The 57,671-nt window shown below is 46.6% G+C and carries 44 protein-coding genes and 1 pseudogene (2 of these 45 running past the window's edge); 25 read left to right on the top strand and 20 right to left on the bottom strand.

What is annotated here, in order from left to right:
* Together ACWQXP_RS14900 and ACWQXP_RS14895 are read left to right on the top strand one after the other, a co-directional pair.
* On the top strand, positions 1-67 hold the 3' portion of the coding sequence (locus ACWQXP_RS14900) for an ABC transporter permease (RefSeq protein WP_454063668.1). The gene continues 713 nt to the left of window position 1, outside the view; the window shows 67 of its 780 coding nt (coding positions 714-780); the start codon falls outside the window, past its left edge; it ends in the stop codon at positions 65-67.
* Positions 68-254: 187 nt separating this feature from the next.
* Positions 255-1,115 carry a SirB1 family protein gene (locus ACWQXP_RS14895; RefSeq protein WP_454063667.1) on the top strand — a complete coding sequence of 287 codons (861 nt, stop codon included), beginning with the start codon at positions 255-257 and terminating at the stop codon, positions 1,113-1,115.
* A gap of 20 nt (positions 1,116-1,135) precedes the next feature.
* Here ACWQXP_RS14895 and ACWQXP_RS14890 read toward each other — a convergent pair whose 3' ends face one another.
* Positions 1,136-1,888 carry an MBL fold metallo-hydrolase gene (locus ACWQXP_RS14890; protein WP_454063666.1) on the bottom strand — a complete coding sequence of 251 codons (753 nt, stop codon included), beginning with the start codon at positions 1,886-1,888 and terminating at the stop codon, positions 1,136-1,138.
* Positions 1,889-1,953: 65 nt separating this feature from the next.
* Between ACWQXP_RS14890 and ACWQXP_RS14885 the strand changes: the two genes are divergently transcribed.
* The gene (locus tag ACWQXP_RS14885) at positions 1,954-2,658 is read left to right on the top strand and encodes a HEAT repeat domain-containing protein (RefSeq protein ID WP_454063665.1); all 705 of its coding nucleotides are present in this window, start codon (positions 1,954-1,956) and stop codon (positions 2,656-2,658) included.
* Positions 2,659-3,294: 636 nt separating this feature from the next.
* Here ACWQXP_RS14885 and ACWQXP_RS14880 read toward each other — a convergent pair.
* Positions 3,295-3,933 carry a hypothetical protein gene (locus tag ACWQXP_RS14880; protein ID WP_454063664.1) on the bottom strand — a complete coding sequence of 213 codons (639 nt, stop codon included), beginning with the start codon at positions 3,931-3,933 and terminating at the stop codon, positions 3,295-3,297.
* 79 nt (positions 3,934-4,012) lie between these two features.
* Between ACWQXP_RS14880 and ACWQXP_RS14875 the strand changes: the two genes are divergently transcribed.
* The 6 genes from ACWQXP_RS14875 to ACWQXP_RS14850 all read left to right on the top strand — a co-directional run bounded on the left by ACWQXP_RS14875 (position 4,013) and on the right by ACWQXP_RS14850 (position 9,479).
* On the top strand, positions 4,013-5,314 hold the full coding sequence (locus ACWQXP_RS14875; RefSeq protein WP_454063663.1) for an ornithine cyclodeaminase: 1,302 nt from the start codon (positions 4,013-4,015) through the stop codon (positions 5,312-5,314).
* Positions 5,311-6,111, top strand: coding sequence for a dimethylarginine dimethylaminohydrolase family protein (locus ACWQXP_RS14870; protein WP_454063662.1), 801 nt, complete (start codon positions 5,311-5,313; stop codon positions 6,109-6,111). Before ACWQXP_RS14875 ends, ACWQXP_RS14870 begins: the two co-directional genes overlap by 4 nt.
* A gap of 183 nt (positions 6,112-6,294) precedes the next feature.
* Positions 6,295-6,630, top strand: a complete 336-nt coding sequence (locus ACWQXP_RS14865; protein WP_454063661.1) for an HNH endonuclease — start codon at positions 6,295-6,297, stop codon at positions 6,628-6,630.
* A gap of 411 nt (positions 6,631-7,041) precedes the next feature.
* Positions 7,042-8,382, top strand: coding sequence for a VWA domain-containing protein (locus tag ACWQXP_RS14860; protein ID WP_454063660.1), 1,341 nt, complete (start codon positions 7,042-7,044; stop codon positions 8,380-8,382).
* Positions 8,383-8,413: 31 nt separating this feature from the next.
* Positions 8,414-8,890, top strand: a complete 477-nt coding sequence (locus ACWQXP_RS14855; protein ID WP_454063659.1) for a TadE/TadG family type IV pilus assembly protein — start codon at positions 8,414-8,416, stop codon at positions 8,888-8,890.
* The gene (locus tag ACWQXP_RS14850) at positions 8,877-9,479 is read left to right on the top strand and encodes a TadE/TadG family type IV pilus assembly protein (RefSeq protein WP_454063658.1); all 603 of its coding nucleotides are present in this window, start codon (positions 8,877-8,879) and stop codon (positions 9,477-9,479) included. Before ACWQXP_RS14855 ends, ACWQXP_RS14850 begins: the two co-directional genes overlap by 14 nt.
* 185 nt (positions 9,480-9,664) lie before the next feature.
* Here ACWQXP_RS14850 and ACWQXP_RS14845 read toward each other — a convergent pair whose 3' ends face one another.
* Both ACWQXP_RS14845 and ACWQXP_RS14840 read right to left on the bottom strand, forming a co-directional pair.
* Positions 9,665-10,351 (bottom strand): zinc metallopeptidase, encoded by a 687-nt coding sequence (locus ACWQXP_RS14845; RefSeq protein ID WP_454063657.1) that lies wholly within the window; start codon positions 10,349-10,351, stop codon positions 9,665-9,667.
* A 130-nt stretch (positions 10,352-10,481) separates the two neighbouring features.
* Complete coding sequence (locus ACWQXP_RS14840; protein WP_454063656.1) at positions 10,482-11,951, bottom strand: protein adenylyltransferase SelO; 1,470 nt, start codon at positions 11,949-11,951, stop codon at positions 10,482-10,484.
* A gap of 200 nt (positions 11,952-12,151) precedes the next feature.
* Here ACWQXP_RS14840 and ACWQXP_RS14835 point away from each other — a divergent pair, with 200 nt between their 5' ends.
* Genes ACWQXP_RS14835 through ACWQXP_RS14825 form a run of 3 tightly spaced genes read left to right on the top strand, consistent with a single transcriptional unit; the run spans position 12,152 to position 16,864 of the window.
* Positions 12,152-12,454 carry a hypothetical protein gene (locus ACWQXP_RS14835; RefSeq protein ID WP_454063655.1) on the top strand — a complete coding sequence of 101 codons (303 nt, stop codon included), beginning with the start codon at positions 12,152-12,154 and terminating at the stop codon, positions 12,452-12,454.
* A 14-nt stretch (positions 12,455-12,468) separates the two neighbouring features.
* Positions 12,469-14,901 (top strand): CHAT domain-containing protein, encoded by a 2,433-nt coding sequence (locus ACWQXP_RS14830; protein ID WP_454063654.1) that lies wholly within the window; start codon positions 12,469-12,471, stop codon positions 14,899-14,901.
* Positions 14,902-14,917: 16 nt separating this feature from the next.
* Entirely contained in the window at positions 14,918-16,864 is a 1,947-nt protein-coding gene (locus ACWQXP_RS14825) for a CHASE2 domain-containing protein (RefSeq protein ID WP_454063653.1), read from the top strand.
* Positions 16,865-16,935: 71 nt separating this feature from the next.
* On the opposite strand, the gene ACWQXP_RS14820 is transcribed toward ACWQXP_RS14825, so the two are convergent.
* Positions 16,936-18,480, bottom strand: a complete 1,545-nt coding sequence (locus ACWQXP_RS14820; protein ID WP_454063652.1) for a sigma 54-interacting transcriptional regulator — start codon at positions 18,478-18,480, stop codon at positions 16,936-16,938.
* Positions 18,481-18,965: 485 nt separating this feature from the next.
* On the opposite strand from ACWQXP_RS14820, the gene ACWQXP_RS14815 reads away from it, so the two are divergent.
* The 5 genes from ACWQXP_RS14815 to ACWQXP_RS14795 all read left to right on the top strand — a co-directional run bounded on the left by ACWQXP_RS14815 (position 18,966) and on the right by ACWQXP_RS14795 (position 27,353).
* A complete protein-coding gene (locus ACWQXP_RS14815; protein WP_454063651.1) occupies positions 18,966-19,853 on the top strand; it encodes a DUF928 domain-containing protein in 888 nt (295 codons plus the stop codon).
* Between the two features lie 298 nt (positions 19,854-20,151).
* The gene (locus tag ACWQXP_RS14810) at positions 20,152-21,360 is read left to right on the top strand and encodes an oxygenase MpaB family protein (RefSeq protein ID WP_454063650.1); all 1,209 of its coding nucleotides are present in this window, start codon (positions 20,152-20,154) and stop codon (positions 21,358-21,360) included.
* 444 nt (positions 21,361-21,804) lie between these two features.
* Entirely contained in the window at positions 21,805-24,090 is a 2,286-nt protein-coding gene (locus ACWQXP_RS14805) for a hypothetical protein (RefSeq protein ID WP_454063649.1), read from the top strand.
* Positions 24,091-24,101: 11 nt separating this feature from the next.
* On the top strand, positions 24,102-26,120 hold the full coding sequence (locus ACWQXP_RS14800) for a GMC family oxidoreductase (RefSeq protein ID WP_454063648.1): 2,019 nt from the start codon (positions 24,102-24,104) through the stop codon (positions 26,118-26,120).
* Positions 26,121-26,234: 114 nt separating this feature from the next.
* A complete protein-coding gene (locus tag ACWQXP_RS14795) occupies positions 26,235-27,353 on the top strand; it encodes a catalase family protein (protein ID WP_454063647.1) in 1,119 nt (372 codons plus the stop codon).
* A gap of 26 nt (positions 27,354-27,379) precedes the next feature.
* Here ACWQXP_RS14795 and ACWQXP_RS14790 read toward each other — a convergent pair whose 3' ends face one another.
* The 7 genes from ACWQXP_RS14790 to ACWQXP_RS14760 form a co-directional block, all read right to left on the bottom strand.
* Positions 27,380-30,199, bottom strand: a complete 2,820-nt coding sequence (locus tag ACWQXP_RS14790; protein ID WP_454063646.1) for a two-partner secretion domain-containing protein — start codon at positions 30,197-30,199, stop codon at positions 27,380-27,382.
* An 851-nt stretch (positions 30,200-31,050) separates the two neighbouring features.
* Positions 31,051-32,013, bottom strand: coding sequence for a cyanobactin maturation protease PatG family protein (locus ACWQXP_RS14785; RefSeq protein ID WP_454063645.1), 963 nt, complete (start codon positions 32,011-32,013; stop codon positions 31,051-31,053).
* Positions 32,014-32,171: 158 nt separating this feature from the next.
* On the bottom strand, positions 32,172-33,047 hold the full coding sequence (locus ACWQXP_RS14780) for a S8 family peptidase (protein WP_454063644.1): 876 nt from the start codon (positions 33,045-33,047) through the stop codon (positions 32,172-32,174).
* 517 nt (positions 33,048-33,564) lie between these two features.
* Positions 33,565-36,159: a two-partner secretion domain-containing protein gene (locus tag ACWQXP_RS14775; RefSeq protein ID WP_454063643.1), complete on the bottom strand. Its 2,595-nt coding sequence runs from the start codon at positions 36,157-36,159 to the stop codon at positions 33,565-33,567.
* A 526-nt stretch (positions 36,160-36,685) separates the two neighbouring features.
* Entirely contained in the window at positions 36,686-37,801 is a 1,116-nt protein-coding gene (locus ACWQXP_RS14770; RefSeq protein ID WP_454063642.1) for a hypothetical protein, read from the bottom strand.
* Between the two features lie 1,814 nt (positions 37,802-39,615).
* Positions 39,616-42,681: a two-partner secretion domain-containing protein gene (locus tag ACWQXP_RS14765; protein WP_454063641.1), complete on the bottom strand. Its 3,066-nt coding sequence runs from the start codon at positions 42,679-42,681 to the stop codon at positions 39,616-39,618.
* A gap of 189 nt (positions 42,682-42,870) precedes the next feature.
* Entirely contained in the window at positions 42,871-43,230 is a 360-nt protein-coding gene (locus ACWQXP_RS14760; RefSeq protein WP_454063640.1) for a hypothetical protein, read from the bottom strand.
* A 1,061-nt stretch (positions 43,231-44,291) separates the two neighbouring features.
* On the opposite strand from ACWQXP_RS14760, the gene ACWQXP_RS14755 reads away from it, so the two are divergent.
* The 5 genes from ACWQXP_RS14755 to tnpA all read left to right on the top strand — a co-directional run bounded on the left by ACWQXP_RS14755 (position 44,292) and on the right by tnpA (position 47,375).
* Complete coding sequence (locus tag ACWQXP_RS14755) at positions 44,292-44,489, top strand: hypothetical protein (RefSeq protein WP_454063639.1); 198 nt, start codon at positions 44,292-44,294, stop codon at positions 44,487-44,489.
* Entirely contained in the window at positions 44,489-44,863 is a 375-nt protein-coding gene (locus ACWQXP_RS14750) for a type II toxin-antitoxin system VapC family toxin (RefSeq protein ID WP_454063638.1), read from the top strand. The genes ACWQXP_RS14755 and ACWQXP_RS14750 overlap by 1 nt, the downstream gene beginning before the upstream one ends.
* A gap of 141 nt (positions 44,864-45,004) precedes the next feature.
* Positions 45,005-45,925, top strand: a complete 921-nt coding sequence (locus ACWQXP_RS14745; RefSeq protein WP_454063637.1) for a P-loop NTPase — start codon at positions 45,005-45,007, stop codon at positions 45,923-45,925.
* Positions 45,926-45,971: 46 nt separating this feature from the next.
* Entirely contained in the window at positions 45,972-46,742 is a 771-nt protein-coding gene (locus ACWQXP_RS14740; RefSeq protein ID WP_454063636.1) for a PCP reductase family protein, read from the top strand.
* 189 nt (positions 46,743-46,931) lie between these two features.
* Positions 46,932-47,375 (top strand): IS200/IS605 family transposase, encoded by a 444-nt coding sequence (tnpA, locus tag ACWQXP_RS14735; protein WP_454063635.1) that lies wholly within the window; start codon positions 46,932-46,934, stop codon positions 47,373-47,375.
* 275 nt (positions 47,376-47,650) lie between these two features.
* Here tnpA and ACWQXP_RS14730 read toward each other — a convergent pair whose 3' ends face one another.
* From ACWQXP_RS14730 to ACWQXP_RS14700, 7 genes are all read right to left on the bottom strand, one after another.
* Positions 47,651-48,724: a hypothetical protein gene (locus ACWQXP_RS14730; RefSeq protein WP_454063634.1), complete on the bottom strand. Its 1,074-nt coding sequence runs from the start codon at positions 48,722-48,724 to the stop codon at positions 47,651-47,653.
* An 809-nt stretch (positions 48,725-49,533) separates the two neighbouring features.
* On the bottom strand, positions 49,534-49,839 hold the full coding sequence (locus tag ACWQXP_RS14725) for a type II toxin-antitoxin system RelE/ParE family toxin (protein ID WP_454063633.1): 306 nt from the start codon (positions 49,837-49,839) through the stop codon (positions 49,534-49,536).
* Positions 49,829-50,056, bottom strand: coding sequence for an addiction module protein (locus tag ACWQXP_RS14720; protein ID WP_454063632.1), 228 nt, complete (start codon positions 50,054-50,056; stop codon positions 49,829-49,831). Before ACWQXP_RS14720 ends, ACWQXP_RS14725 begins: the two co-directional genes overlap by 11 nt.
* 460 nt (positions 50,057-50,516) lie before the next feature.
* Positions 50,517-51,545 (bottom strand): hypothetical protein, encoded by a 1,029-nt coding sequence (locus ACWQXP_RS14715; RefSeq protein WP_454063631.1) that lies wholly within the window; start codon positions 51,543-51,545, stop codon positions 50,517-50,519.
* Positions 51,546-51,797: 252 nt separating this feature from the next.
* On the bottom strand, positions 51,798-52,487 hold the full coding sequence (locus tag ACWQXP_RS14710; protein ID WP_454063630.1) for a group II intron maturase-specific domain-containing protein: 690 nt from the start codon (positions 52,485-52,487) through the stop codon (positions 51,798-51,800).
* 128 nt (positions 52,488-52,615) lie between these two features.
* The gene (locus tag ACWQXP_RS14705) at positions 52,616-53,254 is read right to left on the bottom strand and encodes a Maf family protein (RefSeq protein WP_454063629.1); all 639 of its coding nucleotides are present in this window, start codon (positions 53,252-53,254) and stop codon (positions 52,616-52,618) included.
* Positions 53,251-54,402, bottom strand: a complete 1,152-nt coding sequence (locus ACWQXP_RS14700; RefSeq protein ID WP_454063628.1) for a tRNA dihydrouridine synthase — start codon at positions 54,400-54,402, stop codon at positions 53,251-53,253. Before ACWQXP_RS14700 ends, ACWQXP_RS14705 begins: the two co-directional genes overlap by 4 nt.
* A gap of 235 nt (positions 54,403-54,637) precedes the next feature.
* Here ACWQXP_RS14700 and ACWQXP_RS14695 point away from each other — a divergent pair, with 235 nt between their 5' ends.
* From ACWQXP_RS14695 to ACWQXP_RS14685, 3 genes are all read left to right on the top strand, one after another.
* Positions 54,638-55,720: an LOG family protein gene (locus ACWQXP_RS14695; RefSeq protein WP_454063627.1), complete on the top strand. Its 1,083-nt coding sequence runs from the start codon at positions 54,638-54,640 to the stop codon at positions 55,718-55,720.
* Positions 55,721-55,816: 96 nt separating this feature from the next.
* Positions 55,817-56,692, top strand: coding sequence for a DHHA1 domain-containing protein (locus ACWQXP_RS14690; protein WP_454063626.1), 876 nt, complete (start codon positions 55,817-55,819; stop codon positions 56,690-56,692).
* A gap of 24 nt (positions 56,693-56,716) precedes the next feature.
* Positions 56,717-57,418 (top strand): rhomboid family intramembrane serine protease, encoded by a 702-nt coding sequence (locus ACWQXP_RS14685; protein ID WP_454063625.1) that lies wholly within the window; start codon positions 56,717-56,719, stop codon positions 57,416-57,418.
* Between the two features lie 187 nt (positions 57,419-57,605).
* On the opposite strand, the pseudogene ACWQXP_RS14680 reads toward ACWQXP_RS14685, so the two are convergent.
* Positions 57,606-57,671: pseudogene (locus tag ACWQXP_RS14680) on the bottom strand (IS1595 family transposase); it runs 584 nt beyond the window's last position.

Genomic DNA, 57,671 nt, shown 5'->3' with positions numbered 1-57,671 from the left:
TCTGCTCGTCTTTGATGCGCTGTGTCTCTATGGTGGGGCAAAAGCGTTCAGGAAAACGGTAGGCTAGCCTGGTCGGATAGGATACACAGATATCGAGTACATGTTAAAGTCTTGACAAAGAGAAGAATGTTCTAACGTGTTATGAATTAAGAACGTTCTCTTGGACGTTGATTCTCAAGGCTTTAACCCTGTCGCCAATGGGATAGGTCGTTACAATAACATCAAAAACGGAACCAAAAAAACGGTAAAGGTTTATGGAAATCGATTCATCGACAGAGCGGAAGATCCAATCCCTGCTTCACTTATTAACTGATCCCAACCCTCAGGTGGCCGATACGATTCAGCAGGAATTAGTCACTATGGGCGAAGTAGTGTTGCCATTCCTGGAAAGTTTTGATTGGCGCGGGCAAGAGTTAGAGCTACGTCTTGTTGATATTCGAGAAGATATCAGGTTTCTCACGCTACAGAATGAATTAAGGCAACTTCTCTCAAACGGTGAACAGCCGTTTGATTTAGAGGCCGCAATCTTTCTGCTGGCTCGAACGGCGTATCCGAATATCGATATGCGTTACTACACCCAACAGCTTGATGAATTGGCTGAAGAAATTCGGCCTCGCCTTCTTCCATCATTTACGGAAGAACAAGCCAATCAAATTCTCTGCCGCTATCTCTTTCAGGAAAAAGGATTTTTTGGGAATCGAGAGCACTATTATGATCCAGACAATAGTTTTCTGAATCGTGTGCTCGATCGTCGTACCGGTATCCCGATTACGTTGTCAGCGCTTTATTTATTTCTGTCGAATCGATTAGGTCTGTCCTGTGTCGGTGTCGGAATGCCCGGGCATTTTGTGGTCAAGCTGAAGAAGACAGAACCTGCGGTGTATATTGATTGTTTTAACGGAGGGGCATTTTTGCAGGAGAAGGATTGTCAGCAATTTCTCACGGAGGCTGGTGTGAAATTTGATGAAGTGTACTTGGAGCATACGCCCAATAATTTAATTGTGGCTCGCATGATTAGAAATCTCATTGGTGTGTATGAAAAACAACAAGAGACTCGACAAGTTGATCGCTTGAATGGATTAATGACCTCTTTGGAACATGTAGTAAAGCGGTAACCAATATAGGCGTTCCTTGATCAACAATTCAGTGTCAATAAATCTCGAGCTAAGGTAATTCTCCCACCAAAGACACGAGCTGCCTGCTTTTTCACGTCGAACCGTTCTGCAATTTGGTAAAAGTGCGATAAAATTAAGCGTTTGACTCCAGCCTCTTCGGCAACCCTGCCACAATCCTCCGCATGCATATGAGCCACTCCTGGACGATTTTTGGGAAATGAACAATCCAAAATGGCAAGATCAACATCTCGACACAACCGCACGAGACTTGATGAATAGCATGCATCACCTGAATACGCGAAGCGTCGGCCTTGATGCTCGACTCGGTACCCCAAGCATGTTTGTTGGTCGGTATGCGTCATTGTTCGAGGGGTAATGCGTGTGGTGCCAATCGTAAATGTGCGTGTTTCGACTTCTTTGAGTGTGACCTGAAATGGGGGCTTGTCAAAGGCAGGAAAAGTCTTGAAAATACTGCCAAAGAGTTTTTTCGTACCTTTGGGTCCTATCACAGTGAGGTCTGGGCGTTTGCTCACATAGCGAGCATGGCAGACGGCATCAAAAAAGAACGTAATAAAGTCGGAGAAGTGATCGGCATGATAATGCGTGAAGAGGAGATGTTGAATTCGATGACGATTGACCCCTGTTTTCAGAAGGTTCATCAGGGTGCGAGGTCCGAAGTCGATCAGAAACGGTTGACTGGCTTGCACCAGGTATCCCGCGGCAGCGCGGCGAGGATGGAGATTTGTCCCCGATCCCAAAATGGTGACTTTCATAGAGCCTCCGGTTCCTTCCACCCTAGAAGTGATGAGAATTTCTGTCAAGTCGGCTGGAGAAATCTATGACAAGTGACTCTCGCCCAACGGGCCAACTCAATGTACTGGCTGGATTGGTTGGCCTGGGGGTATTGGTGGGCAGTATCTGGGTGTGGAATCATTTATCGTTTGATACGCAGGATTGGATTGTTGATGACATTGTCCCGATTCTGCTTGTGGTGGTGATCGCTGGCCTCGGTCTTGGGGTTGTCGTGCGGAACATTCGAGCACGGCGTCAAACGCGAGCACAACGTGATCGACTGGTTAAGCGCTTTGAGCAAGAACCATCATCAAAAAAGCGATTGGACATCGCGTGTGTGCTGATTGAACTCAATGACTATCAACGAGCAGGGTTAGAGCGTATCGCGACGCCAATGGCTGAGCTATTTATCTCCACCATCAAAACGGCGTTGGGAGATAAACAGCATCGTATTCGAGGGATGGCGGCGAGTTATTTGGGGGTGTTGGATTATCGACCAGCTATTCCATTATTAATTCGATCCCTTGAGGATGATCATGCACATGTTCGAGCATCGGCTGCGTTGGCGCTTGGTCGAATGCGTGCATTGGAAGCGAGGGCAAAGCTTGAAGAAACCATGAAAGAAGATTGGGATCAAACGGTTAGAAGCCGTTCGCGTGAAGCCTTTGAACGGATTAAGCGGGCGGAAGGTCAGCCGTTACTTGAAAAGACAGGGAGCTCGTCTGAAATCAGCAATCGCCGGGAGGGTTGAGGCTAGGCTAAAGGCTTATGTTCATCCATCTATTGCTTAAAACACAGGTGTAACAGTATATGAGATTAGAGGTGCCCTAGGCCACGATAGTTGGATAGGCCAACGGCTTATTGTGTCCCTCTCTTTGAACTGAAATGCCTGAGCAACCGAAGGTGGGATTAGAGGTGCCCTAGGCCACGATAGTTGGGTAGGCCAACGGCTTATTGTGTCCCTTTCTTTGAACTGAAATGCCTGAGCAACTGAAGGTGGGATTAGAGGTGCCCTAGGCCACGATAGTTGGGTAGGCCAACGGCTTATTGTGTCCCTTTCTTTGAACTGAAATGCCTGAGCAACTGAAGGTGGGATTAGAGGTGCCCTAGGCCACGATAGTTGGGTAGGCCAACGGCTTATTGTGTCCCTTTCTTTGAACTGAAATGCCTGAGCAACTGAAGGTGGGATTAGAGGTGCCCTAGGCCACGATAGTTGGGTAGGCCAACGGCTTATTGTGTCCCTCTCTTTGAACTGAAATGCCTGAGCAACTGAAGGTGGGATTAGAGGTGCCCTAGGCCACGATAGTTGGGTGCTGATTGGCTAGATACACTGCAGATTTTGTTGGGCTTTCAAATCCATATGATATTTCAATTACAAGTGCCCTAGCTAGTTAATCTCCCGATTCAGGGCTTTTTGATCGGCAGAGGTAAACCGATATCCCTTTTCCAGTAAAATCCCCAAACTCCTGGTCAGTGTTTCAATCTCCCCTTTATCCATCACCGTATCAAATAAACCGTTGAGGCGGCTTACATACAGAGAAGAAGGCAGATGGGGTTCAAACGTAACGCCGAATGATTCCATCACATCCTGTAACTCCATTCCCGCATAGTTTTCGTCGTCATCTCTATCTCCGACGAGCGCAAACTCAAAAAACGTCAGACTCAGAGAAAGCGTTTGTTGGGTGCGCGAAAACGCTTCTCTGGCCTCATCAAGCCCTTTGGGGTATCGAGACGAACAGTCAAAGTTTTCTGGGGGTTGGGATGCAGGAATATAAGAAATTCTCTCAACTTGTGGCGTTTCAGGTTTCTTCTCTTTCTTATAAAAAAAGGACGTACATGATTGTGCCACGTAGAAGTCCTGCTTGTTCTGTAATATGTGTTGACTAATGTGACTGGTAAACCCTCGAAACACTTCTGTCCCGGTGGAGCCTAAAGCGGAGTCAACAGCAATTGTACCCGAGAAGAGCGAAAGAACCGGGAAAATGAACCAGATGTGCATGTGTGTCGAGTTAAGGTTTTTGAACATACGAGATAGTCCTTTCACACCTTCAAGTATACCAGGTGACTCTAACCCTTACCAGTTGAGAGTAGCAGGGTGGGTGTGAATGAAATCTAGATTATGCACTCAAGAAAATCGTGATAAAATAATATTGATGCAAACCGAAACCATCATTCTTCACGGACACATCATCGATTCTCTGATCCTGGCCAAGGTGTTAGATACGATTGTCATGCTGGGAGGAACATTTGATCTATTAGACGTCAAAATTGGAGCGACGCGAGAAGAGTCCTCCCACGTCATGATTCAGGTCAAAGCCGAGACTTCTTCACTTCTGTCAGAGATCATCGAAGCTATTCAACCCCATGGGGCCACCGTTGAAAGTGAGAGTGATTGCACCATTCAACCGGCACCAGCCGATGGGATCCTGCCGGATTCATTTTATGCAACTAGTCATCTCCCTACACAGGTTCGCTTGAATGGTCAGTGGATTGAGGTCGAACGTACAGAGATGGATTTGGCTATTGCTGTACGGCAACATCCCCCATCAGCCAGAATGTTGCCAATGGCAGAGGTCAAGAAAGATGACCTCATCGTGACAGGAGGTGAAGGAGTCAAGGTCTTTCCGCTTGAACGACCTCACGAGCGGGATGTGTTTGGATTTATGGAAGCGCAAGTTTCTTCGGAGCGTCCGCATCGCCATATCATGTCTGACATCGCGAAGCGGATGCAAATCATCAAACAGCAACGAGAATCCGAAGATCCTTCGCAGAAAGTCCTCTTAGCCGGTGGGCCGGCCATTGTACATGCGGGTGGTCGAGAGGCACTGGCCTGGCTAATTGACTCAGGGTATATACATGTACTGTTTTGTGGAAATGCCTTAGCCGCACATGATATGGAAGCCGGTCTATTTGGGACCTCATTGGGCTACAGTCTTGGAGCTGGACGAGCCGTGCCTCATGGGCACGAACATCATCTACGAACGATCAATCGTATTCGGAGCGTTGGAAGTATAGAGAAAGCGGTAGAGTCAGGGCTCGTTCGTGACGGCATCATGGCAGCCTGTGTCCGTCGAGGCGTGGATGTGGTGATGGCTGGAACCATTCGCGATGATGGTCCGTTGCCAGGAGTCATCACTGATTCGATTCAAGCTCAGTCAGCGATGAGAGCCGCGCTTCCAGGTGTGGGGCTTGTCCTCCTGGTTGCTTCAACCCTCCATGCCGTTGCCACAGGAAACTTGCTGCCGGCAACGGTTCCGACGGTGTGTGTGGACATCAATCCAGCGGTCCCTACCAAACTGAGTGACCGGGGCAGTTTCCAGGCTGTCGGGCTGGTTATGGATTCTTCCTCTTTTTTGGGTGAGTTGGCACGAGAACTGGGTTGGCAAAATGAAGAGAGCAAACAATGAGCCGTCTTTTGATGTGTCGACCGGATTATTTTGGGATTGAATACGAAATCAACCCGTGGATGCGGATCTCCAATGCCTCCGATCCAGCAACCTGCCAAGCTCAATGGTTGGGACTCGTCCATCTACTTGAAAAAGACATTGGAATAAAAATCGAATACATTGAACCAACCAAAGGTTTGCCGGATTTAGTGTTCACAGCCAATGCTGGAGTTGTGGCTCAAGGGAAAGCCGTTCCCAGTCGGTTTCGTCACCCTGAACGTCAGCGCGAGGAACAATACTTTGAACGGTGGTTTGAAGAACGGGGTTACGACGTTATACGATTGGACCCAGATCTGTATTTTGAAGGCGCGGGAGATCTTTTAGGGTTTGCTGATGTTTGGTTTGGAGGGTATCGGCAACGCAGCGATGTTCGCGCGTATACAGTATTAACCGAAGTCTTTCATAAAGAAATTCTTCCCCTTGAACTGGTCAGTACCAAGTTTTATCATCTCGATACCTGTTTTTGTCCGCTCAGTGGTGGTGAATTACTATATTTCCCTGACGCATTTGACTCCTATGCACAGACGGTCATCGAATCACGTCTTGCGAAAACACGACGGATACCGGTTCCTCCTCAAGAGGCTGAGCGTTTTGCTTGTAATGCCGTGTGTATTGAGCGTCATGTCGTCCTTCCCACGGGATGTCCTGAAACTATGCGGCTGCTGGAGGGGAAAGGCTATCATGCGCATCAACTTGAATTGGATGAATTTTTAAAAGCCGGTGGGTCAGCGAAATGTCTGACGCTTGCTTTAGACTGAGTTGTCGCTTGTTGAAGAAAAATAGCGTATCTCGTCGTTATAGCCGTTTCAAAAAACTTACGACTTCTGCAGTGGAGAACCGCGCGTCGTCTCTTTGAGTAATTTAGCGGGAATGCATTTAGATTCGCTATAGTATCTCGTATTTCGTCAAAGACAAAGAGAGTAAGGTAGAATCCCGCAATTATGTCCAGCCATGAATCGTATTACGAACTCGACAGTGACCCGGCTTTGCAGCGGCACATCAAGGTGGAACGGGAACGTGCGCGAAAACTCCGAAAAACTCAATGGTGGCTGACTCTGCTTAATAAAGGCATCTGTCACTATTGTCAAAATACGTTCCCTTCATCGGAACTCACTATGGACCATAAAACCCCTCTCGCTCGAAAGGGGAAAAGCACCAAAGGTAATGTGGTTCCAGCCTGTCGACCCTGTAACCAACAGAAGCAATTAGATACGCCTGCCGAAACTCTCCTCAACAAATTAGATGCTCTTTCATCCCAATCGGTTTCCCCTCAGTGATATGGTTTGATTGATACAACACTCGGTGAAAGAAAAATTTTAGGTTTTGATCGACTGTTCTCTCTTGTCATAAAAAATAGGGATAACCCAGGACATCGGATAGAAACAAACAAGATTGAGCATTCATGACCTGTAAGCACCTGGATTCCTCGGCATGGCCACTCTCCAAGAACTTCCTTTTTCATCGCTGACTGACCGCAAAGAATCCACAACTCCTTAAAAGTCATACTCTTTTTCTTCAACTTCCGACACAGATTGTCCGATAAAGTTCGATAAAGGTCATTATCGTTTGTGCCCATTTGCCGTCTTGACGATAGCGGTTCCATCGGTGAGATCTTCCAGGACAAACTCGATATGAAAATGATGACATGCTCAGCTTTTATAGAAGATAGAAAAAATCATTTGAAATTCATGACTCATACTTCATTACACAATAACAGAGGCGGCTTCCTCGTATTAGGGTCAGTATTTGTTGTCTTGCTCTTCGGGTTTGCCGCGCTGGGCATTGAAGCTGGTCGATGGTTTGCCGTGAAAGCGGAAATGGCCAAAGCCGTCGATGCCGCATCACTGACCGGGGCCACTCATCTCACGAATCCCAATATTCCAGATAAAGTTTTGTTTATGCAGCAAATGGCGAATGCGAATTTTCCCAATGGTCTCTTAGGGACCGATCAATACACCACCTTTACTGTGGATAAAAACGATGTCACGAACAAAGTGACCATTAGCGGAGAGGCGAATGTCTTGAACACGGTCAGTCGAGCGTTAACGTATGCGGGTGATAGCGTGGCTGTTCAAGCGTTAGGAGCCGCCAGGCTTGGCGGAGCTGAAGTGGTGTTGGTTACAGATATCTCTGGGTCCATGAGCGGCACGCCAGTCGCAGATCTCAGAGATGCGGCGCAACAATTTATTGACAATTTTGAAGATACCCAGGACCGAAGTAAGTTTGGTCTTGTGTCTTTTGCGACAGGTGCGGTCGTTGACTATGCCTTGCAAACGAATTTTCACCTGGACTTGACGACTGCTATCAGTGGTCTATCTGCAAATGGTGGTACTAATACATCGGAGGCCTTAGCTAAAGCTCGAACCAATACGGGTTTTACGTCCTATACGACCGAGCCGCTCAATGAACGGGATGATCAATATGTGATTTTGATTTCCGATGGTCAGCCAACGGCATTTCGTGCGCAGTTTGCCCAAAATGGTTATCCTCCAATTCATTCGGCGGTTGTCCAAAGTTATACTGATACCCACAGTCTCGTCAAAACGTCTCTGTACGACCCAGATTATAGAAATGCGCAATTTCTGGGAGGCAGTATTGCTCCGTTGCCGAGAGGTGACGGATTACCTATTGGGTCGTCTAGTTGTACGATTCCTCCTCCTCCAGCCCCCCCCAAAGTGACAACGAAATGGTGGATTCTCGAGGATTTGACGTATGGTCCGTCCAGCGCGAGCAACTACTATGCACCCCTGGCGGGAGGAGGGTCTGAAGATTGTATGGATGATCCTGCCGCTTCTGCAATTGGCGGCTATGTAATCCAAACAGCTGAAAAAAGGGCTATTGATGAAGCGGCGTTGATCAAAGCTCAAAATATCAAGATTTACGTGATTGGATTTGGATCAGTCAATCAGTCATTTTTGAATCAAGTCTCAAGTGGGCCGAACTATCGTTTTTATGCTGCCAGTTCGTCTGAGTTGGAAGGCTTGCTCCAAATTATTGCCAATCGTTTGAAGTTGAGACTGTTGCAATAGTCTTCTGTCTGACGAAGAGATGAACGTACCGATGATAAGGGATGCACAAGGTTCAACGGCTCTTGAGTTTTCGCTTGTTCTGCCGTTGTTTTTACTCGTGGTGATGGTGGTGACGGAGTTTGGCTGGTTCTATGTTCATCAACATGCGCTGCAATTTGCCACGAGAGAGGGAATGCGTGTCGGGCTTCTGGGCGTGACACTCAAAGATGAGAATAATAATACTTTGTCGCGAGAAGCTTCTATTGCCAAAGCCATACAAGATCAAACCTTCTCTATCATGGAGATTGATCCGGCTAAAATATGGGTTTTCCCGGTCGGCGCTGATTATTCGGATCCAGCTTCTTGGGACACGAACCCCTCCAATGCTGGAGGCAGCGGGTCATACATGCGAGTGCGTGTACATTACGAACATCAGTTTTTGACGCCGTTTCTTGATACATACTTCACGAATAACGGATCTGGAATTCTCATGGCGGCGGAAGGCACGTATCGAAATGAAGACTTTTAAGAACACAAAAAAACATTGCACAGATACAGGAATAGGCGAACAAGGCATTGCGGCGGTCGAAGGCCTGTTTATGATGTTAGTGTTTCTTGCGATCGCCTTTGGGATTGTGGAATTTGGTTCGATGATTCATGCGCAGACCACCGTGACACACATTGCCAGAGAAGGAGGGAACCTGGCTTCACGCGATATCAATGCCGGTAATGACTTATTGGACCTCCTTGCTGCTTCAAGCTCATCGTTGGATTTTGCTCAGAACCCAGGTGATTACAAAATATTTCTCGTTTCCGTTCAAGCCGGTGATGCGACAGATAATGCACCCTCGTGTGACACGGTGTTTCAACGAGGAACGTTGTCAGGAAATACAATTCGTTCTCCTCAGGTGGAGCCCAACTGTGGTCTAACCCCCGAACTGGCGACGTATCTCACGCATGATGGAACCTTGTCCGCGATAGAGCGTCTGACCGTTGTCAGGGTGTATTATCATCATGCGCCGCTGACCCCGCTGGGTCGTATATTAGCCGCACCGATGTTTAGTAGCATTCAAACGGATGTTGGTGATATCGTTATGACAAGCCAGTCAATCTTTTGAATAGTCTTCTCTTTCCTCATTTGAGCCTGCTGAACCCCCCCCCGCCCGCCTTCGTGCCCTCTGCTGAAGCTTCGGTTTGTAGGCCAGCGGCATTCTCTTGACTGGTCGCTCGTGAAATGTAAAAGAAAAACCAGAAGATTCGTCCTACGAGATACGAGCAACGCTTCACGAGCGACGAGCCTATCCTACCGTCGCATCATAGCAATCCAACGCCAGAGATTTAGTAAACTGGCCATTGATCCAGCAACATAAGTGAGTGCGGCGGCTTTGAGAATCCGCCTAGCGCCAGTCAGATCTTCGCGCGTGAGATATCCTCCTTGCTCTAAGACGGGAAGCGCTCGACGGAAACTCGCATCCCATTCCACCGGCAGAGTCATAACATGAATCAGTGTCCCAATCCCCATCGTGGCAATGCCGGCGACCATGACCAAGAGTCCGGCTGCCGGTGCTCGTGTGAAGCCAGCCACAAGAGGAATGCCTAACATGACAAACGACCCGATCTTTTCTGCTTTCTGGGCAACACGAACCAAACGTGTCCGTTCTTTGAGTGGAGTGTATGAGGCTTGATCTTGGAGGGCATGCCCAACTTCATGTGCGGCAATGGTCGCAGCCGTCAACGACTTTCCGTAGTAGTTCTCTGAATGGAGTCTGACGATTTTTGTAATTGGATCATAGTGGTCACCCATATCCGTGGTTTCAACTTGAACCTCTTCAAGATGAAACCGGTCCAGGAGATGTCTGGCCAATTCACTTCCCGTTCCAGGGAAATCTTCTCTCGGAGCTCGATGTTGTGCAAAGACTCGTTTAACCCAAAGTTGCGGGCCGATAAAGACCGCGGCGAGAAGAATCAGAAGTAAGACAACGCGAATCATGGAAATGTCGGAAGAGGTATGATGAGAAACGTACGACGAAGAAAGAGATGAAAGTTTAAGCTATTGATCTGGTGTGTGAGTGAACCAGGCATAGTTATTTTTGACCTGAACATGTTGTTATTTACCATAGCTATGATGAACAACTGACAATGATTGAGCTACTGTCTGAATCTTGTGGAATAGCATAGGCTTCCATCCCTGGCTGCTCGGTAAATGGATCATTCAACAGGTTCAAAAGACGGTCGATTTCGGCATAATCCTTATGTCGTGTCGCTTGTTCAATGGCTTTTTGGGCCAGGTGGTTTCGTAGGATGTACTTTGGATTCGACTGATTCATCCGTATCTGACGTTCTCGGTCTCGGCTTTTTTCGGCTTGCAGCCGATCACGGTAGCGTGCTGTCCAATCATCAAACGCTTCACGGTGGAGAAATTGATCTCTGATAGCTGAATTTCCATTGGGAGATTCTTGCTGAAACTTGCTCAGCGATCGGAAAAGGTTCGTATAGTCGGTACGACTGGAATCCATCAGATTCAACAAGTCCGTGACTAATTTATCGTCGCCCGTATGCGTTTCGATGAGGCCTAATTTCTTTTTCATCAAGCCTGCATATTTTTCCAGCATGGTCTTTTCATACAATTCAGGTGCTGCCTGAATCTCGGCCTGCTCGATCAACGGGGACATCGCTTTCGCCAAAGCCCGGATGTTCCAGTACCCGATATCGGGTTGGTGTTGAAACGAATAGCGTCCACGGTGATCGGAATGGTTGCACACGAACCCAGGGTGGAATGCTTCCATAAACCCATAGGGCCCGTAATCGATGGTCAGGCCCAAAATGGACATGTTGTCTGTGTTCATGACGCCATGCGACCAACCGACGGCTTGCCATTGCGCGATCATCTCACCAGTACGAACCGCGACTTCATGAAGGAGTCGGGCATATCGGTTTTCGACATCAACTAAGTGTGGGTAGTGATGCTGAATGACGTAATCGGCGAGAATTTTTAGGTTCTCATGCTGTCCACGGTAGAAAAAGACTTCAAATGTTCCAAATCGAACATGACTGGGTGCCATTCGGAGTAGCATAGCGCCTGGCTCAGGAGTTTCCCGCCAGACGATTTCTTCCCCACTGACAATGCACAGACTTCGGGTGGTGGAAATGCCCAACGCATGCATGGCTTCGCCACATAAGTACTCACGAATGGTGGATCGCAGGACGGCTCGGCCATCTCCATCGCGAGAAAATCGTGTCAGTCCAGCCCCCTTTAATTGTAACTCCCATGTTTCACCCTCATCAGTTCGAACCTCACCAAGCAAAATCGCTCGGCCATCCCCTAACTGTGGCACATAGTGACCAAACTGATGACCGGAATACAACGTAGCAAGGGGGTCACTCCCAGGAAATAGCTTTGCCCCACAAAAGTATTCGGCAAACTCAGGCCGTTTAGCCTCATTTGGGTCAAGATGAATAAGTTCGGCTGCAGCAGGATTCACACTCACGAGGTGAGGATTAGGAAATGGAGTCGGGCGAACCCGCTGAAAAAACCCCTCGGGTAAGCGGGTATACGAATTATCAAATGAGAGAGTTTCAAGTGTCTGCATATCTGTTCGGCTCCTATGACGAGATGATTTCTCATTATAACCTGTAGAGGTCTCAGCCTGGCTACTGTCCTGCAATGACTTGACAGATTTGTTGCAATCGTGCAGCCTCTTCAAGACTCGCAGCAAACTCACAGGTCAGAGGGTGGAATCGTCGATTTTCTGCTCATAAGTATCACTCATCAAGAAGAAAGTTGTTGCTAATGACCAACCTTACCAACCTTACCAACCTTTGGCAGATTCATCAGGATGCAAAATGGCCAGAGGCGTTAGACAATGCCGAGGGTGAGTTGATGATGTTGGATACGGTCATTGTGGGATGTATCACCTATTATGTGGAAGAAAAAGAGTTGGATCCTCAACGGGTCGAGATCCTTCAGGATAGTCTTTCTGAGCTCGATCAATTGTTGCCGGATTTACCAGATGAGGGGATGGAATATTTTTCTCGGTTGCGACAATTAGGAACCTTCATTCTCAAAGAGTCGTCTGACGCACACACCTCATAAGGGAGTAAGCCACTATGATTGCTCACGATACTCAATCATGGCATGTCGGAAAGAAGTTGAAGAAACATGTGATCGGCATTTTCACTAGTGAATCAACACACAAGATCGTAAGAACGCCCTGTGGCTTAGGTTGGCCTGCGTTGATTCTTGTGATTGTCCTTGTAAATCTTACCTCACTGATTCCTTATTCTGTACCCGCGCAAGACGTTCAAGTCAGTGAAGATGCTCTAGAAGCAGGAAAACAATATTTTACACAAGGTCATTTTGCCAAGGCGGCTCAGAAATGGGAGCAGGCTGCTCGCGAGTTTGAGGAAAGCAACCAACCGAATGAACAAGCCCAGGCCCTGCTGTATTTTTCGCAGGCACTGTACAATCTCGGTCAATATCAACGGGCAGGGGTCACGCTGAACTTGGCCAGGAACTTAGCCGTAGAGTCCAATAACCTGGTACTGGCTTCCCGAATTCTTGGACGGTTAGGCAATGTGGCGTTTGCCTTAGGGCTTGAGGAGCCGGCTGAAGCGTACCTCACAGATGCATTGGCCGAAGCCAGAGAGCTTGAAGACTCCGCGTTGGTTGCGACGATTCTCAATGATCGTGGGAATGTTCTGGCCTCACAACAACGATACAGCGAGGCGCTTGGTTCATTTACGGAATCGACCGTTCTCGCCGAAGCCATAAACCACCATTCTCTGGCTGTCACGGCGCTGATCAACGCAGCGTGGAGTTCTTTCCTGGAGGGGGATTTGTCAGCAAGTCAAGACCGTCTTGATCTGGCCATGACAAAAGTCAACTTGCTGGAAAATTCTCATGAGAAAGCGCAAGAGTTTCTCAGTATCGGGTTGGCTTATACACGTATTGGGCAGGCACGAGAACCTTCTTCTCAGAAACTTCTACGCCAATCCGCTGAAGCGTTTCAGCAATCAGCAGAAATTGCTCATCGTCTCAAGGACCATCGAACGGCGTCTTATGGATGGGGACATTTAGGGCATCTGTACGAAGTCGAAGGACGACTCGATGAAGCCATGGAACTCACGCGTCGAGCTATTCATGCCGCCCAGCAGGGCGCGGCTTCTGAGTCGCTGTACCAGTGGGAGTGGCAAGCCGGACGTCTCTTGCGGCTCCAGGGCAACGTAGATGAATCAATTTTAGCCTATCGTCGTGCGGTCTATACGCTTCAGCCTATTCGCCATGAAGTGACTCGAGGGTTTCCCGTTCAATCAGAATCGTTCCGTTCCTCCATTGGCCCTCTGTTTTTTGAGCTCGTCGATTTGTTGTTGACAGAAGCCGATGGGGCTACTGATGAGGTCATGAATCAGAGCATTTTAGGAAATGCGCGGCGGACCATGGAGCAATTCAAAACGGCTGAATTGCAGGATTACTTTCGAGACAATTGCGTCGAAGCGTCGTTATCGAAAAAAACAAACGTTGATGAAATTGTCAAGGGGTTGGAGCATACAGCCGTCGTCTATCCGATACTTTTGCCTGATCGAATGGAATTACTGATCAGCGTTCATAACGGACAGAAAGCCGAATTAAAGAGAAAACGTGTTCAGGTCACGTTAGAGACTCTCACCAGCGAGGTCCGAACCCTGAGGAAATTTCTTGAGAAACGCACAACGCGTGAATATTTACCGCATGCACAACAGGTCTACGCCTGGCTCATTCAACCGCTTCGCGAGTATTTAACGCAGTTTGATGTTCACACCCTGGTGTTTGTTCCTGATGGACCATTGCGGACGATTCCTCTCGGGGCGCTCCATGACGGTCAGGAGTTTCTCATTGAGCAATACGCACTAGCCATTACTCCAGGAATCGACTTGACGGATCCGCGCCCGATCAATCGAGAGGACATTAAACTGCTGTCGGTAGGATTAACGGATTCGGTGCAAGGATTCCCTTCCTTGCCGAACGTCGCTTCAGAAATACAAGCCCTGACACAACTCTATGGAGGCAGGGTGCTGTTAAACCAGCAGTTCCAGGTTGATGAACTTGAGTATGAAATGAAAGACGAACGTCCGAGCATCGTGCACATTGCTTCCCACGCAAAGTTTTCTGGAGAAGCGAAGAAAACATTTCTTTTGGCCTTCGATGAGAAATTGACGATGGACCGATTAGATGAATTGATCGGTCTGTATCAGTTTCGAGACACCCCATTGGATTTATTAACCTTAAGTGCATGTGAAACCGCAGCTGGGGATGATCGCGCTGCTCTCGGGCTGGCCGGGGTTGCGATTAAAGCCGGTGCCCGCAGTGCGTTGGCCACCTTATGGTTTATCAATGATAAAGCGACGTCAGAACTGATCACGGAATTTTATCGTCAATTACAAAATGTGTCAGTATCCAAAGCTATGGCTTTACAAATTGCGAAGAAGAAATTGATGAGCCATCCTTCCTATCAACATCCTGGTTATTGGTCACCGTTCCTCCTTATTAATAATTGGCTCTAAATTTTCTAGGTCTGCGATGACCTCTTTCCCCACGGTCCTTCGGTCATCTCCGGTTCGTGTGCTCGGGATTGGTTTCCTTGTGGGTCTGGCGGTGATTGGTTGCCGGCAATTTGGCTTGCTGGAGACGTTTGAGCTTCGTGCCTATGACTGGATGGTGAGGCTCACCGCAGCCTCTGTGAATCCAGATCCTCGCATTGTTTTGATCACCATCACAGAAGAAGATCTTCAGCGCCTCGATCAATGGCCTCTCTCAGATGAACGTATTGCGAAAACGTTGAAAATTCTGACGACATATGGTGCGCGTGTCATTGGGTTAGATCTCTATCGCGACCGAGCCGTTAAGCCGGGAACTGACAAGTTACACGCGATATTGTCTGGTGATTCTCGAATTGTAACCGTCATGAAATTTCCTGATCAAACGGGGCGTGGCGTGTCTGGGCCGGCTATTTTAGAGGATACTGATCAAATAGGATTCAATGATATCCTTGTTGACCCTGGAGGAATTGTTCGACGGGGGTTCTTATTTTTAGAGGACGAACGTGGCGTGGCCACGTCCTTTTCTTTGTTAATCGCGCTCAAATACCTGGAGAAAAGTGGGATTATGCCTCACCCTGACCCCACACATCCTGCATTCATGAGACTTGGACAGACCACGATTCCGCGGTTTCAATCATCTGATGGGGGATATGTCGACAGCGACGCAAACGGATATCAAATGTTCGTGAAGTATTACGGCAAGCAGAATTCGTTTACGCGTTTTTCACTGACTTCGCTCCTGACTGGTAACGTGAATCGGGAAGCAATTAGAGACAAGATTGTCGTGATTGGGTCTGCTGCAGAAAGTGTGAGAGATGATTTTTACACACCGTTGAGCCTCGGTCGGGGCAGTGATCAACAGGTTCCAGGTATGGAGCTCCATGCGCATATCGTTAGTCAGTTTTTACGTATGACCTTGGAGCATGAATCTCCAATTCGTGTCGTATCCGAAGGCCTGGAAGCTGGCTGGATCATCGTGTGGGGAAGCCTGGGAGCTCTCTGCGCCCTAAGACTCGTGTCCCCCTGGCGCGTGCTTGTCTTTCTGAGCGGCGGGATCGGCGGGATCATCTTGATCGCATATGGGTTATTTCTAGCTCATTGGTGGGTTCCCCTCGTTCCTGCTGTCATGGCTTGGATAAGTGCGGGTATTCTCACAACCGCATGGGTGTCGAAAAGGGAGAGACAAGAACGGGCGATGCTCATGCAGCTCTTCTCACAGCATGTCTCTCATGAGGTTGCTGAAACCATCTGGAATAGTCGTGATCAATTTCTGCAGGATGGACGGATTCGACCGCAAAAATTAACGGCCACAGTTCTGTTTGCTGATCTCGAAGGATTTACGGCTGTGGCTGAACAATTGTCGCCTCAAGCGCTCATGGAATGGGTGAATATTTATCTTTTGGCGATGTCCAGCGTGATTTCGACACATCACGGAGTGATCGATGATTACTTTGGTGATGGTGTGAAGGCGAACTTTGGTGTGCCATTGGTCCGTACACAAGAAAACGATATTCGTCAAGACGCGATCAATGCGGTGCAATGCGGAGTCGCACTCATTCACGAAATACGGCGGGTGAATCAGTTGCATGCTCAGGAAGCTATTCCGGTTGGAAGAGTGAGAGTCGGCGTGGCCAGTGGGCCGGTCATTGCGGGGAATGTCGGCGGCACGCAGCGACTAAAGTATACGACTGTTGGTAATGTCGTGAATGTTGCAGCCCGGCTGGAACAGCTTGGTAAGGAACGGCAGAAATTTGATACCGATCAGGATATTGGCAGTCTTCTGATCACGAAGGATACCCAGTGCCATCTTGATGTCCGATGGAAAACGGAAGAGGTGGGTATTATCAGTCTCTCTGGCATGAAGGACCCAGTGACGGTGTATCGTGTGTTGAGTGGACCGCAGGAACGAATTGTACTCAATTCGTGAAACGTATCTCGTCGCTCGTATTTCGTATCTCGCATAAGATGTCTTTCTAGTACGAGATACGTTCGTTTCTTCTAGATACCCAGTCGTTTCATTTTTTTGATCAGGCCTTGTCGACTCAGACCCAGGCGTTTCGCTGTCTGCACCTGATTGGATCGGCAGGTTTGCAAGGCTTCTCGAATCATCTGCTCTTCTAATTGAGCGATGGCCTGAGGGAGCGTACACGAACTGTGGCGTGATCGCGTGAAGGTCTCTGTATCTTTCCTTTGAGTGCGAATGTGTTCTTCGAGGTCCTGTTCGGAAACCACCACCCGTCTCAAGGTCGCCACCACTCGTTTCATTTCATTCTCAAGTTCTCGAATGTTTCCTGGCCATTCATATGTTTGCAATGCGCGCTGGGCATTGAGACTCAGGTGCTTTTCCTCTTTCTTCATCAGACGAGATTGCTGCGTTAAAAAATGCGCGGCGAGGAGTGGAATATCCTCCGGGACATCCCGAAGCGGAGGTGTATGAATATGGATCACTTTGAGTCGATAGTAGAGATCTTGCCGGAAGGTGCCTTCAGCGATGAGATCATCAAGGTTTTTATTGGTCGCGGCCAGAATTCTTACATCAATTGCATGATTAGTTCGACCCCCGATTGGCTGAACACAACGTTCTTGCAATACCCGTAAGATCTTGGCTTGGGCGTTGATGCCGAGATCCCCAATTTCATCAAGAAAGAGTGTTCCACCATCAGCTTGTGCAAATTTCCCCATTCGCGATTCAACGCCAGTTGCAACACCCTTCTGTATTCCCAGGAGTTCACTTTCCACAAGGTGTTCAGGAATGGCGGCGCAATTTAACGCAATAAACGGCTTGTGGGCTCTCAGGCTATTGTAATGAATGGCCTTGGCGACGAGCTCTTTTCCGGTCCCGCTTTCACCGGTGATGAGAACATCAACGGAACTCTCCCGGATTTGATCAATGAGCCGCACAATACTTTGCATGTGAGGACTGATGCCAATAAAGTTTTGTGTCGCAAAACGTCCTTCAACTTCTTTTCGGAGTTGAGCGTTTTCTTCGACGAGCTGTTGCTGTTGTTGTTTGAGCTCTTGGACCGTTCGCGTTGATTCAATACTCAGTGCGGCTTGTTCAGCAAGGGCAAGCCCAATCATTTCATCCTGATGAGTGAATGTGCCCCGCTTCTTGTTCATCACTTCTAACACTCCGAGTATCTCATGGTTGTGAGTCTGGAGTGGTATGGCGAGAAGATTTCGGGTTTGCTTTTTAGAACGTGTGTCAATGTCCTTGAAAAACCGGGAATCGTGTTGAACGTCAGCGATGTTGAGCAATTGGCCGGTGAGTGCGGCAGCACCAGCAATGCCAAGACGGGCATCAAAACGGATGGTTTCACCATCCAGTGTGATGTATGACCAGAGTTCACAGCGTTCCTGATCGAAGAGGAGAAGGCTGGCGTCGTTTGCTGAAAGATGGTGTTTCGCTTCTTTGGCCACGAGCCGGAGCAATGCAGGAATATTGTGCTCTGCTCTCATTTTTCGACAAAGAGGGAGGAGTGATTGAAGTGGATCAATCGATGGTTCAGTCTTGGGCGGCGTCTGTGTTTTGGGTCGAGACATGGATTTTTGATAAGAAAACTTTGTCTAATCAATTTCCCAATTGAGTCGATAGTGAAAAAATATAATCCAATTATCCGTAAATGTCTACAACGTTTACATATGTGAATCGCTAGTAGACATATTTATTAATTTCAAATGTTTCAATGTGTTGTATGAGAATTTCAAAAATACATGTCCACGGTGAAGACAGTAGAGTTTCATACTAAAAGGAACTATTTTCCTGCCGTGATGTCTGTGAAAGAGATTTTCCTTTAGTAATCAAATGTTTTGATTGCCTGTTCCCTTTGATGTCGTCCACTCAATATCTATGGCATTAACCTTGCTGTATTTAACTATCATATTGTTCGTGATGTTTGACTGTATGCCTTCACCGGGATAGCAGATGATGAACGATCATTGATTCCAGGGTGGATATTCATGAATACTGTTGATTCCCCGTTCCCTTTATTTTCCATATTTTGATATTTTTATGGGAGGTCTTTACCATGAAATCCAATGTGTTTCTTATCACAGCCTTGGGATTAATGATCGGTCTCATACCGATGGATGAATGGATAAAACCGCTCAACGCGCAAGTACGATCTGTGCCAGAAGGGAATGTGGCATCACGCGTCGTTGATGATCAGGGGAATGTGAACGTATCTAAAAAGATGCGGAACTCTTCAAAGTCTTTACGATTGCCCGTATACAAACCACCGAAAGGTATTGGAGCTCCAGGAGGAAGAGTGGGAGGTGGAACGCGAGGTAACGACATAGCCTTAGCCATGTTGTTTGCTATGGTCCCAGATCATTTAGGATTGACGATCAAAGAGCAACCGTCATTATATTGGTATTTGTCCAGACCTGCCCCATATAAAATGGTCTTAACGGTGAACCAGGAAGATCTCATCAGACCTGTGCTGGAAATATCCCTTGCCGACGATGGTGTGCCAGGCATTCATTCGGTCTGTCTTCATGATCACAACGTGAGGCTTGAATTGGGTAAAGAATACCAATGGTTTGTCGAGCTTGTTGTGGATGCCGATTCCCCTGCCAGAAATCTTGTCGCAGGCGGACGAATCAAAAGGATTTCTCCACCTGAAACGCTCTTAGCTCAATTACGCAATGCGGAACCTCAAGACGTGACGTCCATCTATTCAGAAGCGGGTTTATGGTATGACGCCTTCGACTCGATTTCCGACTTGATTGCCAAAGTCCCTGACAATCCGGATTACCCACAGGGTCGAAACTATCTGCTCAAACAAATAGATATGATTGATATCATAGAAATGGCGAGAGAGGAAGAAAGTGTGTCATGGCTTAGGGGTTCTACAAGTATGGTTAACAAGTATCCAAATATACCATATATTCAAGCTGTCGTGGATTATCAATAAGAAAGAATGAATCTTAATCCCTTGCAAGCGATGTATCGACATGTTTTGCTTGCGTTGCTTAAGAAGAGGTCCATACCCTCAAAGAGGGATGAATATTTTTGGTTTTCTCCTTTTCGTTGATTGCGTCATTGTGGTCAGTTACCCTTCCTCGCCCCTCCTGTTACTTTTTACGACTGAGTAGACCTCCAATTACCTTTCCTCTTGCATCACGCATCTTATGTGAAGCATCGTACTCGTCTAATGAGATCCATGTCTTCATTGGGAATCCATCAACAACAAGCTACGAAAGACCATCACTATGACAATCGATGACAACATCAACGAAAACAAATGGTCAAACGATCAATTTTTAGATGGGTTACGACTCCAAGGAGATGCAGGGGCCGATCAATGCTTAGCTCAGCTTCACGATGTGTTGAAGGAAGAAGATTTCAATGAACTTTTCCAAAGACTCAATACCAACGCAGCGGTACTGTCGGATGATATTCCAGGGCCCTTAAGCGCGTTTTTGACCACGACAATGAACCTACCTTTGATTGAGTCGCACCTCATTGATCGTGAGCGGATCAAGCGAGGGCAACGCGTGTTTATGACGCATGCGCTTCCGGCTGCCTTGGTTCTTTTAGTCAAGAGTCTTCCTGAAGGCTATGCGGCCCCCAATCTTTCAAAAGTACTCAGCATATCCAACAATCTTTCTCAACGTCCCTATCGACGGATTCTTGGGGTGTTGCAAATGCTCATCAATGTCTCGGCCGTCGGCGGGTTTGAACCTTCGGGAAAAGCGCTCATCACGGTTCCTAAAATACGGTTGCTTCATGCTGGTGTTCGTAAGGTTGTACGGGAACACCTCACACACTATGAAGCACAGCATGGCGTTCCAGTTAATCTTGAAGATCAATTGGGAGCGGTCATGGGGTTTTCATATATAGTAATTACGGGGCTTCAACAATTACGCATTGGATTATCAGATGATCAAGCTGAAGATCTTTTCTATGTGTGGAGGATCTTTGCGCAAATGATGGGCATTCATCCGGAAGGACACCCTGAGAGAAGTGAGTACGTTCCTCGGAATCTTGTTGAGGCGAAGCAATTTTATGAGTCATATGTCCGAAGACATTATGTGAGCGCCGTCGATAATCCAGAAGGCGTTCAATTGGCAGCAGTGAACCTTCAGATGTTGAATGATCTCTTGCCGCAAACACCGCTACGGCGACTCGGCATGCACATTCTTCCGAGGATGTACATGGAAGAACTCATGGGGAAAGAGGGGTGTGAACGAATTGGCATTGTCCCTGTTCGTTTTCTCTATCTGACGAAATGGTTGGTGGCGACATTTCCCTCCATATGGAGTCGCCTTTGGCATGTCGTAGACCGAGTCGATTCGTCACAACATCTTCATGAAAATATCAGTCGTGTCTTTTTCCAAGGTCTCATTCATCGAGAATTTAACGGAGAGATCACGTTTCGAATTCCTGATACTTTGGATGAGTTAAACAGGTTAACTTAAAATACGGTAAAATTCCGTCTCGGGAGGGCCGTGCATCGTTTATCAAAATAGATACAAGGGTGTATCTATTTCTATACACACTCTACAAGTGTGTTCGCTGCCGTTCTTTTCCTCTAGACAAATTTCTCATAAAGACCTACCATGGTATTCTTCAGTAGAATGTGGCAATTCTAAGGTGATTTTATACACTGGCGCTGGAAGGGACGCTTGAGCAATTTCTAGAGCTCTTACATAGAGTTTGCGAATTTCTGAAGCTGCTCCCTTCACTATTCGATGGTATGTAATCTGCACATAGTTGAACCAGATTAGTGTCAACTCAGTGTTTTACCAATGTTCTATTCAAATTGCTGCGTTCCCGTTCTTGGAATGCGAAACATTTGACTCAAAAACCGCTCACCTAAAAATTATGCTCTCAATGGCAGCTTGCAAGGAGGCATCGTGGTCATGAAAAAGTTTACGTTCATCGTGGCATACTGTCTGATTCCCTCACTCGTGTTTGTGTCGGGTTGTAGTCTTTTCCGCACAGCAGCGCAAGATGAAGCCAAACGACAGGGCAAAACCGCTGCCGATTTTCCGGAGACTGCGGTGGATGTCTTTCATGATATGGATGGAGGCCTTGCGCTCACTCCTGATGAGGTGAAAGGACGAAATACCTGGATGTTATGGACGGGCGGCAATCAGGCGTTTTGGGATTATATGGCCAAAAATAGCTTTGGAACGTTGGACTTTTTGAAAACGCTTTCTTCTTATCCCAAACCCGATAAAAATGGCAAAAAATATTATTATAGCCGGGACAATCGTTTTGAATATTTAGGATTGATGAATGAGCCAGGTTTTAAAAAGGCCACTGGTCCCGACCAAAAATATGGACTCTATCTCGACGAACGTGTGGAACCGGAATCTGAAAAACTTGATCCGGCAGTGTACGGACATTCTTCGGGAATCGTGGGATTGCGTCTCTTCCTCAATCCCAAGTTCGATGAATCCAGCTCTGAGTACGACCAGGATGCTGTGGACTATTGGGATGCCGAGCGTTTTTACACAGACCCTGACTACTACTTAGATAAAGAACTTGAACGACCGTATCGTGTGGGCATGTCGTGTGCGTTTTGTCATGCCGGCCCTCATCCGCTGAACCCGCCGGCTGATCCGGAAAATCCACAATGGGAAAATCTTTCAACCAATGTCGGGGCGCAATATTTCTGGATCGGCAGAATTTTTATCGCCCATCCGGATGAAGAGAATTTTGTCTGGCAGTTATTTAACAGTTCACCCCCTGGGGCTTTGGATACCTCGATTATTGCGACGGACAATATCAACAACCCTCGAACCATGAATGCCATTTACGAAGTTGGGGCTCGATTAGAGACTGGCGAGCAAGAGGAAATTACCGGAGGCGCGCTTGCAGTACCGGGAACAGAACCTCAGATGGTCGTACCCCATATCCTTAAGGATGGGGCAGATTCGGTTGGCATTCTCGGTGCGCTGAGTCGTGTCTACATTAATATTGGCGAATTTCACGAAGAATGGATCCAACATTTTAAGCCAATTGTCGGTGGTAAAAAGCAGACTCCGATGGATGTGGCCACCGCGAAAGAAAATTCTGTGTATTGGCAGGCCACAGAGCAACGTGTTGGTAATCTTGCGAGCTTTTTCCTGAAAGCAGCAGGAGGTCATCATTTGAAAGACGCGCCAGGCGGCCAAGCGTATTTGACGAACGATGAGTCAGTGCTGAACCGAGGCAAATTCGTGTTTGCCGATAATTGTGCGGGATGTCACTCCAGTAAACTTCCCAAGCCGCATGACACCGTGACGCCATTCGATTCGTTTTACAATAAATGGGTAGACTCGGAAGATTTTAAAAAACAGATGCGTCAGATGATCATGAAGCCGGATTTTCTTGAAAATAACTATTTGTCGAATGAACATCGATATTCTGTTGCCGACCTCAAGACCAATGCATGTGCTGCGTTGGCCACCAATGGTCTGAGAGGGCATATTTGGGATAATTTTACATCAGAAACCTATAAAACACTTCCAGCTGTACGTCCAATTAAAGTGCATCATCCCCTGACTGGAGAACCCTCAACATATGAAATGCCTGGAGGTGGCCGTGGGTACTATCGCACTCCTTCTCTTGTGAGTATGTGGAGCACCGCTCCGTATTTGCATAATAATGCGCTGGGGAAATTTACCAACGATCCATCGGTTGCTGGACGGATGGAAGCCTTTCAGGACGGTGTGGAAAAACTGCTCTGGCCGGAAAAGCGGTTCAATTCAGATTGTCAAGAAACATGGGGTCTCCCCTGGTGTCCGCCAATTTATAAAACCACAAAAGTCAGCTATCTCAAAATTAACCAGGAATATCTTCCCGACAAGCTGAAGGCCAAGCTTCTTAAAAAAGGTGAAGAAGAGTTGAGCCTTGGTCCTATTCCCAAGGGAACGCCAATCAACTTATTGGCCAATCTCAATAACGAGCTGTCTTTTAAAGATCCAGTCCGACTCGCCCGCCTCGTCAAGGTTTTGGTGAAAGTGAAAGCTGGGCTCAAACGTATCAAGGCCCAGAATCTCAACGATGAGCAAAGTCTAGCCTTGTTGAAAGAGTTAGTGCCGGACCTTCTCGAGGTGAACAAGTGCAAGGACTTTGTTATCGATCGTGGTCATGAGTATGGCAGTCAGCTCAGCGATGACGATAAGCATGCGTTGATTGAATATCTCAAAACCTTGTAAATGATATGAAGATGAGTGAGCCATCACCAAAACCGAATGGACCTCAATCCGACATTACTCGTCGAACGTTTTCAAAAACAGTCGCCACCGTTGCAGCGGGGTTGACTGCCTGGCTCAGCGGGTGTGCGTCGCTCTTTAAAAAGGGCCCGTCTGAGCCATTATCTTCCATTTCCTGTTCGTCGGTTGAAGCCGATGATGACACATATGAATATGTGGTGGTCGGATCTGGGGCTGGCGGAGGTCCATTGGCGGCGAATCTTGCCAAGGCTGGGCATCGAGTGTTGCTGCTTGAAGCTGGTGGGAATACCGAGTCATATACGTACCAAGTCCCGGCGTTTCACGGGTTGGCGTCGGAGGACGAATCACAGTCGTGGAACTTTTTCGTCAGACATTATCAGTCCGACGGAAGGCAGGCCCGTGATGACAAGTATGTCAAAGATCAAGATGGGGTGTTATATCCCCGTGCGGGCGCGCTTGGTGGCTGCACGGCTCACCATGCCATGATTACCATTTATCCGCACAAAAGTGATTGGGATGACCTTGCCGATTTGGTAGGCGATGCTTCATGGTCGGATGACAACATGCGCCAGTATTTTGAGCGGCTTGAGCGTTGTCAGTATGTGAAGGCGCCAGGACTTTTAGAGAGCAACCCGACCCGTCATGGCTTTAGCGGATGGCTGACGACCAACATTGCCGATCCGAAATTAGTGGTTGGCGATAAACCGCTCAAAAAGCTCATCAAGGCCACACTTCGCGAGTCGATTTTTCGAGTCGATGGATTGATCAGTCGCGTCAAGTTGAAAATCAAGGGACATTTAGATCCCAATGATTGGCGTTGGCGGGACAAAGGCAAGAGTCCGGAAGGCCTGGTATTTACCCCCCTATCAACGAACGAAGGGAAACGGGTGGGCACCAGGGAGTATATCCGTCGAGTGCAGCAGGCCTGTCCAAATAATTTGACGGTCAAAACCGGGGCGTTGGTGACCCGTGTGCTGTTTGAAGATGATGCTGACGGAGGCAAGAAAGCTGTGGGAGTGGAATATCTTGAAGGTCAACATTTGTATCGAGCCGACCCTAAGGTCAATCCGATGCCAAATGCCGGAGAACGTCAGATCGTGCGATTCAGTCGCGAAATTATTCTTTCCGGCGGAGCTTTCAATACCCCGCAAATGTTGATGCTATCTGGCGTCGGTCCCAAGGCGGAGTTAGAAAAACAGGGAATCGGTGTTCAGGTTGATTTGCCGGGAGTCGGTCAAAATTTACAAGACCGATACGAAGTCGGTGTTGTCAGCGAAATGAAAAACGATTTTTCAATTTTAGAAGGGGCGACCTTTGCTCCTCCGGAGCCTGATGGAACTCCCGATCCAATTTTTCAAAATTGGGAAGCGGGAAAAGGGATTTATACGTCCAATGGCGCTGTCTTATCACTGATTAAACGATCCGATAGCCGCCGGCCGGATCCAGACTTGTTCATTTTTGGGTTAGTCGGTTATTTCAAAGGGTACTATCCTGGGTATTCCATTGATGCTGCCCGGCAAAAGAACTTCTTTACCTGGGCGGTTTTAAAAGCCCATACACAGAACCGTGGTGGTACGGTAACGCTCCGTTCAAATGACCCCAGAGATACGCCGGATATTAACTTCCGCTATTTTGACGAAGGCACGGCTGGATGGCAGGAAGATTTAGATTCAGTCGTTGACGGTATTCAAACTGCGAGACGGATCATGAGGCGCGCGGATAGTGTCGTCGATAAAGAGTTAGTCCCGGGGGTGGAATATGATACCGAGGAGAAGCTCCGTCAGTTTGTGAAAGACAATGCCTGGGGACACCATGCTTCATGTACCTGTAAGATTGGACCAAAGGACGATCCACTGGCCGTGGTCGATGGAAACTTTCGCGTGCATGGGACGAAGAATTTGCGTGTCGTTGATGCCTCGGTATTTCCGAAGATCCCAGGATTTTTTATCGTAACCTCGGTGTACATGATCAGTGAAAAAGCCAGTGATGTGATTCTGGCTGATGCGGACTAAAAAAGAAATTTATTTGTCGTGATGGAGTTTTCATAAAGTCAGACAGTCGTGTCGATACGTTCCGGTGTTCTGAGAATGCCGGGAAGACAACATGTGAAGGGATATATAGCGACTATGGTTACTCTTATTCATGTCATTTCACGAAGACTCTTCGTCAGCCTCATTGTGTGTATGATTGTAGCCGGATGTTCCCATAGCCCAAATCTCAAATTAGGAGAAGAACACGTTCCAGATGGTGAGCAACAAACGGTTGAAAATATTAAGACGTTGCTGTCCAATCAACTCGCCAAACAGTATGAGGGAAAAGAATTTTTGCGCGACACGCACCCCAAGTCTAATGGCTGTGTGAAAGCCCGGTTTGTCGTCGATTCAAACATTCCAGAACAATATCAAGTCGGGGTGTTTCAGAAAGGCCAGTCCTATCCCGCGTGGATGCGGTTTTCTAACTCGGCCCCAGAAGTGACGCCTGACAAAGACAAAGACTTTCGTGGATTGGCCATTAAATTAATTGGCGTTGAAGGCGAACGCCTTCCCATCCCTGGCGACGAAGAACACACTCAAGACTTTCTCTTCATCGCCTTTCCTGGATTCTTTGCCGGAACGCCAAAAGATTTCTTGGAATTCTTTGATGGAGAATTTAATGGTGGATCGTTTGCCACAGCCGGATATTTTGCACAACGGCCCCGAGCCTTAAAGAATACACTCAAAGGCCGGCAACAATTCGCGAACCCCTTAGAAATTACCTGGTTCAGTGTTGCGCCGTTTCAACTTGGTACTCCAAAACCCAATGGCAGTGCCGTGGCCGTCAAATACAAAGTGAAATCCTGCATCGAAAGACAAAGTCCACTTCCGGACAATCCATCCGATGACTATCTCGAAGAAGCGATGGCCAAGGATTTAGCAAAAGGGGATTGGTGCTTGGAATTTTTGATTCAACCCCAAAAAGATCCAGAGACAATGCCCATTGAAGATACGTTAGCCATCTGGGACGAGACCGAATCGCCGTTTGTCAAAGTTGCCACCATTCAGATTCCTCAGCAAACCTTCACCTCTGATGCCCAGAAATTATTCTGCGAAGACCTCTCGTTTAATCCCTGGCACGGATTAACGGTCCACAAACCGCTTGGCGGAATTAACCGTGCTCGACGTGACGAGATGAAAACCATCTCTGACCTCCGCCTCAAACAACGCGGCGTACCCCGAACCGAACCAACGGGCCTGGAGTCGTTTTAAGTGTCAAAAAAAACGAGAGGATAAGGTTAGCCAAGATTTTTTGAGCAGGGTTGAAATGGGATAGGGAGAATTGTGTGCTCGTGAATCTTCCAGGTCCTCTGTTCTAGCAAATGCTGCAATTTGGGCGGATCAACGTTTTGGGAGATTTGAGATTCGTGGATTTGAGCGTTTGAAGAAATAGGAATGCTTGACTCATTAAACGCCAGCGGACTTTGTAACGTCCCACGTGGTATTGGTTGTGTAGTAGAACCCGTACCTTTAAGGAAGCTACTATACAGCCCACCTTTCTGTGATGCACATGATTCGGCATACAACGTAGCAATTTTGGTGATGTTCTCTGGCAAGGGAGCGAGTGACTCGCTTAACTGTTTGATCGGTGCTTGAATATCAATTGTGCCATTTCCACCAAACTGCGATGAAGCATCTAATGTACTTGTTGGATCAACTATTACGGCTGAGTCAGCAATGATGGTTATCGGTCCTCCGTTCCCAAAAACAGCGGTGCTCAAAACGCGGCTATTTTGAATCACGACAAAATCTGGATCAAGGTTGATCTTGCCTGCGGAATCTGAGCCTTCCAGCACTTGGCTTGTAATGTCACTATTAGTGAATTGAATCAAATCTTTGGCGGTTAGCTTAATGTTTCCACCCAAAGCATTCACGGCTTTGGTCGTTACGGTGCTATCTGAGATGACGATGGTTCCCGTAGCTGTTAGAGCGATGTCTCCAGCATTGCCGGCATCGGAGCTAATCGCGGTGCTGTCCGCAGTAATCGTCCCGCCCTGAGTCAAGGTCACGTCATCGGCGGTAATGGTAATGTTTCCGCCGTTTCCTGCAGCACTCGTGCTGGCTAAGATTTTCCCGCCTGTGTTTGCCTTAATGGTGTTCGTGAGTGCGATGTTAATATTTCCGGCATTGCCGGCTGAATCGGCTTCTGAGTTGATTCGGCTACCGTCTGTCAAGGTGAGATTGTCAGCCTTCACAGTCAAGTTCCCACCATTTGCACTGCCTTGCGTCTCTATTGTTACGAGACTTTCCCCGGTGACGGAAATGTCCTTTGCCGCAATTAGCACGTCTGTCGCAGGAGCTGAAGTTTCAGATACGACATCAATGAAGGATGTCTTCGCAAGGATTAAGGCATCAGTGAGCGAGATGCTTAATTCACCTGCTTGTTGCTCAGAGAAGTTCTCGACTCCTATAGAGGAAACATTGTTTAGTTCCATGTTTTCTGCATTTATATCGATAGAGCCACCTTTTCCGCTGCCATCAATGCGGGAAAAGACAGTGCTGAAATTTTCAATTGATATATCCCCACCCTCGACGGATACGTTAATATTACCTGCGTTCCCACTCGAAGACGATTGGGTCGTAATCCCTCCTGAGTCAATAAGTGACAAATCACCTGTCCGAAGAGACACATTGATATCTCCAGCATTACCAGAATCCCCAGATTCCGTGGTAATGAGGGAAAAATTAATATTGAAGTCCTGGTTGATGTCAAAGCCTATATTCCCGCTATTCCCGATACTACCCGTCCTATTGTGAATGATGGAAAGACTTTGAGTGAGCAAATTGGCTTCAATCTCGATGTCTCCGCTATTACCTCCCACACTCGTAGCAGCAACATCGGAATGGAGCTTTGAAGATGCGAACGTGTCGAGATCTCCCAGAATCTCGACACGTTCTGCTTTTACACGTATGCCGCCAGATCCAATTCCTGAAGCTGCATCTGCGTTAACGTTGGTTTCAAGAATCGAGGCTTTCGCAATTACCACCTCATCTGACATCTCAATGTCGATGCCTTGTCCAATCGCACCTACGTCGGAACCCGTCACATTGGCTGAAATTTTAGATTCCTCAATCGTCAGTCGGCCACCGCGTAGCATCACGGTTCCCCCGCCGTACCCGCTTGTATCGATTTTCGCACCTTGATCGATGGCTATGCTGCCAAGTCGCACGGGGGCTGAGATGACGTCACCCTGAGCATTTATTCCTTGAGCAAACAAGGTTTCTATGTTTACAGAAACTTGTTCGATAACAGGTGCTTGTGTAGCTCCTACGCTCACGAGGTTGACATGGCCGTTCGGGTGTTTAAGCGTTCCACCACGAATGATGATTCCTTCAACGGTTTCCTTCCCTGCTAGGGTATCTCTGCCCACTAATATCACAGCCCCACTTTTAGCAACGGTTAAGCTCTCCACTCGCATGGTAGCTTGAGTTTCAGTGTTAATAGTCGGTGGCGTCGCACCTAAGAAACCAAAGGCTTCGGGGGCAGCCGCTGTCAGCACGTTATTTTCGTCCAAGCTAGCATAGTAGCGGCCGTTATCGCCTAGCTGAATAAAGTCTGAATTACTGGCGTAGAAGGAGCCGTTGATATCTAACGTGGCGTTCTCGCCAAAGATGACGCCGTGAGGATTGAGGAGAAAGAGATTGGCGCTGTTTATGGTTGAAGCCAGAATGCCGTTTATCTGTGAGGGATTGGATCCTGTCACGCGACTCACGATATTGGTAATGGTATCCGGGCCGGTAAAGGTTGCACTCTTGCCAGCTTCGACACTCAATTCAGTAAAACTGTGGAAGAGGTTGCTTCCGACTGTGGTTCCGAGATCATGCGCAATCAAGTGGTCGGTTACTGTGGCACCGTTGAATAAAGTCTGACCGTTTGGCAATGTTCCTGAACCAACAGCTCCAGTGCTGCCCCCAAGCGAACCGTCGACGATTACCCCCGCCTGGCCTAATGAAATGAAGGTGCAGAATGAAAGGAGTGTGAACACTGAAGCAGAAAAATAACCAACCTGTGTTCTGCAGAATCTGTAATGTTTTCTGGATGGACGGGAAAGACTCATGATGACTCATCCTGTAAGTCGTCAATATTTAGGGCAAGCCTACATGATGTATAGAGTGAACAACAAGCCGAGAATGGAGTTAGGCATGACTGAAGAACTTTATGTTGAATTCTATTGAGCGAAGGATACTCGTCCAGGATTCTGGGTATGTAGCACTGGAGTGTTATTGGGATGGGCGAGTCTCAACGTTTTGGATCGGCGGGTTTCACCATTTCCATTCTTCCATGATCTTTGCAACGTCAGACAGAAAATTTCTAGGTGAGGGCCCCTTCTAGTTTGTCATTTTGCCAACGATAGAACTGGATCAGTTGGAAGACAGTGGATAGGAATACGGTAGATGGGTAACGGTGGAGGAGAAACGGAAGGCATGAGGTAAAGGAGGAAAGACAAGAGATATACTTCCCTCCTATTTCTTGCACCTCAGGTTTCACGCCCCACTGGTCTTCAGATTGGTGCGGGAGCCACCCTGACTCCGCCGAATATGAAAGCTCGAAGTTACTACAAAGCTAAATTACCTTTCTATTTAACAACAAGTACAATTCCAAGGCGAATTTGGAATGCATTGCCCAGTACTGGGATGCGTCCGGCAACAAGTAGCTGGACTGACTGTGCCTTGCGTACTTGTTATTCCCTCATTGGAAGAATTTTTAAATGTAGCACTCGATTGGTAGAGTGCTTGTTCTGCGGTAAAGTTTGGCATGTTCATGATGATATCTCCTTTCTAGAGATTGACAAACATTTCTCCTCTTACATTCGAGTCAGGGTGGCTCCCGCACCGGTTAGGTTTCGCGCACTTGGTTCGAACTTTCTTATTTCCATATAAGTTCGCAAAGATATTTCCTTTATGTCTCTCAGGGATATTGATCGTAGACATAGTACGGTGCCAGTTTCGAGACGAGAAATGGGAACTCCTCTGTGACATCAATGCGAATAAAGAATTTTTGTGTGATACCGACTTGTTGGCTGGTATACACAAAAATTGCATCGACGACATTGCGGGCACCACTCAGCCGTGATGGCCGTACCTGGACATCAGTTAACAAACAATTCTCCTTTTCCATTTCCCATGCCTTTAAATAAATGAGCGGATCGCGAACGGTTAAATAGTTCAACGCTCGATACTCATCGGTCGACCCGGTGTTATCCGCCATCTGTTTGATCTGCTGAAATAGTTTTGTCGCAGCTCGTTTGAGGTTGGTGAAATCATTGTCCGCCATCTTGTCCGGTTTCGGCAGGGTACCCATAAAGGCTTCCATATCAAACGAGTAGAGTTGATCGAATACGACGATGGGGATCATAAGGCTATTGCACATTTCTGGTGGGGCAAGCGGGCCTTTGATGCCGATGACGACATCAATCATGGCGCTTGAGAGATCTGTCGCTCGCGGCAGAGGTCGCAATGTATCGATCAAGATTGACAGGTCAGCGGGATCGCGCGGTTGTAAGATATAGGTCTCCAAGCCCTCGACGGTCAATACCCAACAGAGTTGTCGCGCAAGATAGCGGTTCTCTGGTTTTTGCAGCATGGCATACAAGGCTTGATTGTTGATGATACCAGCGGATTGGGAGTTACTTGGCGTTTGAAAGCATTCTTTCTCAACTGAAAGATTGGGAAAACGTGGTGTGACTTTTCCCATGACATAGACAAAACTTGCGAGGGTATTCCTACCCCCTGCTTGTTTGGGTGCACACCCACAACTTCCCTGTGCGGCCACTGTCGTCGCCGATGTGTCGAGTGCTGCTAAAGCGGTTGCTGCCTCGTTTTGATACCGAAGTGCTTCTTGTGTGAGTCCGTGTGTGTCGTTCTGATCCATGGTCTGCTTCTTCCTTTCCTAGTGATTTAAAGATGACCGTTGATAAGTTTGATCATTTATTGTTGTCTGGAGACTGCTAGCCAGCGGCTGCATGCGACTGCTGAATGATTTGTTGTGATGATATTTTCATTATCCTCATTTGTTGCTTTTCCATAACGTCACCTCCTTGATTGGTTTGCATGCAGCTGGTGGTATGCGGCCTCGGCATCTACCAAGGGTGGCACAACGGTTTTGCGTCTTTGCCCTGTGGATTGTGTGATGGCGAATTTCATCTGCTCCACGGTTGCCGAAGGGAAGAGTGACCACAAGAGTGCGATGGTGCCAGTGACAAATGGCGCAGCGGCGCTGGTTCCGCTTAAGGTGTACGCTGTCTCGGTGGGTCCAAGACTCGTGATATTCTCGCCCGGTGCTCCAAGCCCGTGGCGGCCAATGGAAAGCCCTAGATTCGACAGATCTAATGGTCGGCTTTGGAGACCATAGGCCATCACCGGGATGACGGCAATATGCTGGGTCAGCACTGTGCCCCCTACGGTGCCTTGATTGCCGGTAGCGGATACCAACATGGCGCGTCGACTAGCGGCGAAGTCAAGTGCGTCTTGAAGTTGGCGATGTCCCCCTATGGTGGATGTCTCGATTGCCAAACTTAAGTTCACGATGCGGGCGCCGCCTTCGATGGTTTCAACGATGGCTGCAGCGAGATGTTCGGGTGTGGTTTGTGGCATGATCCCATTGTTTTTCATCGTCTCATGGAAAATGGGTCGGACGAGCAACGTACAATTCGGACAAATTCCTGGGGCCGTGGAGTGTCGCGTGGCACTCAAGATCCCCGCAACAAACGTGCCATGAATACAAGCACAACTGTTCGGTGTCATACACGTGCCTGTTTGGACTCCAGCAATTGCTCTGATATTACCTGTGAGCAGCGCGGTATGTTGCATCATGACTGGGCCATCGATTAAGCCGACGACGATTTCCGGTCGACCGCTAGTCTTCTGCATGAGTGCGTTGAGTTTGATGAGCTGTAGCGGTGTCAATGTGTGTCTTCCTTTGTTTCTTCTGCACAACGTTTGTTTTGTGCCTGCCGAGCGTCAATTTTTTTCTTCATCAATCCAGTGTCTGCGGAATGCGCGAAAATATTGTCCTGGCCATCGCGAACCTCGATACCTATCCCTGAGGACACCTGTCGGATATGACGTTGGTAAGTTGGGTGGAAAGGATTCAGCGATGGGAAATTTTTTTAAAAAAACCGATTTACGACTTGCTCCTCTTCCAACCAATTATGCACAACATTTTGTTAATGCTGTGCCAACTCTTTTGTATTTCTGGTGTCTAGGAGTGATGAAGCAATTACAATACCTCTGAAGGGCGAGGCCCATTTCGTCTATTAAACACAGGTTGATTATGCACCAGCTAAGCACGTGCTTAAAGAAAAAACAATCGTGTTGCGTACCCATTCAGATACTCAAATTGCATTTTTGGATACTCCAATAAAGGGAAGTTGGTTTGAAAGGATGGTTGAAGATAACCGCAGGCTGCGTTGAACGGATTGGATTAGGAGCGGGAGGCGGGAACGGCTGAGCAACCTTGAGCAAGATCTGCCGTGTGAGTGGTATCGAAAAATCTCCACTCAGTTTCTACTTTTCTGTCGTCAAAGCCCAACCGTGAGACCACGGAGGTGGTACCTTCAGGACCTGCGGTCGAAAACGTCAACGGACTTGGTAAGAAATTTGTTGCGCCTGGTGGTGTGCCGTCACGACCGCCTTGTAGAAAACTACTAAACATGCCACCTTTCTGAGCTGCACATCGTGCAGCAAATAATCCAGAGACCCTTAAGATTTCCTCAGGCAACGGGGCAATGGTCTCACCAAGGTTTTGGATGGGTGCTCGGATATCAATTGTGCCACTACCTCCGAACCGGGAAGACGTATCAATCGTGCTAAACGGATCAATCAAGATGGCTGCGTCAGCAACAAACGTCACATCTCCCCCATCCCCCAAATTAGCACTGGTATCGATTCTACTACCTTGAACCACGATAAATTGTGGATCGAAGTTAATTCGACCAGCTGAGCCTGACCCTTCTGGCACTTCGCTGATAATGTCACTATTCATCACTTGAATGAGATTCTCAGCTTCGATATTGATATCACCAGCTACTGCATTTTGAGCTCTGGTTGTGACAGTGCTGTTTTCGATGAGAATAGTATCTTGCCCACGAAGCGTTATGGTGCCGGCGTCACCAGCATCATTGGTTAGAGAAAAACTTTCAGCGGTGACAGAAGCCTCATTGGTCAAGGTGAGATTTGTGGCAGAGACATTGATATTTCCACCGTCACCTGTTCCGTCTGCGGTGGCAAGAATCTGTCCCTTGTTGACCAGTTCAAGATTCCCATCGAGGTTGATCGTAATATCTCCAGCCCGCTCAGGACCGAGTGAAGAACTTCTAATCACGCCGTTATCACTTATTTGAAGATTGTCTGCATTAACAATCACGTTGCCACCTAGTTCTGCAACTGATCGGGTTCGGATTCCCGTGAAAAATGGTGTCACGAGTGGATTCGCAGCATTTTCGATGCCAGTAATCACAATATCTTTGCCTCTTATTGTCGTATCTCCTGCTGCTCCGCAACCACTGCCTACGCAGTCAACGCCTACAAGAGATCCGATAAAAGAGCCTGAAAGTATTTTTAGGTTGCCCGTTAACTGGATATTTGCACTTCCTGCGTTCCCTGGACCATCGGTACCAGTCTGAATAATAGCTGTATTTGTTAGTCGAAGATTACGGGCTTCAACGTTGATATTTCCTCCGTCTCCGCTTCCGAAGGTGGCAGCTGTAATTCCACCAGTACTCAGGAAGATGTCGCCTCCATGCACAATAATATCGACATTTCCACTGTTTCCGGATCCAACGGTTGATGAGGTAATAGAACCATCCCCATCAATAAGCAGACTATTTGAGGTCACACGGATGTCTCCCAGTTCTACTGCTGTGTCAGGAAGAGCCAGACCTAGGATCCCACTATTATCACTGTTAAATAAAATGGCGTCTGCATGCACATCAATGTCTCCAGCATTCCCTGTCCCGCCGAATGCGAAGGTACGAATGCCTGAGAAGATAAGTAGGTCAAGGTCAAGGGTTGGATCAAAAAAGCCTCCACGTACTTCTAGGACACCGCCAACGTCCAAAATGATGTTCGCTCCATCATTTGAACCGTCCAGGACATCACTCTGGATGACAGACAAATTATCCAAAAGCACATTTTGATCGGTGCGGATATTAATTTCCCCAGCAGAGGGACTCGAGGAAACTGATCCCACTTCCACCGTATCGGAGGAGATTTTCGCCGCATCCATCATGAGACTCCCACTACGAATGACTATAGTGCCTCCACCTTCTCCATCGGTGTTGACCCATGTGTCGGCGGAAAGTTTGATCTCGCCAAGCTGTTCAGCATTTACTTGAACTGTAGGTCCGTCATTGAGTGTAATTTCACCTTGAGATATAAGGCTTGCCAACGAAATTTGTCCAGTTGGGGCAATAACGGTGCCCCCCGTGATCTCAATATTTCCACCTACTAACGAAATGTTTTTTTCTGATGAGACTTCCAGTGTACTTTGATCAACTGAAATATTCCCGGGATTCCCTCCTAAGAATCCAAATGCATCGGGAGAGGCAGTTGTTAAGACGCTTTGATTGCCTAGGTCGGCGAAAAAAAATCCATCTGTACCTAATCGTACGAAATCTGCTGTGCTCACATGAAATGACCCTGTGACATTCATAAAGGCCGTTGGGCCAAACATCACACCGGCTGGGTTGATCAAGAACAGATTGGCTTCACCAAAATCTGTGGTCTGAATCGTACCAAAAATTTTAGAAGGGTCCCCACCAGTCACCCGACTCAATATATTTGCGGTCGGAAGGCCAGAATCATTTAAAAAATTTCCTATATCCCCGACTCCAACACTCAATTGGCCGAGGCTGTGGAACAAATTAAGACCATCATCGGGCCTGATCCCACCGGTGATGTTATAAGTGTCTCCGTTTCTTGTCACCAAGGTGCCAAGCGTGTCATCAGTAGTGATGGCTGTCGTTACTTGGCCCTCGGCTCCAGAAACCACAAGGCTCAACAAGGCCAATGATAACAAAGTTACTCGACACATATTTTAGGAGTGGTGAATACCGCTCTCTTATAAATTTCACACTAAGGGAATTGGTTGATACTATGACTTTGAATCACACCGAATCTATAAATTTAATTACTAATTATGGCCCTATAATTTTGTACGTACCGTCATCCAAAGTCTCAACTTGAACATTACTGGCTACCGCAACAGTTCCACTAACTTGTGAAGGTGGAACGTGAATTGATTTAGATGTTTCGATGCTTTTAACTATATACAAAGTTATATTCTTGTTTATTTTCTGTATGTGGGTGACGATAGATCCGATCTTATATCCTGGGCAAACCCTAAGCCACTTTCGGCAAGCAGTGTCTGGGTCATCGACATTATTGCCGCTGGCAACAGTTTCCCCTCCAGTTTTGATGTCAATCGAAATAAATGGGGATTTACAACCAACTAGTAACGCTGAAAAAAGCAAAAATACCATTAGAATCCTAAGCACAGTCATTATATTACCTCCTTGTATGTATGAAAGCTAGGATGGTTAAATCTATTGCCATTTACATTTTTCGCTAATCTCGTGACGTCCTTGTTCGTCGTAACAATCCAGTCCCACTTTAGAAATTCTCTCATGAGCATGGACCACTTCAGATAGCCAAGCTTGAAACGAAGCATCACTTTCACCTTGTGACGCTAGGTCGTTCAAAGTTTCGCTAATTTTGCTGTCCCTGTCTGTACCAAAAACTGGCTTTTCAACGTACTCCTCGTATAAGTTAGCGATGTAGTCCACTATGTTGTCTTTCCAAAATTCCACCCGGCGTGGTCCACCGGCAAAGGCCAACGCAATGACTGCAGATCTTCTGAAATCATCAAGGGTTGCCACATTAAATTTTTTCTGATTGGAATTTTGTTCTGTCTGATTCTTTAGAATTTTGAGCAGCTCGTTCTTTTCCTCTTCAAGTTTCTCTTTTAGGGTCTTGAACTTCTTTTGGAGAATATTTATTGGAATAGACTTCCTTTTATCTGATTTTTTTATATATTCTTCTTCAGATTTGAGACATCCTACTGTTTTTTCACACACAAATATTGTAAGCGCCTCGAGAATATGATCTTTCTTCACATCCCCACTGCTATTAATCCATATTCCTAATGCTTTAACAGCATCCGGCTTATTTTTGGGATCATCTGTTTCACCTTCTTTCAAGAAACCCGCTATTGCCGCTAGTGCATCTTCGCTACCGATGGCTCCCAGGGTAGTCACAGCATTTGAACAAACAGGGCCGTCATATGCCGTTCTCCCGCACTTCTCTTGTTGTAGCAGAGTAGACAGTAACTGAACGTTGTTGGGGTCTTCGGCATAAGCTCGCATCTCATCAAGAGGAGGGCCATGAAAAAAAGTTTGCCTGACAAATTGATCAATAGGAATCGGTTTGATCGCGGCTTGAGCACCTCCTTCAGCATTTGTGTATCCAGAGGAAATTTGAATATCAATAAAAGGTTGGCCACAGCTGGCTAGCAAGACAGACAGCAGCAAGAAAGGTACAAAGACTCTGTATGTAATCATATTAACTTTCTGACTACTAAAAAATACTTTAGGTTTACAGAATTTTTGAAAGTACTTTTCCTCCAACATAGATTTTTTTGCTTCATTATCTGCCCTCTTCATGAAATTACTAACGTCGCAAGTTCTTTCGGAGTCTCATGCAGTCGCATTTGGTGAGCTGAGTATTTTGCCTTGTAATGCGACTTTTCATGACTGCCGGCCTTGGATCACTGTTTCGAAGATCTGGTATACCCTGCATATGTCCAGCCTCATGTAGCCACAATACATGCTCATCTCTTGGGCAATGTCCTTTCCTGCAATCGGATACTACGATCATGGAGTGACCGCCTCTCTTTGTGCATCCGTAGAATCCACCCCAAACGGGCTGTCCACACCAATCGATCCGATTGACGATCTTGATTCCTGGTGGATGTAGTCTTAACACGTCGTCAAAATCATTCTTAGTGCAAATGTTTCCTTCTTTTACGCATTCACTGACTCTAACATCAGATGGGATTTCGAGTTTAGGAACAATTTCATCTGAAGTCGATTCGGGAGATAATTTTAAAGTGACCCTGCACCTAAAATCATTGCCTTCCCCCTCTTGGGCTATTTTGGTTGCTTGTTCTAAAAGTTCCTTTGCATATTTGACCTTAAATCTATTGTCAGTCTGGGTACTGTTAGAACTAGCAGAAGATTCGGAGTTCCCCCTTAAACTAGTTACTCTAAGAACATGTTGAGCCTCGGATTGCTGGTTAAAGGGCACTACATTGCAATTAGTAACTGCTTGCGTTTGAATTTTGATCCGGGCACATCCAGAAATGCTGGTCATTGCTAAACATAAAATTAATAGTAGGGATAGAGCTAAACGATTAGGCTTCATTGGGTACTCCCTCTATTACTCTCATCGCACAGAAAAACAACATAAATTTTAGAAGGCGCACATATAGTATCTCTGCTAACTCAATAAAAATTCAAATCTCGCTCGCTATTTTTTCTCTTTTGTTTCATTATCTAGTGAGTGTTAACCCCTTACCGATAATATTCATGGCCAAAGTATTGTAAGTATGAAAATTCGCTTACTCGGGAACTTTGATATAGCAGGGTTTCCAGGGAATCAAAGAACACTCACGGACTATCGGCCCTAAAATGGTGCTTTCAGTATTTTTGATTGTGACCTCTGCCTGGACGCACCCTTCTACACCCATCCCGATCAGGAGTAGAAACGAGAGTAGGTGGTTGAACTTCTTAAATTTCATAGCATTGTTTCTTCTTTTAAAGGGGACCCTCTCGCCTCAGTAAGTCCTGCCATCTTCGCAAGGCAGTGCCATCTTTCTGTGTGAGGCATTCACTTGAAATTATCAATTTGATATTTCTCATTAAGCAAAGATGTACCTCAAGTCATTCAACATGTTTAGGCCAGACTACTTAAGATCTCTTGTAAGTAGTAGGGTTCTATAGGATCAACAGCAATTGTAATGCCTTAGTGTCTACATCCTTGGACTATTAGCGATTTATCTATTCGACAGTGTTCTTGAACTTTATTGTCATCAAACGAACTAATTCGAATGTATCTATTTAGATACGTTTTGTATCCATTTAGATAACTTTGTTATTGATGGCTGGACTTCCTTCCTCTTCAGGAATAATTTCCGCAACGAAAAAAGCGCAATACCATGAACTTCCCTTCCTATGAGAAAGAGTCCCGTAATTGTGCATTGCGGTGGCATCCGTACCTCTTTTAATGCTCAGGCGTTTTCAAGGTTACTCGTGAGGGAAACAGAAACTATAGGGTTCACAACATAAGCTGTCAATTCTGGATAAAAGCCAGGATCACAATAGGGAGTTTGAATAATCACATAGAGATCTTAAAAGAACTGTTGCTGAGTATGGGATTTCGAACGATGGTGTTTCTAGAAAGACTTGAAGAGTTTTCTTTAGGAAGGACGTGCTGGAACTGCTGAGCAACCTTGAGGAGTAGTTTGAGTTCGAACGGTAGCAGAGAATTTCCACACAGATTCTTGTTGTCTGTCGTTGAAACCGAACCGCAAGGCTGTGGTTGATGGATTTTCAGAAACTGGAGTTAAAAACGTCAACGGACTGAATAAATATCCGGAAAAACCAGGAGGCACGCCGCCAAATCCACTGGGTACAAAACTACTAAACTTCCCATCTTTCTGCGCAGCACAGCGTGCCGCAAACAACGCCGAGATTTTTATCAGGGCCTCTGGAAGCGGTGCAATAGACTCACTGAGATTTTGAATGGGCGCCCTAATATCCACAGTTCCACTCCCACCAAATCGAGATGACGTATCAATCGTACTAAAGGGATCAATCAGAATAGCCGAATCTGCGATAAAGATAACGTCCCCGCCATCACCGAAATCGGCACTTGTGTCGATTCTACTTCCTTGAACCACAATAAACTGCGGATCAATGTTAATCCGACCTGCTGATCCTGCTCCTTCTGGCACTTCACTGATGATTTCACTATTGATTATTTGGATAAAATTTTCAGCTTCGAAATTGATATTACCAGCCACAGCATTTTGAGCTTTAGTTGTCACAGAACTATTGTCGACAAGAATGCTATTATTACCTTTAAGAACAAGATTGCCTGCATTCCCATTTCCTAAGCTGTCAGTTGCTACTACGGCTCCATCTTCGATTTTTAGATCTTTCATGGCTTCTAGAGAAATGCTACCGCCCATACCACTTCCACCTAAATTTGCACTCGCAATCGCTGTTCTAAATGAAACGTCTATCCCATTGGGTCCTATCGTGGGCACCGGATTGATCCCACTGATAAGAATATCTTTCCCTTTAATGGCAATTTTTCCAGCATTTCCACTGTTGGATGTATTGGCAAAGATCTGTCCTCCATTTGTCGCGACTAAGTTTTCGGTTAAATTGATTGTAATATCTCCAGCCTTTCCAATTCCTTCTGTCGCGCTGCTGATAAGGCCTTTGTCTTTTATCTCTATGCTCTCACCACCGATGGTAATATCCCCTCCTTTCCCTTTAGTGCTAGTCGTAGTGCTAAATCCAGTCGCCTCGGCATTTTGTGTTGGATTTCTAGCCTCACTAATTCCGGTAATAACAATGTTCTTAGCATTGACGGTCAGGTTTCCTGCATTGCCTGCTCCTTTTGCTCGGGTTTGGATGGAGGAGCCAGAATTGAGTTTCAGATTATTTGAAACAGTTAATGTGATACTTCCTGCATCTCCGGAGCCGGAGGTCGCCGCTTGAACGCTAGACTGATTCGTTAGTTCGAGGTTCTGAGCTGATAAGTTGACGAGCCCGCCTCTTCCATTTCCACTAGTGTTTGCCCCTATAAACCCGTTCGATAAAGAAACATCTCCACCTCGAGTGTCTATATTAATGTTTCCTGAATTCCCATTCTCGTCTATGAAAGTTGAACTAAAAATTGCAGCATGAAGAATATTCAATTGATCGGCTTTAACCTGTATATCTCCAGCATTGCCCGTGAAGAAAGACTGGCTACCAATACTGGTCTCAACTCGGTCAGCAGTTTGACGGCCTGACAGCAGAAGGCTTTGTGTCTCCACATCAATGTTTCCCGAATGACCCGAGCCAAAATCTGTAAAGGCGAATACAGAACCGCCAGCTCGCACTTCCAAGTTTTCCCTGGCCTTCAAGGTAATATTTCCACCATTTGCTGATGATGTTCCATCTGTGCCGGCTTGTACAGAGCCAAAATCTCTTATCACCAAAGACTGAGCTGCTACATTGATATCTCCACTATCGCCTCCTGTGCTGTTTTCTTTGACGCTGGACTCGATGAAAGATTCATTGGCAATTTCCACATGGTTTGCTATTACCCGTACGCCGCCAGATCCAACATTTTTAGAGACATGCGGCAACACATTTGTTTCTATGGCCGACTCATTATCGAGATGTACGTTGCCGGTAACTTGTATATCAATCCCTAATACAGGTTCACCATTAAGGAAACCATTGGCAGGGCCTGTAGTATTTGCAAGTATAGAAGATCGATCGACTGTAAGTTGTCCACCTCGAATGATGATCGTCCCTCCTCCGTCTCCACTCGTATTGATGCGGGCTCCACGGGAGAGAGTAATGCCGCCGAGTCGTCTAGGATCTTGAATGATCTCACCTTGTGAATTAAAGATCTGAAAATTCTGCCTATCCATATGAACTAGGACGTTTTTCTCAACGCTTTCTTGAAGCGCTGCTATACTTACAACGGTGACGCGCCCACCAGGTGCCTGGAGAGTTCCCCCAGTAATCGTCACTCCTTCCTGAACTATTTCCTCAGCCACACTCTCTGCGCCAATTAAGGATAGAGTTTTACCTGGGTCGACTTTGAGGTCCCCAGTGACTCGGATATCAGCACGAGTGTTTGGTGTCTCGTTTGTAAACCCAAAAGTTGTAGGGTTACCAAGGAATCCAAAGTCCTCAATAGAAGAGACTTGCAGGATGCTATTGCTCTGGGCGTCTAGAGCCGGATTGGCATAGAATGTTGTCCCATCTTCAAAGATTAGTTGATTGGCAGTGGTGATGTGGAAAGAACCACGGACATTGAGTGACGAATTTTGACCAAACACAACACCTGCAGGGTTCATTAGAAACACATTGGCGCCTTGGATGGTTGATGCAAGCTCTCCATCAATAGAGGAGAGTTCACCTCCTGTCACGCGGCTGAGAATATTGGCAATTCCAGGTTCCCCTGAAAAAGTCGCTTTATAATCAGTGGGAAGATTAAATCGACCAAAACTATGGAGTAGATTCAACCCATGTGTGACTCCCATTTCCTGAGTAATCTCCACGTTGGCTTCCGTAAATGTTTGAAAGCCATTTCCACCGAATTTTTCTAAAGATCCATCAATAGTAATGTGGGGCGTGGGCGTTTGAGCATGAGCGCTTGGGTGGAGCAGTGAAGATAACAGCTGACCGGTGGATATCAGAATACAAAAAAGAAGAGTAAACTCAAAACGTAATTGGTGCTTATAAAAGATCATGCAATCTCCTTCTGGTAAGCGCACCGGCTGACGAACCCAGTCAGCCGGTGCGCGAAAGGAGAAAAACGTTATGAAGGCTCCAAGAAATAGACTGTTAGAGATCGAGTAGCATGCAAGTTACCTGAAACTCTCAACCTTTCTGGTTTTAATTACAATTCTACCTTCTTAGGAAAGAAGAAGGTCGTTTTCTCATAACAAACGCTCAATACAAAGTGCAGCTGAGTCGTGTGCATATGTAGTCACTGTGACCATATGACCCCGTTTCGGATCCCCTATCAGCACTGTGAATTCCGTATATTGTATCGTCACGGACTGGTTGCCGCATATGTGTAATTCCAAGAGTTGATTCTTCTTGGTCTTAGTTGTCTCAACTGGATCAGGGTCTCCAACTGACCTATTTCCCCCGTCATCTATAATGCTAAGCAATTTTCCTGTTATGAACCGGAACCCGATGCCAACTAGCCAAGCTTCTTGAGGCATCACATAATTATAGCTTGGGCCAAAGTCGTCTTCTACCTGACCAGTACTCTTCTTCTTTTTTTTAGGCATAGAAATTTCTCCTTACGGCGTAAGTCATTATGGTTGCATTTAAGCATGGAGACCCGTTCATCATAGGGAACAGTTTCCCATACCTAACCAAGTAATAAACTTTTTGGCCTTTTGTGTTTACTTTAAGAAGCCTTCTTGATTATTGGGGAACGCAATTGTTGTACCCTGACAAAGGTATTTTCACAAAAGCCAAGAGGGTTCTGTTTTTAAGATTTTCAAGAAAAGTTCTGGCATAGATAAAGAATTTCTTTGTATCTTCTTAGATACAACTCGTATCCTTTTAGGTAACTCAAATCCTTTTTCTATATCCTCCTCTTTCACTCATTCAAGAAAAAACGCAATTCCCTGGACTTCCCTTTCCACAAAATAGTGTCTTTACGATTACGCTTTCAGCCTCGGGCAATGGCCTTGAACTATGAAAGGCTTTTATTGAATGACAGGTGGGATGGAACGGTAAGAGTCGGGCGTAGGCTCACAAACTGTGGAAAAGTGATCTTGATGTCCTTTTGATAATTTCCCAAAATGCTGTGGCAGCGTTAATCGTTGATTTGTTGTATAGCGTTTTGGGATCAACGGCTATTCTGTCGATCAAGATATTTTCGACCGCACTTAATAAGTCAGGTGTGTCTCAATTTTGTGATTGACGACGCCTTGTACGAGAAAAATGAATCGATTTTCGGAGGTTACCCATGGTGCGAGTGAAGACCGTAAGGCTGAATTCATTCCGCCGCGGAGCGGCTTATAGCCGTTTCAATAACTTTTGATGTTTGTGGCATATTCCCTGGATGTGGTTGTCAGTAGAAGTCAACGGGAAATTATTTAGATTAGCTATAATCTTTTTGAGCTGACGGCTCTTTTTTCTCTGGTCCTGTTGTAAGTCATAGGGTTTTGCAGGTTCATCTAGAATTCAGGTTGATGTTAAAATACTTTCCGGCTCGGAGTGCCTCAAAATTCAATGTGACTGGTAGGTCAATGTTGTGATACCATAGTCTAGTATGGTGGAAGATATGGTATATGAGGTCATAACGCCAGCGCATGATCTTAATCCAGGAGTATATCTTGTGAAGACGAAAAAACTTACCCTTGAAGTGCCCCAAGAATTGTTGGAACGAGCGACTGAGGCCACAGGCACGGGAATTACTCCTACCATTCGAAAGGGATTAGAATTGGTAGCTGCCAGCGGGGCCTATTCCAAGCTTCGCTCACTTAAAGGAAAAGTGAAGTTCAGCATTCGTCTCTCTGACTTGCGAGAAGACTAATGCTGTGTATTGACACAAGCTCCCTGATCGCCTTTTTGGAGGGAGAAGATGGAAACGATGTGGAGTTAATTGATCAGGCATTGGGTGACCAGGTTGCAGTGTTTTCCCCAGTTACGGTGACAGAGCTATTGAGTGAACCTGAGTTATCCGCAGCGAACCGCAACACAATCTTGGGTATTCCGATTTTACCAATACTTGATGGCTTCTGGGGGCGAGCGGGTATATTGCGAGCGAAAGTGTTGAAGCGTGGAAGAAAAGCGAAGCTTGCAGACACCTTGATTGCTCAATCGTGTTTAGATCACCAAGCCACTTTAGTGGCTCGTGATCAAGATTTCCAAATCTTCAAAACGCTTGCGGGGCTGAAATTGTTGTAGCTGGGTAACCGGGACCAATGTGGTCTACTAATGTCTTGACGTCATGTCATGGGTTTGACGCTCCAAAAAATGCTGTGCTATCGTCCTTTGTTGATCTCTTAATGTTCACAATATTTAACTGATATTTCAGGGGTTTTCCTTATGGCATCCGAACAAAACCTTAGGGCGATTTTGGATAAACTCGACTATACCGACGATGCTCGGGTGGTTGAGCAGATTGCGGCGCAAACGCAGGTTGTGAAGGCTCGATTAAAGGGGATTCGCAATAAAGTGGTGGTCATGAGTGGCAAAGGCGGCGTCGGGAAGAGTATGACGACCGTCAATTTGGCCCTGGCGTTGGCTCGTTCTGGTCAGCGTGTTGGTCTCGTAGATGTAGACTTAAACGGGCCGTGCGTTCCGCAAATGTTAGGTATTCGAGGGGCAGCACTCACCTATGGGCCTGAAGGGGCGTTTCCTCCTGTTGGTCCCCTTGGGATCAAAGTCGCGTCGATGGACTTTTTGATTAATACCAATGCGCCTGTTCGCTGGAAGGGGCCGATGGATTTAAGTCCGGTTTGGTTGGGAATGACGGAAATGAATGTCATTCGCGAGTTTCTCTCCGACATTGTGTGGGGAGAGCTCGACTATTTGTTAGCCGACCTTCCCCCGGGAGCTGCCGCCGATAAGCCTCCCCTATTATCTGGGTTGATTTCCGATCTTGCTGGTGCTGTGGTGGTGACTACCCCATCGGAAGTGGCTTCTAATGTTGTTCAAAAGTCCATTGCGTATGCACAGGAAGTCGGTATTGAAGTCCTTGGTGTGATTGAGAATATGAGCGAATATCGCTGTCCGTCCTGTGGAGAAGAAAACCCACTATTTGAAGGTGATACAGAGACGATGTGTGACGCCTTGGGTCTTCCTCTATTAGGACGCATTCCATTTGATCGTACCTTTGCAAAGACATTTGATAAAGGTAATCCGCTTCTCGATGAGTCCTACCCGACGATTCAAAAGTTTCAGGAGATTGCGAAGAAGGTCCAGACTCTTTTAGACTATAAAAAGGTGTTGTCTGAAAAATCATAATTGATTCCCTGCGATACGTTTGGTGGGGTGATGTGAGAGGAAACTTATGAAATTTGTCTGCTTAAATTGTGAAACGTATATGGGGTTTGAGAAAGTTGAGCAGCCAGCCGAAGGCTCGCTTGGAGTCTTTTTCAAATGTCCTTCATGTGATGCCAAGTTCTCAATGGTGACGAATCCAGGTGAGACCCAAATGGTGAGTTCACTCGGTGTTCAACTTGGAGGCAGAACGGTGGCTCCGACTCCTTTGGAAATGACACGCGGTGGATTAAAGGATGAAGCGGGTGCCGGTGCTGGTCAAATGGCTGCCTATCTCAATGAGAAGATTCAAGCAGGCGAATCCCCTGCTCCTACAGCTGCAGCTCCGGCTGCGATGTCCGGAGCTCCTGGAGAAGCTGGAGAAACGACAGAAGGCGGGTGTCCCTTTTCTGCGATGGTCGCTCAAATGGGTCTTGGCTCCTCAGGTACGGCGGGAACGTCAACTCCAGCCGGTCCACCACTGACCTGGACGGCTGATGCGCAAGAGCGGTTGGATAAGCTTCCGTCGTTTGTGGCGCCAATGGTCCGCAGTAGCGTGGAAACCTATGCGCGAAAAAATGGATTTGAGAAAATCACGTTACAGGTCATGGACGATTCCAAGAATGCAACGGATGGTATGGAATGGTCGCCAGAAGCGAAAGCGCGCCTCAATAATATTCCTGACTTTATTCAGCCAATGGCAAAGAAGGAAATTGAACGGTTAGCGAAGGAGCAAGGTGCGACATCTATCTCGGCAGAACTCATGGAAGCCGCAAAAGAGAAGTTTATGAAATTCATGTAACACTGAATTACAATTTCACTTCCGAAAAGGCGGCTCTTAAAAAAGGAGCCGCCTTTTTTCATTTCCTTAACATAATTAGCCATTAGACAAAATATAGGCCAAATTTCTCTCGAAAATTTTTTCCATTTCGTCGGTTAGTTTAATCACTTGAGGGTATATTCCCCGCCGCTTGCGGCGTAAACTACTCGGGTGAGGGAGTACATTCATAAGAGCCATAATGTTACGGTTTTGTTGTACCACCTGGTTTTTCCTGCCAAATATCGCCGTGCGATATTTGATTCAGCCGTCGATAGTGTGTTGAAGGAGGTTTGCCTCGAGCTCGAGCCGCGGTATCAGTTGAAATTTCTGGAGATTGGTACGGATAAGAACCATGTCCATTTTCTGGTCCAATCGGTTCCCGGGTATAGTGTGACGAAGGTGGTGACCATCATAAAGCGTTTGACCGCCCGAGAGATCTTCCGGCGCGCCCCTCAGGTCAAAGAGCAATTATGGGGTGGTGAGCTATGGACCGACGGGTATTACGCAAGCACAGTGGGTAAACATGGCAATGAAAATATGATAGGGAAATATGTCAAGCAACAAGGGGATGCCTACCAAAAGCTATACGCAAATCACCAGTTAGTCCTCTTCTAATACCCCGTCCGCTTGCGGCGGGGATTATTTATTCAAAAAATATTTGAGGTGTAATATACATGTTGATACTAGGCTATTTTCGTACCGTTTCACACGATAATTTAGACTGACACAGAAAAATCCAGCAGGTATCTCGTTTTTTGAACAAAACTTTGAGTTCTTTGAGTATTGCTTGCTTGTGACGATTGAATATTTAAAAATCACCATATTCGAAAATTCAGCAAAAACTTTATTCTCCTTTCCAACATATCCTGAGATGAAAAGGCCTAGCCGACTCAACGAGCTTCTGATAGCTCTGGATTTTTTTCGTTTTCATTTATCAAGCTTAAGTCCTCAGCCAAAGCTGTTGCCACAGTCTGATAGGCTAAACTTGTAGGATGCCATTCAACTGGAGGTGCTATAACGTATTTTGGATCTGATGCGTTCAATAGCCCTGTATAGTCAAAATAGTTTATCTTATTTTCGGCCATCAATTGCTTTAGTTGCTCACTATATTTTGATCCTGGCCAAATGAGGACATAAAACCTTGAATTAGGAAATTGCTTGTGAAATAAAGACTGAGACTGTTTGATTATCCGACACAAAAGTACGATGTGTTGACGGTTAATTTGCAATGGAAAGTCGATCCTCAGTGCACGCAAGATCCTGCTCTCGTGCAAAAGTAAATACAAATTAGTCAGAAACCAACGACCCGTAACGAAATTTCCTTGACGTTTAAGTTCTCCGCCCGAACTCAGATAGTAGTAAGGTTTATGTTTTCCCCATGTTGCAACGAGTCTCATTGAGCCAATTGTTCTTCTGATGTGATCATCCATATACACATAGACCAATACGCCTTTTCGTTCTGACACTTCTCGAGGCAGCTTCTCACTCTCAAGTTTCGCAAGCATTTCAGCGGCCCCTAGTCCATGGAATCCATAGTTATATGGCCGCAATTTTTTTACAGCCACTCCAGTATAGTAAGGTAATGTTTGGTTATCCTTTACTCCTTCGCCGTAGGTAAATGATCCCCCAAAAAACATAATAAACTTGTCCAATTTCGTGGATGCTGCGAATGGAGTCACACGCCGTGAGTGCTCATCAATTGTGTATGTCACGTCATAAATGAATTGTTGTCGGTCTTCCCAAAATAGACTACTCCGGATACTCCCTATGCCTGACGGACGAGCTGAACCTGTAGCGTCGCGAGAATGGTATCCGTTTGGTTCTGAACGAATGAGTCCTCGATCATCATATGGACCTAGTATTTGCCAGAGAATCATTTCTATGAAGATACTGAAGCTGATACAAAGACATATTCCTCCGATAAATGCAGTGGTGTTTGGGAATCGACTAAAAAGATCTTTCATGCTGCTCACTCTTTCATGTAGAGGTGGGCAGAGCAGGTAGTATGTTAGACTTTTAAGCGATGTGTTCTAAGGGGTCATACCCATTCGAAGTAGTCGTTGGCAGATCCCTTTACAAATTTTACGTGTACTAGCTTCTCGATATTGTTATGGAGAAATATTGTATTCATTTGAGTTAATAGATCAACCTTACAAAAACATTGGAAGTATCGCATGGTACCCAATTGTCTAAAAACCGTGTTTATCAAGATTAATTGTTTCTCATGTCTATAGGTCGAGATCGAGCGTTGATATTGGCGAAAGTATTGAAAGTTCACCCGGCTGTGATTCTTTTCCCAGACTTTGATATCGCGCATGTGGCTAAGGTGAAGGGGAAAAGGAAATATTGGAGTTCATTTTACCAATCATATTGCAGTTGCTGACTTGTACGTGGTTTGGCTCCGGCATCAAAACGAACTATTCGGCGAGGACTGTCTGAGCCTCGGCCATGATTTGTCCTACGGTATCAACCCCTCCTGATATGCATTCTCTTACAGGTATGAGACATGCCGATCATCTACCGAGTTGTCGGGTGCCCGAGCGAGTTCCGCGGTCACATGCTTTGATGCTGAAGGGAAGTTTATCTGGAAGATCGCACACACGCGGAGATGGTTTTGGATCCTTTGTCCATAACCAAAGGACCTCGTTGCGAGGGGACGAAACCTCGATAACATATGCTCAATCATGACCACGATAGTCTTCGTTTTGTACCCGTATATTGAAAGAATTATAGGCCGTTAGCCGAGGTATGTGTATGAGGAGCTAGAGAAATATTAGGGTGGATCGAGGCGATGTCGCATCCACTGTGGATTTCCTCCACCGTACACGACGGCTAAGATCACTACCGCATTGTGCTGTACGAGATAGAATATTTTGTAGGGAAAACGTTTGATGAGATGTTGACGAATTCCTCGGTATAGTTCGGCAAAGACTAAGGGCGTCCGCTCTAAAAACCGAAAACCGGCATCGACCTGCAAGAGAAAATCATGTCCCAATCCGTTCCGCTGCTTCTCGTACCAGCTAAAGGCTTCAAAGAGATCCTGCTCTGCTTCCGGACGAACCAGCAGCTCATAGGTCATGTTGGCGAGTTATTCGCTGATAGACCTTGTCCCACGGAGAGCCGGAAGCGGGATTCTGATGATAAGCCTCTAATCTTTCCTCCAAAAGTGTCTTTTCGGCTTCAGTGAGTTCTACGACATCAGCTTGGTTGGCAATCGTATCCCAAATATCCTCAACCAATTGGATGCGTTCAGGAATGGATAGGCGAAGGGTGTCGGCTGCTGTTAGTTTATTCATCGTCTTTTCCTATCATGAGTTGATCATAAACTATGTATTTAGTATAGGCTAAGCTTGTTTGGAAGACAATTTCTTTAGAATAATCTGTCGTATTGCACTAATTAGAAGGATGAAACATATAAACTGGATTGTCGAGTTAGAAGGGACGATAGGTTTTCGGTCATCTTGATTGGATAAGAAGTGGCGGGTGATTTACCGTAATGCAAAAGAGCAACTCGAAGTGTTCGTGGTTGAAGTCATGCCTCACACCTATTAAGTCAGGAGAATAAATATGACTCTGAATAAAAAAGGATTTGTGCGAGCCAGAGTGAATCGCAAGATTACACCTGGTGAGATGCTACGGACATTAAGGGAATTACAGGAATTGACACAAAAAGACCCGTAGGCAATGAGAGGTAAGGTTTGAAAATTATTAAGTCTCCAATACCCTCGACAAAGAATCTGACTCCAAATCCAACAACTAAGGTTCACTTAGAACTCCAAGGCGAGAATTCATTGTTGATAACAATTTCTCCATACTTTTGCGTTGTTTCCGATCAAGGAACAAATCTTCATCTTGTTTCACATCATAGCTTCCATCGCTAACTTTCCCTAATAACCTCTGAAGCAATTCTCGTATGCAATCTTCGGAGAGAGAAATATATCGATAAAGAATTCTCAAGTCCCTGGGTTTGTAAATTGCAACTCTTGGATGAGCAACATCAACCCAGCTTCTAAGAATTAAAATCGGCAAAAAATCACCTTCAATTTCTTGGTTGTTATAGTCAAGCTTAAGTAGTTCTCGTTTAACGTCTTCTCGTGAATTCTCAGAAGTTGCAAACAGAATCTCTAGGCATTTCGCATAATTAAGTATGGACTCTGACATGAATTCCCAAGGCGAATCTCCACGCACGTTAAGTCTGACCGCCACATGAAAATATGATAGTGCCGCAGCAAGTCTGCGATTTTGTATGCCATTGAAAAGCCTAAGCTTCTCAAAAGCAAAATCGACATATTTCTCCAACTTGTCAGCGGTTACAGTTCTCATGTTGATTTGCCACTCTTCTGGTCTGTGTTCCCATTTAAATTTAGTTTTGCCTAATTGCCCTTGCACATGAAGGACTATGGGAGGATCTGAAAATTCGAGGTTCAAAAGGGGTGGTAGAACCCATTTAAGCGCTGCAAGAGTTCCTTCGAGCTCACCCACATCAGAACAGTTAAAAACATAACGTAAGTTATCCCCCATCAATTCTAGTTTCGATGTCGGCGAGGTAATTGTCACATCCAAGGATTCTAGCGAGGGTCTTGATTGTCCAACCCATCGACCCGTATTGGAATCAATCCATACTTTTGTTTCGCGTGCACGAACTAGAGTGCGGCTAAATTTATCCTCTGTGCCAAATGCACTTCCAGGGCCAAGCTTCAATTCAATGTTACACCTATTTGGAAATGTAAGATTACCAGATCCTTCAATTTTTAAAATTCTAGTTTGTACTTGATAAGTGAGCATAAACCAAAGCCCTTGTTAAGTTGGTGATAAAATAGACTGCGAGATTTCATTAGGAAAATCATATGGATAAACTAAGAGCCTATCAAATTTTCTGCAGATTTCTGAAAGCCTCAAGGGAGAAGTTTGGATTTATGAGCATTGAGGAATAGTAAGGTTCGGAATCTAATGAAATATCGAGTAGGTAGGTGACATTGCTGTCACCCCCCTCTCAGAACCGGACAGACGAGTTTCCCCGTATCCGGCTCAAGCCTTTCAAAGACTGGTTTTCAGTCCGGCCACGACCGACCTACGTCCTGTAACGTATCGAGACCATTCCGGATCGTAGGGATTGGCATCAGCTTTTACCTTCACGTGCCGCCGGATTGGCGTCTCTGACGCGGAGGTCAGTTTCACCCATTCCGATGTTTCGTGTTGGTCAGTAGCATGCCGACAGGCGAATACCCAGGACCGCGAGCCGAACGTCTGGAAATACCGGTTGGCTACCCAACGCCGTCCCTTCTTCGGGTGTCGCCGCACGGCCCATCGCCACAAGGCTTTCCAGAGCACACGGTCGAAGGTGGAGAAGACCCGCTTTGAGACCACATGCCGATAATAGTTGGCCCATCCTCGAATAAGCGGGTTGAGCCAACGGATCAGATCGTGTTGAGTCACGGCTGGACTCCCTCGAATGATGTGTCGCACATGACAGTGTATCCTACCTTGCGCGTTCTTTGACGGCTTAATCAGGAGTTTGCCGTCGTATGTGCGAACATTGAATCCAAGGAAGTCAAATCCCTCTGAGATATGCACGATGCGTGTTTTCTCAGGAGCCAGCACAAGGCCGCGTTCGGCAAGAAACCCAGCGACCTCTTCCTTGACCTGCTCCAGTGTGGCTTTCGTCCCACCGGTGATCACAAAATCATCGGCATATCGGATCAGCTTGACCTTGGGATACGGCGCCATTCCCCTGGGTCGAGGAAAGCGACGGGCCAGTCTGCCCTCGAAGAGGCCGAACCCAGGCGAATAGGGTTTTGGGTCCTTTGGCCGTAACCAAAGGACCTCGTCTGCAGGGGCGAAACCCTGCTAACGGTTCAACTAAACTCCTTCCAATTCGCATACGGTTTTGATCGGTAAATCCCTTCAACTATATTGGGTGGGACAACTCCCCGTTCTTCAAGTAATTTTGCTGTTCTCCACAGCGGCAGTCCAACAATAGTCGGATAATCTCCTTCAATTTTTTCTATGAGTTTTGCCCCTTCGCCTTGAATCGAATAAGCTCCGGCTTTCCCGAGGCTTTCTTTTGTGTCGAGGTAATGCTCCAATTCGTCATTGTTAAAGTCTTTGATCCAGACGTGTGCGGTTTCGATAAAGTGTACAGAATAGTTTGTTGATTGTTGAATGACGGCCACACCGGTATGGACTTGATGTACGCGTTCTCGTAGCTGGCAGAGCATGTTTTCAGCATCTTGTAGATTGTCTGGCTTGCCGAGCAGTGTATTTTCGATTTCAATGACCGTATCACTTCCGATAACTAAGTGTTCTGGATATTGAGTTGAAACAGACTGAGCTTTATCTAGAGCGAATTGTTTGGCTTGTTCGCTTGGCGAATGTGTGGAAGATGGGATTTCCTCACACGTTGGGGCTACGATCGTAAATGCAATTCCGAGTAATGTCAGTAATTCGCGACGACGAGGCGATGTCGAGGCCAGGATCAGCTGAGCGGGTGTCATTCGACAGGTGAGGCGTTGGTGAGTGTTCTTGCTGGAATCGAGGGCGTGGGGTTTGCCAGATGTGTCGATTGGTAATCCCGTAAAACCTGAGCGACATCTTGCATGCTGCTGGTCCTCACCATGCTGGCTCGCATGGCGGCGGCATGTGGGAATCCCGAGCAATACCAGCCTAAATGTTTACGCATACGTGGGAATCCCTCTTTGGGATTTCGTGTTTCATAGTAGGCCGCATGATCTAAAATCATTTGGAATCGTGCGGGTAGATCAATGATGTCCTGCGTGACGTCAAGCGGGGCTTCCGAGTTCATCGCAAGGCGAAGGTCTTGGATTCTGCGAAAGATCCATGGATTGCCGAGTGCGGCTCGACCGATCAAGATCCCATCAACTCCATATGTTTTTATCGCGGTCAAGGCTTCTTCTAATGATCGAATATCCCCGTTGCCCAGTACGAGAATTCCCTTACCACGAAGGCGTTGCGCGGCGAGTCCGATGGCTTCCCAATCGGCCTGCCCTCGGTACATTTGCTGTAATGTTCTTCCATGAATCGAGATGGCTTCAGGTTTTCCCTGAGTCAAGCATTCGCTCCATTCCTCTATGACGACCTCATCGTAGCCTAAGCGAGTTTTGACCGAGAGGGGAATGGGGCTTCGGTAAGATTGCGGAGAAGGGTGCCAGTTATTTTCAATGTTCATCTCGTGAACTTTTTCAACGATCATTGGACGCACGCCGGCTTCCCGAAGTGATTGACCGCTGGCCCAATCATTGATGCCTTGATGAGCAGCTTCCATAATTTTTACTGCCCGCTCAGGCGTCCTGATTAGCGCAGCTCCGCTTCCTGATGATGCCACGTTTTTCGATGGGCAGCCCATGTTAATGTCCAATCCATCAAACCCCATTTCACAGACAATGTGTGCCGCTTGATAAAACAGAACAGGGTCCTTCCCATATAACTGCGCGAGAATGGGACGTTCTTCTTGTGAATACTGAAAGGCGCCCCACCCGCCTTTACGGCTATGGCAAATTTCGCCAACGCTTGTAAATTCCGTAAACACAATGTCTGGATGCCCATGAGTGGCCACAATATGTCGAAATGTGGCGTCGGTCACGCCGTCCATGGGCGAGAGGCCAATAATAGGGCATGGGAGCATTCGCCAGAAATTTGTCACAGGTTTACGTCACGTATCGTCATGTGTATTTGTTAATAACGTCTTGAGTTACTGGCTATTTTTACCGAAAAGATAGAGGCTTATGTGTGAGGCCATTTGATGGCATAACACGTGCTTCAAGTAAGAGTGTTATGTACAAAAATGTCTATCTTTATGTCATTCGGCTCTGAGACAGGGTACCATAGTAATTATGAAACAAGAGAGAGAAATATATCAAATGAACCGTCGTAACCTATCCTTGGTGAACTCAAGCTCTGCTCAAGATGAAGATCTTCTTGATAAAATTGAAAAATTACTATCAGAACCCACAGATGATCCAAAAGTGACGCTTTTGCGGGATATGATGAAAACAGTCTTAAGGCTCCATGATCCGGAAGTCGATGTCCTTGATGTCAAAATTCTCAATCGAGCGCTAAAAGAATTGCGGTATGGGTTTACCGTCTTTCATCCGTATCAACATGTCCGCAAGGTCAGTATCTATGGTTCCGCACGAACGCCCCAGGATGATCCAAACTTTCAGCTTGCGTACCGTTTTGGACGTCTGCTGAGCGAGCAGGGATTTATGGTGATTACCGGTGCTGGTCCCGGGATCATGTGGGCGGGTCACGAGGGAGCCGGGCGAGATAATAGTTTTGGTGTCAACATTATGTTGCCGTTTGAGCAGGCTCCCAATTCCCTTATTGCTGAAGATAAAAAATTGGTTAATTTGAAATATTTTTTCACAAGAAAACTCTTGTTCGTCAAGGAATCCCACGCCACGGTGTTGTTTCCAGGCGGGTTCGGCACGCTGGATGAGGGGTTTGAGGTCCTGACGTTGATTCAGACAGGAAAGACCGATCCCGTCCCAGTCGTCTGTCTTGAAACGCCTGACTGTGATTATTGGGAGCGATGGATGGAGTTTGTCAGAGGACAATTGTTGCCTCGAGGTCTCATTAGTGAGACGGACCTGACCCTCTTTAAAGTGTTTCATCACGAAGCTGAGGCGGTGGAAGAAATTGAACAGTTTTACCGGAACTACCATTCCATTCGTTATGTCGGTGATAAGCTTGTCATTCGTCTTCAGCACCCTCTTGAGCCAAAAGAACTCCATCAATTGAATGGTGAGTTTCGTGATATGCTGATGGAGGGAGAGTTTAGCCAGACCACAGCCCTTCCAGAGGAATATGAGGATGCACATGTTCGAGAGCTTCCCCGACTGGTTTTTCACTATAACCGCAGGGATGCCGGCCGACTTCGACAATTGATTGATCAGGTCAATGTCTGTCAATCGGCCATGAGTTCCTCTTTTCTTCCTTCCTAACATTCTCTATATTTCTTTTTAAAGTTAGAGCCACGTATTGGATTTTCTTGTGTCGGATATCCGTGGTATGTTGCTACATGTAAGGAGACGGAGAATATGAAAAATTTTGATCAAGTGAGCAATGCCCATGCTCCTGATGTCGTGCTCTATCATGCGGAATGTACTGATGGATTTGGAGCCGCGTTGGCCGTGTGGAAGCGATTTCCTGAAGCAGCATTTTTGCCGGTGAAGCATGGGGATCCACCGCCAGAGAATCTCGTTGATCGCCATGTTCTTATGGTTGATTTTAGTTATGGTCGTGATGTGATCGAAGCCATGCAAGAGAAGGCGGCGAGTTTATTTATTTTAGATCATCATGTGACGGCGCAGGCGGCATTGGCTGATTTGCCGTATGTGCATTTTGATTTGGAAAAGAGTGGGGCTGTCCTATCGTGGGAATGGATTCACGGAGAGCCTGTTCCATGGATGATGCAGTACATTCAAGATAAGGATCTCTGGCAATGGCGTTTGCCGAATAGTCGTGAAATCAATGCAGCTCTCTCGTCTTATCCCTTTGAATTTTCAGTTTGGGATCAGCTTCGTCAAGACGTCTTGGAGGTTGAAGGGCGAGGGATTCTTCGTCATGAAAATGGCTTGATCGATAAGATGATTGTCGAGGCGGCCATGGTGAATTTTGAAGGCGAAACGGTTCCAGCAGTCTACAGCGCTGTGCTCACAAGCCAAATTGGGGAACGTTTGTCGAAAGACCATCCCTTTGGCATCATTTGGCATCAGCGAAACGGTCGGCGATATTTTAGTCTGCGTTCTCGATCTGGAGGAATTTCGGTAGCGGACATTGCCGCACGGTATGGTGGAGGGGGGCATACGCATGCCGCGGGTTTTTCAATCGCTCTCGATGCAGACACGCCCGATATCCTGGACCCTATTCTTAAGCTGGAGCTGTGCAGCATCTCAGCCGATCAGTCTCGCTAATGATGCCTTGTTGTTGGATGTTTCATGATTCCCCTTAAGGACGACAACCCCACTGCGATCACCCCGTACTTGACGGTTTCCTTCATTGTTGCCTGTGTATTGGTGTTCCTCTATCAGTTTTCCCTTCCTGTGGAATATGGTGAAGTCTTTGTCTATCAGTATGGGGCAATTCCTGCTGTCGTCTTTGGCCACACGCAATTACCGTTTGAACTTGTTTCGCTTCCGCCTTACGGGACATTACTCTCAAGTATGTTTCTCCATGGGGGGTGGATGCATCTAATAGGCAACATGCTCTATTTGTGGATTTTTGGCGATAATATTGAAGACGTGATGGGTCATGGAAAGTTTATTGTCTTTTATCTGAGTTGTGGAATATTAGCTGCGTTAAGTCATGCGATGGTCGATCCAGAATCGGTCGTTCCCATGGTTGGTGCCAGTGGGGCCATCTCTGGAGTGTTAGGCGCATATTTGTTGCTGTTTCCGCGTGCGCATGTCCTGGTGTTAGTGCCCCTTGGATTCTTTACGCAAATGATGCATGTCCCCGCTGCGATAGTGCTTGGACTATGGTTTGTTTTGCAGATCGTGAGCGGAGGGATGAGCATCGGTCATGAAGGCGGTGGCGTGGCATTTTTCGCGCATGTCGGTGGCTTTGTTGCGGGTATGGTGTTGATTGGCGTATTTAAGCATCCTCACGTGCGTTTCTTTAATCCTCCGACTCATCGTTGATTTTCATGGTGTCCTTAGCTGTACTCCCATCCCTTTCCTCTTCCTCACGTTAAGAATTGATGATTTCGTCCATGGTGAGCCATGGCAGGACTTGTTGGTTGAATGAATAGGTGTATTAGTTTCCGCCTATGTGGGAACTGGGTGTTGACCGAGAGCAATGATTTTATTTGGGGCTGTCGTAGATGAATCACAACCCGCACCATTTTTTCAGGACGATAAATTGGTGATGATGCGATCCATAATTACACCGAAA

The sequence above is a fragment of the Candidatus Nitrospira salsa genome (assembly GCF_965152625.1).
The sequence above is the reverse complement of the archived record's forward strand: the minus strand, read 5'-3'. Positions and strand labels throughout refer to the sequence as shown.

Coding starts and splice junctions, on each gene's coding strand:
- ACWQXP_RS14895 (WP_454063667.1), top strand. CDS start 255: ATGGAAATCGATTCATCGACAGAGCGGAAGATCCAATCCCTGCTTCAC.
- ACWQXP_RS14890 (WP_454063666.1), bottom strand. CDS start 1,888: ATGAAAGTCACCATTTTGGGATCGGGGACAAATCTCCATCCTCGCCGC.
- ACWQXP_RS14885 (WP_454063665.1), top strand. CDS start 1,954: ATGACAAGTGACTCTCGCCCAACGGGCCAACTCAATGTACTGGCTGGA.
- ACWQXP_RS14880 (WP_454063664.1), bottom strand. CDS start 3,933: ATGTTCAAAAACCTTAACTCGACACACATGCACATCTGGTTCATTTTC.
- ACWQXP_RS14875 (WP_454063663.1), top strand. CDS start 4,013: ATGAAATCTAGATTATGCACTCAAGAAAATCGTGATAAAATAATATTG.
- ACWQXP_RS14870 (WP_454063662.1), top strand. CDS start 5,311: ATGAGCCGTCTTTTGATGTGTCGACCGGATTATTTTGGGATTGAATAC.
- ACWQXP_RS14865 (WP_454063661.1), top strand. CDS start 6,295: ATGTCCAGCCATGAATCGTATTACGAACTCGACAGTGACCCGGCTTTG.
- ACWQXP_RS14860 (WP_454063660.1), top strand. CDS start 7,042: ATGACTCATACTTCATTACACAATAACAGAGGCGGCTTCCTCGTATTA.
- ACWQXP_RS14855 (WP_454063659.1), top strand. CDS start 8,414: ATGATAAGGGATGCACAAGGTTCAACGGCTCTTGAGTTTTCGCTTGTT.
- ACWQXP_RS14850 (WP_454063658.1), top strand. CDS start 8,877: ATGAAGACTTTTAAGAACACAAAAAAACATTGCACAGATACAGGAATA.
- ACWQXP_RS14845 (WP_454063657.1), bottom strand. CDS start 10,351: ATGATTCGCGTTGTCTTACTTCTGATTCTTCTCGCCGCGGTCTTTATC.
- ACWQXP_RS14840 (WP_454063656.1), bottom strand. CDS start 11,951: ATGCAGACACTTGAAACTCTCTCATTTGATAATTCGTATACCCGCTTA.
- ACWQXP_RS14835 (WP_454063655.1), top strand. CDS start 12,152: ATGACCAACCTTACCAACCTTACCAACCTTTGGCAGATTCATCAGGAT.
- ACWQXP_RS14830 (WP_454063654.1), top strand. CDS start 12,469: ATGATTGCTCACGATACTCAATCATGGCATGTCGGAAAGAAGTTGAAG.
- ACWQXP_RS14825 (WP_454063653.1), top strand. CDS start 14,918: ATGACCTCTTTCCCCACGGTCCTTCGGTCATCTCCGGTTCGTGTGCTC.
- ACWQXP_RS14820 (WP_454063652.1), bottom strand. CDS start 18,480: ATGTCTCGACCCAAAACACAGACGCCGCCCAAGACTGAACCATCGATT.
- ACWQXP_RS14815 (WP_454063651.1), top strand. CDS start 18,966: ATGAAATCCAATGTGTTTCTTATCACAGCCTTGGGATTAATGATCGGT.
- ACWQXP_RS14810 (WP_454063650.1), top strand. CDS start 20,152: ATGACAATCGATGACAACATCAACGAAAACAAATGGTCAAACGATCAA.
- ACWQXP_RS14805 (WP_454063649.1), top strand. CDS start 21,805: ATGAAAAAGTTTACGTTCATCGTGGCATACTGTCTGATTCCCTCACTC.
- ACWQXP_RS14800 (WP_454063648.1), top strand. CDS start 24,102: ATGAGTGAGCCATCACCAAAACCGAATGGACCTCAATCCGACATTACT.
- ACWQXP_RS14795 (WP_454063647.1), top strand. CDS start 26,235: ATGGTTACTCTTATTCATGTCATTTCACGAAGACTCTTCGTCAGCCTC.
- ACWQXP_RS14790 (WP_454063646.1), bottom strand. CDS start 30,199: ATGAGTCTTTCCCGTCCATCCAGAAAACATTACAGATTCTGCAGAACA.
- ACWQXP_RS14785 (WP_454063645.1), bottom strand. CDS start 32,013: ATGGATCAGAACGACACACACGGACTCACACAAGAAGCACTTCGGTAT.
- ACWQXP_RS14770 (WP_454063642.1), bottom strand. CDS start 37,801: ATGAAGAGGGCAGATAATGAAGCAAAAAAATCTATGTTGGAGGAAAAG.
- ACWQXP_RS14765 (WP_454063641.1), bottom strand. CDS start 42,681: ATGATCTTTTATAAGCACCAATTACGTTTTGAGTTTACTCTTCTTTTT.
- ACWQXP_RS14760 (WP_454063640.1), bottom strand. CDS start 43,230: ATGCCTAAAAAAAAGAAGAAGAGTACTGGTCAGGTAGAAGACGACTTT.
- ACWQXP_RS14750 (WP_454063638.1), top strand. CDS start 44,489: ATGCTGTGTATTGACACAAGCTCCCTGATCGCCTTTTTGGAGGGAGAA.
- ACWQXP_RS14745 (WP_454063637.1), top strand. CDS start 45,005: ATGGCATCCGAACAAAACCTTAGGGCGATTTTGGATAAACTCGACTAT.
- ACWQXP_RS14740 (WP_454063636.1), top strand. CDS start 45,972: ATGAAATTTGTCTGCTTAAATTGTGAAACGTATATGGGGTTTGAGAAA.
- ACWQXP_RS14730 (WP_454063634.1), bottom strand. CDS start 48,724: ATGAAAGATCTTTTTAGTCGATTCCCAAACACCACTGCATTTATCGGA.
- ACWQXP_RS14725 (WP_454063633.1), bottom strand. CDS start 49,839: ATGACCTATGAGCTGCTGGTTCGTCCGGAAGCAGAGCAGGATCTCTTT.
- ACWQXP_RS14720 (WP_454063632.1), bottom strand. CDS start 50,056: ATGAATAAACTAACAGCAGCCGACACCCTTCGCCTATCCATTCCTGAA.
- ACWQXP_RS14715 (WP_454063631.1), bottom strand. CDS start 51,545: ATGCTCACTTATCAAGTACAAACTAGAATTTTAAAAATTGAAGGATCT.
- ACWQXP_RS14710 (WP_454063630.1), bottom strand. CDS start 52,487: ATGGCGCCGTATCCCAAGGTCAAGCTGATCCGATATGCCGATGATTTT.
- ACWQXP_RS14705 (WP_454063629.1), bottom strand. CDS start 53,254: ATGACACCCGCTCAGCTGATCCTGGCCTCGACATCGCCTCGTCGTCGC.
- ACWQXP_RS14700 (WP_454063628.1), bottom strand. CDS start 54,402: ATGCTCCCATGCCCTATTATTGGCCTCTCGCCCATGGACGGCGTGACC.
- ACWQXP_RS14695 (WP_454063627.1), top strand. CDS start 54,638: ATGAACCGTCGTAACCTATCCTTGGTGAACTCAAGCTCTGCTCAAGAT.
- ACWQXP_RS14690 (WP_454063626.1), top strand. CDS start 55,817: ATGAAAAATTTTGATCAAGTGAGCAATGCCCATGCTCCTGATGTCGTG.
- ACWQXP_RS14685 (WP_454063625.1), top strand. CDS start 56,717: ATGATTCCCCTTAAGGACGACAACCCCACTGCGATCACCCCGTACTTG.